Source organism: Nonomuraea sp. AD125B (genome assembly GCF_041402765.1).
Taxonomy (GTDB): Bacteria; Actinomycetota; Actinomycetes; order Streptosporangiales; family Streptosporangiaceae; genus Nonomuraea; species Nonomuraea bangladeshensis.
In genome coordinates this window covers 111779-167132 of sequence record NZ_JBGLOU010000005.1, presented here as the reverse complement: position 1 = coordinate 167132, position 55354 = coordinate 111779, and the positions used below count along the sequence as shown (strand labels likewise).

The following is a 55354-nucleotide window of genomic DNA, read 5'->3' as shown; positions in this document are numbered from 1 at the left end:
CATGGGCGCCGTCAAGCTCGACTTCACCGAGACCGAATGCCGGCTGCCCGAGGTCCACATCGAGGCGCAGGGCCAGATGGCCGGCGTCACGATCATCATCCCCGACGGCTGGGCCGCGGAGACGTCCCGCATGGAGGGCGGCCTCGGCGGTTTCAAGGACAAGACCACCCCGCAGCGCCTCCCCAGGACCCCGCTGATCCGCCTCTCCGGCACCGGCGGCGCGGGCGGCGTGGTCATCCGGCACCCCAACACCTGGGAACGCAGGAAGCAGCGGCGCCTTCAGGGCCGTTAGGGGCGGCCTTCCCGACCGGGTCGCCGGGCTGGAAGGATGAGTGCCGTGTCCGCCCTTGAACGGGTCTCGCGTGTGGCGCGCGCCGCTGTCTTCGCCGCGGTGTGCGTCGTCGTGTCCGCGGGCGGTCACGTCCTGGCCGGAGGCGTTCCGGCCGCGGTGCCCACGTTGCTCGCCGGCGTGCTGGGGGCCTTCGCCCTCGCCTTCGTGCTCAACGGACGGCCGCGCGGGCCCGAGACCGTCGTCACGGCGACGGCCGCCGCTCAGATCCTGCTGCACGAGCTGTTCACCAGGAGCGCCGGCGTCACCGTGACCGCCGCCGGGCATGCGCACACCGGGACGCCCGGCGCCGGCATGGCCGTGGCGCACCTCGTGATCGCGGTGATGAGCGGATGGTGGCTGTATCGCGGGGAGAGCGCGTTCTGGCTGATGGTCCGGCTCTGGGGGACGGCTCCGCTGCCGAAGCTGCGGCGGTTGCTCGCCGGCGTGGTCGAGCCGTTCGTGACGCCGGTCGCGGTCGTGCTCGTGGCCGGGGCGGGGACGTATCGCGGGCCTGAGCTCGTACGGGCGATCCTGCGGCGCGGGCCGCCCGTGGCCGCGCACGCGCACTGACGCCCGCCCCGGCCCGTTCGCCGGGGTGGAGGCATCGGCCGCCGTGCCGGTGCCGGCTCGCCGCCCTGAGACGACAGCCGGAGTCATGCCCGCTGGAGTGATGTTCCGCCTGCTGCGCACCACGGCCTTCGCCGTGGTGTGCTGCGCGCTGTCCGCGTTCGCCCACCTGCTCGGGGGCGGCAGGGTGACCGCCCTCATGGCGGTGGCGGCTCTGGCGGTCTCCTTCGTCGCCGCCATGCCGGCCACCGGCCGGGAGCGAGGCGGGCCGGCCGTCTTCCTCCTTCTCGCGGGTGTGCAGGTGGCGTTGCACCTGCTGTTCTCGATCGCGCCGCCGGGGCTGCCGGGTGTGCCCGGCGGGCATGCGCACTCCGGGCTCGTACCGGGTGTGGGGATGCTGGTCTCCCACGGTCTGGCGACCCTGATGACGGCGCTCTGGCTGGCGCGGGGTGAGGCGGTGCTCTGGGCGCTGCTGCGGCACCTCGGGGTGCGTGTCATCGTGCTGCTGCCTGGGGCGCACCGCACGCCGTACTGGACGGTGGTCGTCCGCGCCGTCGAGCCCGCGCCTCTCCGCTGCGCGGTGCTGGAGCACGCGCTGAGCGGGCGCGCCCCACCGGCCGGCTGAACCTCTCGTTCCTCCCCTTCACCGGACGGATGCGCTCCGCCCGGCGGTCGTCGTACGCCCGAAACGGGAGTTCTCCATGCCGGAAACACCAGACCAGAGAGTGATCGATGTGAATCCTGTTGTCGCTGATGAACGCGCCGACGACGATCGGCGCCTGACCGCGCTCGCGCTGGCCGCCCGCGACGGCGCCCCGGCGGACGTCGCGGCCTTCACCGAGGCGGTGTACGCCGACGTACGCCGTTTCCTCGCCTACCTGACCGACGTGCAGTCGGCCGACGACCTGACCCAGGAGACGTTCGTCCGGGTCCTGGGGAGCCTGCCGCGCTTCGCCGGGAGATCGTCGGCCAGGGCCTGGTTGTTGTCCATCGCCCGCCGGGTGGTCGTCGACCGCTTCCGGGCCGCGCGGGCCCGGCCCGTGGTGGCGGACCTGGCGGACTGGCAGGCCGCCGTGGAGCGGTGCCAGCCACGTGACCTGCCCGGATCGCAGGACGCGGTGGAGCTGGCCGAACTGCTGGCCGAGGTGCCTCAGGAACGGCGCCGCGCCTTCGTGCTGACCCAGGTCGTGGGCCTGCGGTACGCCGAGGCCGCCGAACTGCTCGGCTGCCCGGTGGGAACGGTGCGCTCCAGGGTGTCCCGGGCCCGGCACCAGCTTTCCGCGTCCTGGCTGGCCGCCTGACCACCCTGTGACGCAGGTCGAGGGAACTTCCGCCTCGATCCGTCCGACGGCTCCGGTGAACCCACAGAACTCGGAGTCCTCAATGACAACACGCACCGCACAACCAGGGCAGGCCGGTCTCGGAACGGAGGCCGTCCAGCTCCTCATCGGCGGCATGACCTGCGCCTCGTGCGCCGCCCGGGTGGAGCGCAAGCTCAACCGGATGGACGGCGTGAGCGCCAGCGTCAACTACGCGACCGAGAAGGCGACGATCGAGGCCGGCGGCGTCCCGGTGGAAGAGCTGATCCGGACGGTCGAGCGCACCGGCTACAGCGCCGAGGTGGTCAGCCCGCGGGCGCCGGCCGCGCCGGAGGACACCGACGACCGGCGCGTGCGGATGCTGGGCCGGCGCATGATCGTCGCCGTCGGGCTGGCCTTCGTGCTGATGGACCTGTCGATGGGCATGGCGTTCGTCCCGGAGTGGCACTTCGCGGGCTGGCAGTGGGTGCTGATCGGCCTGACGCTGCCGATGGTCACCTGGTGCGCCTGGCCGTTCCACCGCAACGCCTTCCGCGCGGCCCGGCACGGCGCCACCTCCATGGACACCCTGATCTCGACCGGCGTCATCACCTCGACCCTCTGGTCGGTGTACGTCATCCTGTTCCCGATCGACGCCGGACCCGCCGGGCCGGGCCTGTGGGCGGCGCTGTCCGCGCCGGACAGCGCGTTCTACCTGGACGTCGCCGCAGGGGTGACGATGTTCGCGCTGGCCGGGCGGTACCTGGAGGCGCGGGCGCGGCGCTCCTCCGGCGCGGTGCTGCGCCGCCTGGCCGAGCTGGGCGCCAAGGACGTCAGCGTGCTGCGCGCCGACGGCAACGAGTACCGCATCGACGTGGCGGACCTGCGCACCGGCGATGTGTTCGTGGTCCGGCCGGGGGAGAGCATCGCCGCCGACGGCCGGATCGAGTCCGGGCAGAGCACCATCGACACCAGCGCCATGACCGGCGAGCCGGTGCCCGTCGAGGTCGGCGAGGGCGACGCGGTGACCGGCGCGACCGTCAACCTCAGCGGGCGTCTGTTCGTCCGCGCCACCCAGGTGGGCGCGGGCACCCAGCTCGCCGCGCTGATCCGGCTCGTCGAGCACGCCCAGGCCGACAAGGCCGCCGTGCAGCGGCTCGCGGACCGGATCTGCGGCTGGTTCGTCCCGGCCGTCTTCGTCCTGTCGGCGCTGACCCTGGCTGTCTGGCTGCTCGCCGGCGGCCAGACCCACCAGGCGGTCACGGCCGCGCTGGCCGTGCTCATCATCGCCTGCCCGTGCGCGCTCGGCCTGGCCATCCCCACCGCCCTGCAGGTCGCCTCCGGCACCGGCGCCAAGCTCGGCGTGTTCATCAAGAGCCATCAGGCCATGGAGTCCGCGCGGGTCATCGACACCGTCGTGCTGGACAAGACCGGCACCCTCACCCAGGGCCGCATGAGCGTCGTGGACCTCGTCGGCGAGGACACCCTGCGCTACGCCGGAGCCGTCGAGGACGCCTCCGAGCACGCCGTCGCCACCGCCATCGCCGCCCACGCCCGCGCCGAGCTCGGCGACCTGCCCGAGGTGGACGATTTCACCGCCCTGGCCGGACTGGGCGCGAAGGGCACCGTCGAGGGCCGGCGCATCCTCATCGGCTCGGCCCGGCTGCTGACCCGGCACGACGTCGCCATCCCCCCTGTCCTCGACGACGCGCGGACCCGCTGGGAGAGCCAGGGCCGCACCGTCGTCCTCGTCGCCGCCGACGGGACGGCCATCGGGGCGCTCGCCCTCGCCGACGCCGTCAAACCCTCCGCCGCCGCCGCGATCGCCCGCCTGCACGCCATGGGACTCCGCACCCTGCTGCTCACCGGCGACAACGCCACCACCGCCCGTGCCGCCGCCGCCCAGGCCGGCATCACCGAGGTCGTCGCCGAAGTGCTGCCCGCCGACAAGGAGGCCACCATCGCGCGGCTCCAGGGCGAGGGCCACCGCGTGGCCATGGTCGGCGACGGCATCAACGACGCCCCGGCGCTCGCCCGCGCCGACCTCGGGCTGGCCGTGGTGGACGGCACCGACGTCGCGCTGGCCGCCGCCGACCTCATCCTGATCCGCGACGACCTCGACGTGGTCCCCACGGCGCTCACCCTGGCCCGCGCCACCCTGCGCACCATCCGCGGCAACCTCGTCTGGGCCTTCGGCTACAACGTGGCCGCCCTCCCACTGGCCGCCACCGGCCTGCTCAACCCCCTCATCGCCGGCGGCGCCATGGCGCTGTCCTCGGTGTTCGTCGTCACCAACAGCCTGCGGCTGCGCCGCTACGCGCCGCCTCCGGCGACCGGCGACTTCCTCACCGCGCACCTCGACGACGAGGACGAGGCGGTGCGCGAGAAGGTCTGACCCGTCACGGCTGAAGTTCCAGGGAACCGGGGCGGGCTTCGCGACGACTGGTCGGACGAGCCCCTTTGTGCCCATGGCCGTGGCCGGAAGCCGGCGGACGTTGGCCTGCCGGCCACTTCCAGGCGAGGGGGCGTCTCGTCACCATGGGGACCCGCGATGCGACACCGAGAACCTGGAGGCAGCATGCGAGCCGACATCCGAGCCGACATCCGAGCCGACATCCGAGCCGACATCGTCGTCTTCGACGGCGCGGACGACCTCGACGTGGTGGGCCCGTACGAGGTGCTGGGCCTGGCCGGCCGCGCCGGGCAGGGCGTCACGGTACGGCTGGTGTCCCTGGACGGGCCGCGGACGGTGACCACGGCGGGCGGTCTGCTCCTGCCCGCGGCCGGCTGGGCGCCGCAGGAGGCCGACGTGCTCATCGTGCCCGGCGGCGGCTACGCCACGAGCGAGACCTCGGGCGTCCGGGCGGAGCTGGACTCGGGCCGGCTGCCCGCCGCGCTCGCCGCGGCGGCCCGGCCCGGCCTGGTGCTCGCGTCCGTGTGCACGGGCGCGATGCTGCTGGGCGCGGGCGGGCTGCTGACCGGCCGGGCCTGCACCACGCACCATCGGGCCGTCGAGGACCTGGTGGCGGCCGGTGGCCGGCCCGTGCAAGCCCGGGTGGTGGACGACGGCGACGTGGTGACCGCCGGTGGCATCACCTCGGGCCTGGACCTGGCGATCTGGCTCGTCGAGCGGCACCGCGGCGCGCAGGCCGCCGCGCTGGTGCAGCAGATCCTGGAGTACGAGCGCCGCGAACCGCTGTGGCGTTCCGGCGACCCGGTCACCTCGGGCGCGGGACGATGAGGCGGCGGATGACGCTCTGCCTGGTCGCGATGCTGCCCCTGGCGGCGACCGGCTGCGGTGGCGACGTCCGGCCGGCGGCCGCCGGTCGGTCCGTCGTGGTCAAGGACTGCGCGGGCAAGGACGTCAGCTTCAGCGCGCCGCCCGCGAAGGTGGTGACCCTCGACGGGTACGCCGCCCAGACGATGGCCCGGCTCGGCCTGACCGGCAAGATCACCGGCACCGGCTACCCGGCCCCGTTCACCGTGGACACCTCCCCTCACCGGGAGGAACTGGCGAAGATCCCGGTCCTGTCCGAGCGGGTGCCGGTCACCGAGGTCGTCGCCGCGCAGCGGCCCGACCTCGTCCTGACCGCCTTCTCCGCCTTCGGCGGGCCACCCGGCAGCCCCAAGGACGCCGACCTCGCCACCATGAACGCCAAGGGACTGGCCGCCTGCCTGCCCGGCGGCGACAGCCCGTCCGGCCCCGCCCTGGCCGACCTCGCGCCCACCTACGACTACATCCGCAAGCTCGGCACCGTCTTCGGCGTCCAGGACCGAGCCGACCGGCTCATCGCCGAGCTGCGCGCCCGCCAGGACGCCGTCAGGACCGGCGGCGCCAGGCCGCGCGTCATGATCGTGCAGGACGCCCCGGTCGCCGGGCAGCCGATCAAGACCTCCGGCACCGGCACGATCGCCCACGCCCTGCTCACGCTGGCGGGCGGCGAGAATCTCTTCCCCGACGTCCACGCGATGCACGCCGACGTCTCACCGGAGCAGGTGGTCAAGCGGGACCCGGAGGTGATCTGGGTGCTCACCGACTACAACTTCGCCAAGGTCAAGGGCCGGGAGCTGGTGGACGAGGTCAGGCGGAACCCCCTGTTGTCCGGGACCACGGCCGTCAAGCGGGGGAGGGTCTTGTCGACCTCGCAGTACCTGGTCTCCTTCCCCAGCCCGCTCAACCTCGACGCGCTGGAACAGCTCGCCGCCGACCTGCGTGCGGGCGGCCGATGACCGCGATCGCCGGCAGGCTGAGCGCGCGGGTCGCCGCTGTGCCGTACCCGGCGCTGGTCGCCCTGCTCACGGCGGCGCTGGCCGTCTCGGTGGTGGCCGCCACCGGGTTCGGGGCGGTCGGCGTGCCCGCGGGAGAGGTCGCCGGCATCCTCGTCCACCACCTGACCGGCGGCGGCGACAGCACGGCCACCGCCGACCTCATCGTCTGGCGGATCCGCTTCCCGCGCGTGCTGCTCAGCGCGGTGGCCGGCGCCGGGCTCGCGCTGGCCGGGGCCGTCGTGCAGGGCGTGGTCCGCAACCCGGTCGCCGACCCGTACCTGCTGGGCCTGTCCCACGGCGCCTCCGTCGGCGCCGTGCTGGTGCTGACCACCGGCACCGCCGTGCTCGGCGCGCTCACCCTGCCGGCGGCGGCGTTCACCGGCGCCGCCGTCGCGATCGGGATCGTGCTGGCGATGTCCACCAGACAGCGCCGGCTGCTGCCGGTGCGGCTCATCCTGGTCGGCGTCGCCTTCGGGCACCTGTTCGCCGGGATCACCTCGTTCGTGCTCGCGCGTACCGACAGCTCCGCCGCGCAGCAGCAGATCATCTTCTGGCTGCTCGGCGGCCTGTCCGGCACGAACTGGGCCACCCTGCCCGTGCCCGCGATCGTCGTCGGCGTGGCCACGGGGCTGCTGCTGGCGCGGGCCCGCCGGCTCAACGCCCTGGTGCTGGGCGAGGAGGCCGGCGCGGCGCTGGGACTGGACGCCAGCCGGCAGCGCTGGTACCTGCTCCTGCTCGTCACGCTGCTGACCGGGACGGTCGTCGCCGTGTCCGGCGGGATCGGTTTCGTCGGCCTGATCGTGCCGCACCTGGCCCGGATGCTGGTCGGCGCCGACCACCGCCGCATGCTGCCCGTCGCGGTGGTGCTCGGCGCGCTCTTCCTGCTGTGGGCCGATGTGGCGGCGCGGATCCTGATCTGTCCCGCCGAGTTGCCCATCGGCGTGCTGACCGCGTTCCTCGGAGTGCCGTGCTTCCTGCTCGTCATGCGGGCGCGCGGCCTGGCCGCCCAGGAGACCTCATGAGACTCGACCTCGACGCCGTATCGGTCACCCTCGGTCGCAGGACCGTGGTCCACGACGTGTCGCTGACCGTCCCCGCGGGCGGATTCGCGGCGCTCGTCGGGCCGAACGGCAGCGGCAAGTCCACCCTGCTCCGCACCGTCTACCGTGCCGTGCGACCGGGGTCGGGCACCGTCCGGCTCGGCGGCCGTGACCTGTGGTCGATGCCGCCCGCGCACGCCGCACGCAGCGTGGGCGTGCTCATGCAGGAGCAGCACACCGGCTTCGAGTTCACCGTCGCCGAGACCGTCGCCCTGGGCCGCACGCCGCACCTGGGCTTCTTCGACCGATTTAGCCGCGAGGACCACGCCGCGGTCGCGGAGGCCCTGGACCGTACCGGCCTGGCCGCGTTCGCCGGGCGCCGCGTCGGGCAGCTCTCCGGCGGGGAGCGCCAGCGGGTCCTGCTCGCCCGCGCCCTGGCCGGCCGGCCCCGGCTGCTCGTCCTGGACGAGCCGACCAACCACCTGGACGTCCGCCACCAGCTCGACCTCCTCGAACTCGTCCGGGACCTGGACGTCACCGTGCTCGCCGCCCTGCACAGCCTCGACCTGGCCGCCACGTACGCCGACACCGTCGCCGTGCTGCGGCAGGGACGGCTCGTGGCGCATGGCCCGGCCGCCGACGTGCTGACACCCGCGACGATCGGGGAGGTGTTCGAGGTGGACGCCACCAGACAGGGCGGCTCGGGGCTCGTGCTGCGGCCCCGCTGCGTCTGCCCGGACCGGCCCTGCCACTGGAGCTGCCGCAACCGCACGGGGACGTTGCTGAGCGATGTCCGCTGACCCGCACCTCGTCGCCGTACTCGCCCTCGACGGGGTGGTCGGCTTCGACCTGTCGATGCCCTGCCAGGTCTTCGGCACCGCCCGCCTGCCCGACGGCGCCTACCCCTACCAGGTGCGCGTCTGCGGGGTGACCCCGTCGGTGAACGCCACCGCCGGCGGCGTCGGCTACTACCGCATCGAGGCGCCCAACGGCCTGGACGGCGCCGAGGACGCCGACACTCTCGTGGTGCCCGGCGTCACCGTCACCCGCCGGGCCCCCGACGCCGTGCTCGACCTGCTGCGCGAGGCCGCGGCCCGCAAGGCGCGGATCGTGTCCATCTGCACCGGCGCGTTCGTGCTCGCCGAGGCGGGCCTGCTGTCCGGGCGGCAGGCCACCACGCACTGGAAGGCGGCGGGCGAGCTGGCCCGCCGCCACCCCGACGTGCGCGTGGACCCCAAGCCCCTCTACGTGGGGGACGGGCGGCTGTTCACCTCGGCGGGCGTGGCCGCCGGGCTCGACCTGTGCCTGCACCTGATCCACCGCGACTTCGGCGCGGCGGTGGCGGCGAGCGCCGCCCGCGCCACCGTCATGGCGCCCAGCCGCGACGGCGACCAGGCCCAGTTCATCCCGCAGCCACCGGCCCCCGCCGCGAGCGGCAGCCTGGCCGCGACCCTGGCCTGGATGCGCGAGCACGCGGCCGAACCGCTCACCCTCGCGGGCATCGCGCGCCACGCCAACCTCAGCGTCCGTACGCTCACGCGCCGCTTCCAGGAGCAGACCGGCACCACGCCCGCGGCCTGGCTCGCCCGCGAGCGGCTGCTGCTGGCACGGCACCTGCTGGAGACCACCGACCTGCCGATCCCCGCCGTCGCCGACCGCAGCGGCCACGGCTCGGCCGGCGCCCTGCGCGCGCACTTCGCCCGCGAGCTGCACACCAGCCCGCACCGCTACCGGCAGTCCTTCCGGCCCCGCCCCTGAAGCCTCCGGCCCCGACGCAAGCGACGACGCCGCGGCGTCGCGTCAAGGGGTCCTGTCAGCGGACGCGTCTGGCGCAGTGGGGGCAGGTCGGCGTGTGACGGAGGGTGGTGCGGCGGTGCACGCGTCGCTTGGCGCTCTCGGCCGGCGCGGCGGGCGGCGGGGGGCCCAGGGACAGGGAGGCGTCCCTGGCCAGGATCGCCGTCTGGAGCCGCCGCAGCTCGGGGGACGGCTCCAGGCCGAGGTCCTCGCTGAGAATGTCCCGCCCGTCGCGATAGACGTCCAGGGCGTCGGCCTGCCGCCCGCTGTGATACAGGGCGATCATGAGCTGGGCGCGGAACTTCTCCCGCAGCGGATGCTCACGGACGAGCTCCGACAGCTCCGCGATCAGATCACCGTGCCTGCGCAGCCGCAGATCGGCCTCGATGCGGTCGGCGAGCGCGGCCAGCCGCTGCTCCTCCAGCCGGGTGGCGTGCTGGCGGAGCAGCGAGATGTCGTTCAGCCCGGACAGCGCGGGTCCTCGCCACATGTCGAGGGCTACCCGCAGCAGGTCGCTGCCCCTTGCATCGTTCCAGGCCGCGATCGCCTGACGCCCCTGTCGTACCAGGTCCTCGAAGCGCCGGGCGTCCACGGCCTCGGACGGCACGCGCAGCTGGTAGCCCGCGGCACGGTGCACGATGGGGGCGCAGTCGCGCAGTGTGCGCCTGAGGCGGTGCAGTTGCAGGCGCAGGCGCGCGCCACCGGCGTCACCCGCCTCGGCGCCCCAGAGGGCGTCGATCAGGACGTCGCTGTGGGCGACCTTGCCGTGATGGCAGAGCAACAGGGCGAGCAGAGTGCGTTGCTGGATCGAGCGGAGGGATAAATGCTCCTCCCCGTCCACGACTTCCAGCGCGCCCAAAATGCCGAACTGCATGGGTCTCCCCCCCGGCTGCATGTGCCCGACTTTTCAGCTGATCAAGCATAAGTCCAACCTGCCCGGCTGTGGGGCCTAGGTCGGGAAACTGAGCTGAAACCGAAGTGAAACGCGAGGTCCGCACACTTTCCCTGGCTGATGGTGTCTATGCCAGGCTTGGGATGCATTCGGGGCTTGTGTGCCGAATGGGGGGATATATGAATATTTTTCCGCGTGTGCGACAGACTATTCGTAGGCCGTCACGTAGTGTGATCGCCATCACGGGAGCGTCTGTCCTGGTGACCGGTCTCTTCGCCGGCGGAGCCGCGGCCGCCGTATCGGGGAGCGACCATGGGCATGCTCACGCCGCCCCCCTCCGCGCCAAGGTCGAGCGCCCGAAGGCGACCAAGCTGGGCCCGCTGCCGAAGGTGAAGACGAAGGGCGGCGTGGCGGTCAAGCGCACCACCACGACGGCGAAGACCACCGCCGCGCTGGCCGCCGCGGCCAGCGACCGGGTGGGCCTGCGCGCGCTCGTCATCGGCGTGGACCAGGACGACTGGGGCGTGGCCACCTGGAAGTCCGTGCTCGACCGGGTCGGCGCTCAGTACGACGTGCTGTTCAGCAAGACCCAGGCCCTCACCGCGTCCGACCTGCTGCGGGCGGACGGCGCGGGAAAGTACAACGCGGTCCTGCTGACCAACGGCTCGCTGCTCCACTTCGACGGCGCCAACTACGTCAGCGGTCTGGACAGCACCGAATGGAACGTTCTATGGGCCTACGAGCGGGACTACAGCGTACGCCAGGTCTCCCTCTACACCGCCTACGGCACCTGGCCGGAGGACTACTGCCTGCGCGCGGGCAGTGAGGGCGGCATCGGCGACACCCCCATCAGCACCGAGCTGACCCCGGCGGGCGCGGGCGTGTTCGACTACCTCAAGACCGGCGTGAACGTGCCGATCTCCCTCTCCTACGCCTACCGCAGCACGATCGCCCCGGGCTGCTCGGCCGAGGCGATCATCACCAGCGGCTCCGACGTGCTCGGCGTCCGCAGCACCTCCACCGACGGCCGCGAGCGCATGGCGCTGACGTTCACCTCCAACCAGTACCTGCCGCAGGCCGACCTGCTGACGTACGGGCTGTTCAGGTGGGCCACCAGGGGCCTGTTCCTGGGCGAGCAGCGCCACTACCTCAACGCCGACGTGGACGACTGGTTCAACTCCACCGACCACCTGTACCCCGACGGCCACGTGGAGAGCGACCCGGGCTACCGGACCACCAGAGCCGACGCGGTGAGCACGTACAACCAGCAGAACGCCTTCACCGCCGGCAACCCGCTCGCCTCGGGCTTCAAGCTGAACCTGGCCTACAACGGCGAGGGCACGACGCTGAACTCCCCCTCGACGTGCTCCACCCCGCCGTTCGGCGCCGACGGGCTCACCAGCTACTCGCGCTGCCGCGCCTCCTCCTTCACCTGGATCAACCACACGTTCTCGCACCCGAAGATGAACTTCACGGACTACGCGACCAGCTACTCCGAGATCCAGGACAACCTCACCAGGGCCGCCGCGCTGGGCCTGAGCGTGGACGCGACCGTGCTGAAGACCGGCGAGTACTCCGGCCTCGGCGTCTACAACCCCGACGTCAACAACGACATCGACCCGCCCACGGACTACGGCCTGGCCGCCTCCAACCCCCACCTGCTGCAGGCCGCCAAGGATCTCGGCGTGAAGTACCTGCACGGCAACATGTCGTTCGGCAGCCACCAGCCGTCCTGCTTCAACTGCGGCATCCACCACCCGCTCGAACCGTCGCTGATGGTGGTGCCCGACTGGCCCACCAACATCGCCTACCACACCACCACGCCGGCCGAGCAGACGCTGTTCTACAACTCCTACTACGGGCCGGACGGCAAGTTCCCCTACTGGCCGGTCAACCAGACCTACAACCAGGTCCTGGAGCACGAGAGCGACGTGGCGCTGCAGCACGTCATGTCGGGTTCGATCTACGCGCACACCTTCCACCAGGGCAACCTGCGTGACTACGGGTCGGGCAAGAGCCTGGTCTTCGACTGGCTGAACGCGGTCATGGCCAAGTACAACGCCTACTACAACGTTCCCGTCATCACCCCCGACTGGGGTGGCATCGCCCACTACGTCGAGGACCGGACCGAGCACTTCGCCGGGCTCGCCGGGGTGGACGCCGTCTACGACCGGGTCGCGGGCACGGTCACGTTCACCTCGAACGCCGCCGCCGCCGTCTTCGCGACCAACGCCGCGGCCCCGGGCGCGACGACGTACGGCACCGACTCCATCGCCCGCCTCACGCTCACCGCGGGCGTGCCCGTCACCGTCACCGCGAGTGTGCGCGCATGAAGGTGACCTTCGTGTCGGAGGGCACGTACCCGTTCGCCATGGGTGGGGTGAGCGTCTGGATGGACCAGCTCATCCGGGGCATGCCCGACTACCGATGGGACGTCGTCACCCTGACGGTGGACGGCAGGGAGCGCTCGGTCTGGGAGCGCCCCCCGAACCTGGAGAAGGTCGTCTCCGTGCCCCTGTGGGCCGGACGACGTCGCCGGCGCCCCTCGCGGGCGCCGGGGCGCGGCTTCGGCGACGTGTACGGGCGCTTCCTGGAGATGGTGCTCACGCCCGCCACCATGGGTGACGGCAGCAAGGAATTCCTGTCGGTGCTGGAGTCGCTGTACCGCTTCGCCGACTGGGGCGGCGACCTCATGAGCGCGATCACGGCCAACGAGTCGCTCTCGCAGCTCATGGACGCCTGGTACTGGAGCAGGAGCGACGCGCTCAACCTGTCCGACGCGGTCATCGCCAGCGACCTGCTGGGCCACATGCTGCGGCCGCTGGCCGAGCCGCCGCCGCAGGCCGACTTGGTGCACGTCTCCATGAACGGGCTCAGCATGCTCGTGGCGATGAGCGCCAAGTGGCGCTACGGCACGCCCGCCGTGCTCTCCGAGCACGGCGTCTACCTGCGGGAACGCTACCTGCAGTACGTCAACGAGCCGGTCCCGCACTCCGTGCGGGTGCTGCTGCTCAGTTTCTTCCGCCGGCTGGCCGGGGCGGCGTACGTCGCGGCCGACCGCATCGCGCCGCACTCGTCGTACAACAGGCGCTGGCAGGTCCGCAACGGCGCCGACCCGAGCCGGATCCGGATCATGTACAACGGCGTGGACCCGAAGGAGTTCCCCGTCGCCACCGGCGAACCCGACGTGCCCACGCTGGTGTTCATGGGCCGGGTGGACCCGCTGAAGGACCTGCACACGCTGATCCGCGCGTTCCAGATCGTCCGTCACAGGATCCCCAACGCCCGGCTGCGGATCTTCGGCGGCGTGCCGGCGGGCAACGAGAGCTACCACGAGAGCTGCGTCGAGCTGATCGAGGAGCTGGGGCTGCAGGGCGCGGCCACGTTCGAGGGCCGGGTCGGCTCTCCGGTGGAGGCCTACCACGCCGGCCAGGTCGTGGCCCTGACCAGCATCTCCGAGGGTTTCCCCTACACCGTGGTCGAGGCCATGGCGTGCGGCAGGCCCTGCGTGGTCACCAACGTCGGCGGCGTGGCCGAGGCGGTGGGCGAGGCCGGGTTCGTGGTGCCGCCGCGCGACTACCGCGCCGCCGCCGAGGCCATGGTGCGCCTGCTGCTCGACGCCCCGCTGCGCCGCCACCTCGGCGCTCTGTCGCACGCCCGCGTGCTGGAGCGCTTCACGCTCCGGCAGTCGCTGGACGACTATCGTTCGGTCTACAGAGAACTCCTGGGGGCCCGGGCATGACCCAGCCGCCGTCGTCACGGGACATCGACGCCCTCATCGACCCCATGGGCACCGGGGTGTTCCGCGCCGTGGAGCCCCTCCAGGTCGCGGCCATGCTGGAGTCCCAGGGGCTCAACGACAAGGTCGCCCGCGAGCTGTACGACCACACCTCCGTGTTCTCCCTGGCCGAGACCGCCTACTCGCACATCAGGTCCAAGGGCGCCCCGCCGCCGGGGTCGACCGGGTTCCTCAAGCGGGCCAGGCCGGTCGCCCAGATCCTGCACGGCCTGCTGTACGCCCTGCCCGCGGCCCTGCTGCCCGCCGCGTCGGGGCTCGTCGGCACGCAGTGGCTGATGCCGGGACTGGTCTTCACCACCGGCCTTGGCTGGGTGATCGGCGGCGCGGCGACGCATCTGGCGTACTCGCTGATCGGGCACGGCCACGTGCGCTCGGCGGGCCGCGTGCTGCGTACCGGGATGCTGGTGGCCGTCCTGGGCGTGGCGATGCTGGCCGGCGTGATCACGGGGCTGCGGGACGGTCCCGTCGAGCTGATCGCCCTGTGCATCATGCAGGTGACCTTCCAGATCGCCTCGGGAATCCTGCTGTTCTACCGGCGCGAGGGCTGGCTCGGGCTGATCATGATGCCGGCCGTCGTCGCCGGGGTCGCCTACATCGTCATCGGCGACAGCGACATCGGCCTGCTGACCCTCGGCGTGGGCTTCGCCTGCATCCTCGCCTGCGTGGCGGGCGCGCTCCGGCTGACCCTCACGAGGAATCCCGCGGGGGACGCCGCCGAGCCGCCGCTGCGCCTGCTGGCCCGCGCGAACGTGCGCGCGCTGCTCCCGTGGGTGCTCTACTCCACGCTGTCGGCGGTGTTCCTGCTGCAGGCCGAGGCCCGGTACGTGCTCGACCGCACCGACATCGCCGTGGCCGGCGCCGGGCTCGTCATCGGCATGGGCATCCTGGAGTACCGGGCGCACGCGTTCGAGGACGAGACCAGGGCGGCGATCCGCCAGGTCCGCTACCCCTCCGACTTCACCCGGCGCGGCCGATGGCTGCTCGCCAAGGGTGTGCTGATCTGCCTGGCGTGGCTGGCGGTGCTGTCCGTGCTGCCGCTGGCCTTCCTGCTGGGCAAGAACGAGCTGACCCACGCCAGCATCGCCATGGCCGCCGCCCACGTGATCGTCGGCGGCGCGTACTTCCTGGCGTTCCTGCTGGGCAACCAGGGCAGAGTCGTGCCCCTCTGCGTGGCACAGGCCGCGGCGCTCGCCGTACACCCCCTCGGCCGTCTTCTCCTGCCCGCAGGGGCGCCGGCGCTGGCCGACGTCCTTCTCTTCGCCGCCGCCGCGTTGCTGTTCCTGCTGATCCTTCTCGTCCTCATGAGCCAGGGCCTCAGGGATGTCAGACAGTACAGCTGATCCTTCGACCGGGAGGCTTTCCATGCACGTCGTCATTCTCGCGGGCGGCAAAGGGGTCCGTCTGCGCCCGTACACCTCCGCGTTGCCCAAGCCCCTGGTGCCGATCGGGGAGGAGTACGCGATCCTCGACATCATCATGCAGCAGCTGGCCGGCCAGGGTTTCACCACGGCCACGCTCGCGGTCGGGCACCTGAGCCCGCTGATCCGCGCCTTCGTCGGCGACGGCTCGCGCTGGGGCATGACGGTGGACTACACCGAGGAGGTCACGCCGCTGTCCACGATCGGGCCGCTGTTCCCGATCAGGGACCGGCTGCCCGAGCACTTCCTGGTGATGAACGGGGACGTCCTCACCACGCTCAACTACGCGGAGCTGCTGACCAGCCACATGGAGACCGGCGCGCCGCTGACCGTGGCCACCTCGCCGCGCGTGGTGAAGATCGATTTCGGGGTGCTGGAGGCGCAGGGCGGCCGCATCGTCGGTTTCAGGGAGAAGCCGCTGCTCAGCTATCTGGTGAGCATGGGCGTCTACGCGCTGTCGCGCGAGACGATCGCGAAGTACCCGGAGGGCATGTCGTTCGGCTTCGACGAGCTGGTGCTCGACCTGCTCGCCCAGGACACCCCGCCCGGCGTGTACGAGTTCGACGGCTACTGGCTCGACATCGGCCGCCCCGACGACTACGACGAGGCGAACGCCCGTTTCGAGGAGATCAGACCGCTGCTGCTGCCGTCGCGGGACAAGGTGCGATGAGCCGTACGGTCCTGTTGTTCGGCGCCACGGGCTTCCTCGGGCGCCAGGTCAGGCACCTGCTGGAGGACGACCCGCGGGTCTCGCGGCTGGCGTGTCCCGGCCGGGCCGACCTCGACCTGCTGACCGCGACGCCGCGGGCCGCGGCCGACCTGCTGCGCGAGCTGCGGCCGTCGATCGTGCTGAACTGCACGGGCAGGATGTCGGGCGGCTACGACGAGCTCCTGCGCGGCAACGCCGGGGTCGCCGCCGTCCTGCTGGAGGCCATCGCCGCCGCCGTCCCCGGCGCCAGGTTCGTCCGCCTGGGCTCGGCCGCCGAATACGGCCCCGCGCCGTACGGTCACGCCCAGCGCGAGGACGACCCCGCCCGGCCCACCAGCGCCTACGGCATCAGCCACCTGGCAGGGACGCTCCTGGTCGAGCAGGCGAGCGAGGTCGACGCGATGTCCCTGCGGATCTTCAACCCGGTCGGCCCCGGCCTGTCGGGGGAGAACGTGCTGGGCCGCGCCCGCGACCTGCTGAGGACCGCCACCGGCCACCTCGACATGGGCCCGCTCGGCGCCATGCGGGACTTCGTGGACGTGCGGGACGTGGCCGACGCCGTGGTCCGCGCCGGGTTCGCGCCGGAACCGGCCGAGCGCGTGATCAACGTGGGCAGCGGCCGTGCCGTCGCCGTACGGGAGGCGGTCGCGCTGCTGACCGCCGAGTCGGGCTTCACGGGGGAGGTGCGCGAGCGCGAGCCCGAAGCCGCCCGCTCGCGGGCCGTGGACTGGAGCCAGGCCGACATCGAGCGGGCCCGGAACGTGCTCGGCTGGCGCCCGCGCATCCCGCTCGCCGACTCGGTGAAGGCGATGCTGTGAGGATCCTGCTCTCCATCGGCCTGGTGCTGGGCTCGCTGGCGTGCTCCGCACCACAGGTCCCCCTGACCGAGGTGCGGAGTTTCACCTACGTCCTGCAGGACTACCCCAAGGGACGCCTCGACGCGATAGCGCGGGCGCCGCACCAGCTGGCGATCATCGACCTCTCGCGCGACGCCACGATCAAGGGCTACTTCACCGCCGCGGAGATCGCCAAGGTGCGTGCCGGCGGCAAGAAGGTCCTGGCCTACTTCGAGATCGGCTCGATCGAGACCTTCCGCACCGAGTACCGCACCCTGCCCAGGGACCTGGTGCTCAACGTCTGGCCCGACTGGCCCGACGAGCGCTTCGTGCGCTACTGGGACCGGCGCTGGTGGGACACGGTCGTCAAACAGCGCGTCGACCAGGCCCTGCGCGCCGGATTCGACGGCGTCTACCTGGACACCCCGCTGGCGTACGAGGAGATCGACCTCAAGCGCACGCCCGGCGAGACCCGCAGGAGCCTCGGCAGGAAGATGACGGACCTGATCGTCCGCATCAGCAAATACGCCAAGGCCCAGCGCCCCGGCTTTCTCGTCGTCCCCCAGAACTCCCCGGAGCTGAGGCTCCACTCCGGCTACGTCCAGGCCATCGACGGCATCGGCATGGAGGAGCTGTTCTTCAAGGCCACGGACGACCCCTGCACCGAGGACTGGTGCGCGGAGAACCTGCGGCACGCCCTCGCCCTGCGCAAGCAGGGCAAGGCCGTGCTCGCCACCGACTACGCCAGACGACCGGTGAACGTCACTGCGGCGTGCGCCCGCTACGGCCGCCACGGCATCGCGGGAAACGCCACCACGGTCGAGCTCGACCGGATCAGTGACCCCTGTTCTAAGAGAGGATCTTGAGATGCCGAAGACAGTCGGCGTGATCGGCATGGGCTACGTGGGCCTGACGCTGACCGCCGCCCTGGCCCGCAAGGGCTACACCGTGTACGGCGTGGACGCCAGCCCCCGGGTGGTCGAGGCGCTGTCCAACGGCCGCATCCACGTGTACGAGCCCGGCGTCGAGGAGGCCTTCGCCGAGCACCTCGGCAGCACCGTCTTCATCTCCGACCGGCTGCCCGAGAACCTGCGGCTCGACGCGGCGATCCTGTCGGTCTCGACGCCCGTGGACCTGTCCACCGGCACGCCCGACCTGCGCAACCTCGCGGACGCCGCCCAGGACGTCGCCGAGCGCTGCGGGCCCGACACCCTGGTCGTCGTGCGCAGCACGGTGCCGATCGGCACCAGCCGGGCCGTCGTGCTGCCCGCGCTGACCGCGCGCTGGGGCAAGGCCAAGCTCGTCATGGCGCCGGAGCGCACCATCCAGGGTCAGGCGCTGCGCGAGCTGGTCGAGCTGCCCCAGGTGATCGGCGGGCTCGACGAGGAGAGCCTGCGGGCCGGCATCGAGGTGTTCAGCGGCCTGGCCGACCAGATCGTGCCCGTCTCCAGCATCGAGACGGCCGAGATGGTCAAGCTGTCCAACAACTGCCACACCGACCTGATCTACGCCTTCGGCAACGAGCTGGCGCTCATCGCCGAGCAGCACGGGCTCGACCCGCTGGAGGTCATCAGGGCCACGAACCTCGACTATCCGCGCCCCGACCTGGCCAAGCCCGGCTACGTGGGCGGCGGCTGCCTGTCCAAGGACCCGTACCTGATGATCGCGAGCACGTCGCGGAGCCCGTACCTGGTGGGCCAGGCGCGCAAGCTCAACGAGCGGCTGCCCGCGCACGTCGCCGAGCGTGTCGTGGAGCTGGTGCGCGAGACGGTCGGCCGGACCGAGGGCGTCAGGCTGTCGGTGCTCGGCTGGGCCTACAAGGGCTGGCCCGCGACCGACGACATGCGCGGCACGCCCATCGCCGACATGATGCCGCTGTTCAGGGCCGCGGGCCTCGTGGTCAGCGGCCATGACCCGCTGGTCTCCGACGAGGTCATCCGCGAGTACGGCGGCGAGCCCGTCAGCCTCGACAAGGCCTTCGCCGACGCCGACGCGATGATCGTGATCAACGACCACCCCGACTACCGCGCCCTTGAGGCCGAGACCATGCTCGGCTCCTCGGACCTGCGCGTCATCTTCGACTCGTGGCGCATCCTCGACGAGGCCGCGGTCATCAGGAACGGCGTACGTTACGCCGGAATCGGCTACGTGGCCAAGGAGGAGACGACGGTATGAAAGTCCTGCTGTTGGGCGGGGCCGGTTTCATCGGGCTGCACCTGGCCCGCAGGCTCCGCACGGACGGCCACGCCGTCACCGTCATCGACGACTTCTCCCGTGGCCGCCGCGACGACGAGCTGACCGCGCTGGACGTCGAGGTGCGCTCGGCCGACCTGACCGATCCGGCCTCCTACGCCGCGATCGAGCCGGGCTGGGACCAGATCTACATGCTGGCCGCGGTCGTCGGCGTGCGCAACGTCGAGAAGGACCCGGCCCGGGTGATCAGGGTCAACACGCTGGCGATGATGCACCTGCTCGACTGGCTGCGCCCGGGCGACAAGCTGTTCTTCGCCTCCACCAGCGAGGCGTACGCGGGCGGCGTGACCACCGGCCTGGTGCCCGTGCCCACGGCCGAGGACGTGCCGCTGGTGATCGAGGACGTGGCCTCGCCGCGCTACACCTACGCCATCAGCAAGATGCTCGGCGAGGCGGCCGTGCTGCACACGGCGCGGGCCAAGGGCTTCGAGGCCGTCATCGGCCGCTTCCACAACGTCTACGGCCCCCGCATGGGCGCCGACCACGTCATCCCCGAGCTGTCGCTGCGCGCGATGCGCGGCGAGGACCCGTTCCGCCTCTACGGCGCGGACCAGAGCAGGGCCTTCTGCTACGTGGACGACGCCGTCGAGGCGATGGTCCGGCTGATGGCCGAGCCGCGCGCCATGGGGCGGATCGTGCACATCGGCAACGACGCCGAGACCAACATCGGCGACCTGGCCAAGCTCGTCCTGCGGATCGCCGAGGTGAGCCCCGCCATCGACGACGTGCCCGCGCCCGCGGGCTCGGTCGCACGCCGCTGCCCCGACCTCACGCTGCTGCGCGAGCTGACCGGGTACGAGCCGCGCGTCGCTCTGGAGGAGGGCGTGCGCAGGACGTTCGCCTGGTACCAGGAATCGTGGAAGCCATGACCAGGGAGCCCATCGCGTTCTACTACGGGGCGGGGGAGCTGGAGCGGCTGTCGAGGTTCGACAAGGTCGTGCTCCAGCCGGACTTCTACAGCAGGCAGGAGCTCGACCTCCTGCGCGAGCGCGGCGTGCAGACGCTGGGCTACCTGTCGCTGACCGAGGACGTCGGCCCGCCGGCGCCGTGGCAGCGTGAGGAGCGCAACCCGGACTGGGGCGGCGCGTTCGTGTACACAGGCCACCCCGGGTGGGTGGCGCATGTGGTGGGCCAGGCCACGAGCGCGATGGCGGGCGGGTTCAGCGGCCTGTTCCTCGACACGTTGAACATCGAGTTCAACTACCCCGAGGACCTGCCGCACCTGCTCTACCTCATCGCGGCCATCAGGGAGGAGGCCAAGCCCGACTACCTGCTCGCCAACCGGGGGTTCGGGCTGCTGCCGCAGCTCGCCGACCTGGTGGACGGCATCCTCTTCGAGTCGTTCTCCGCCCGGTGGGTGGACACCGAGTCGTACGGGCCGTGGCCGGACGACGTGCTCGAAGTGCACGCGGAATACGCCGAGCGGCTGCTCGGCATGGACATCGACGTGTACGCCCTCGATTACGCCGAGGACGAGGAGCTCACCGAGTTCGCCTATCGCAGGGCGCACGAATTCGGCATGCTCTGCTTCGTCACCGACCGGGTGCTGTCGAAGATCTGAGACACGTGTCCCCGGGCCGGTCGGAGCAGGCCCAGCCCGGGGACACCACCGTCAGGTCGCGGACTGGCAGTTGTTGAAGGCGGCTTCGGCCATTCTGGTGGAGTAGTCGTCGTTGAAACCCAGCGAGTGGAACCGCTTGTAAACGGTGTCGAACACGGCATAGCACCCCATGCCGTCATTGAAACTGTCGGGGCTGGCACTGGCCGCGGCGGGCACTGCCGCCAAAGTCGCGCCGGCCACCCCCACTGTCGCGATCAGCATGGTGAGGCGTCTGGTCATGGACGTCATCGCACTCCTCACGGCGGTAAGCGGAGGCGACGCGTCCTCGCGTCGCGATCTCCGTTGTATAGGGGCGCTTCCATCGCGTCTATCCTCCTTCCGGCCGAAGATCGACTCGCGCGACTCTAGGTGAGGAGCGTGTAGTCCTCCAGCGTCGGCGGCCAGAGGGCGTCGTCGCCCGCCATGGCCTCCGGCTCGTACGTGTGCAGCTCCAGCGCCAGGTCGTCGGCGCACCAGTAGGCCGCCTCGCGGTGGGCGTCGCGGCCCTCGCACCACAGCCTGCGCTCCCGATGGATGACGTACACGAAATAGGCGTACGACTCGACGTCGCGGTGGGCGACGCGGGCGGTGTCCAGCTCCTCGTGCGCCTCGTACACCACGCCGGTGCGGCCGTCGAGGAAGAGGTACCAGGTGCCCGGCCCGTCGAGCATGAACAGCGCGCCGAGCTCGTCCGGCAGGCCCGCGCAGGCGCGCAGCTCGTCCACGCTGCCGGGCCAGAACTCGGTCAGGGGCTCGGCGAAGCGGCGATGCTCGCCCGTCCAGCCGGGCTGGTTGAGGCCGTCCACGGGCAGGCCGACCTCGGCCAGGAAGCGGCGGGTGGGCGCGTGCGTGATCGCGGGGTGGATTTCGTCGTCGTGCGGCCGGACGACGCCTTCCGGGCCGTACAGGTCTTCCAGCAGCTCGCGCGTGACCCTGGTCGGCGGGCGGCGGAGCGGGAGCGGGGTGATGGCGTCGGGTTCGCCCGCCAGGCGCTCGTGATGGGCCAGGTGATCGCTGACGTACGCGGGCGGGGACAGCTCGGCCGAGACCGGCCAGCCGCGCATGACGGCGGCCAGCTCCCCGTGCGCCGCCGCCGGCGGGGCGACGGCCTCGGCCAGGGAGGGCAGGCCGATGGCGTACGCGGGCAGGCGCGGCTCGGCCAGGGGCAGCCGGTCCGCGGCCTCCGCCACGCCGCGGGCGGCGGCCTCCGGATCGTCGCGGTGCCGGCCGCAGTGCAGCAACCGCCACGTGTACGGGCCGATCGGGGCGAAGGCGAGGGCCAGCGTGCCGGCGGCGGCGCGGGCCTCCGGCGACAGACCGTCCAGCCAGGCACGCGCCACCCGTACGTCCATCGGCAGGTCAGGGCCCGGGTCGGCGCCCCCGGCCCGGGCGGCGAGCGCGGCGAGCCCCGGCGACGGGTAGACCTGGCCGGCGGTGAACGGTGAGCGCTCCACCCGTTCGGCGTCGTACCAGGCGGTGAAGGCGGCGCGGTCGGTGGCCCGCGGGTCGTCCAGGTCCAGGACGTACGCCGGCGGGCCGAGACCGACCGCGGCGTCCGGGTGACTGAGCTCCACGAGCAGGCGGACGTGCGGGTTGACGGCCAGGGGAAGGACGAGCTCGGCGAACGCGCGCTCGGGATCGTTGCTCCGGTGGGCGTCGGCCACGGTGACGAGCACGGGCCGGTCGAGGGCGGCCAGGTCGGCGCCGTCGAGCTTGAACTGCCCGGCCAGCTCACCCACGGCGTCGTCCACGTCCATGCCGCGCAGGCGCATCGCCGCCTCGCCGGGGCCCGGGTAGCCCGACCAGTCCCAGATGCCGGAGTAGCTGAACCAGGACAGCAGCCGGGTCTTGCCGGCGGCGGGCGAGCCGGTGACCACGCAGATCCGCGGCCCGTAGGGGTCCTCCCGCCAGCGCAGCAGGGCGTCCGCGGCGGGGGCGCGACCGGCGGTGGGCTCGTCGCGGATACCGCGTCCGGGGCGCGCCTCCACCCAGGCGGGCACGGCCGCCAGGTAGTCGGGGACCGCGGGCGGCTCGCCCAGGAGCGCTCGGACGAACGTCGCGATGGCCGCGTGGAACTCGGGCATCGACGCCGCGGTCTCGGCCCAGTCTTCTCGTATCCCCGTCACGCAGGGCTCGTCCTTGTGCCGGACCAGCCTCATGCGGTCGTCGTCGTGATCGTCGGCCAGCTCGCGCAGGTGCTCGAAGAACGCGTCCTGGATCTTCCGCAGCCTGCCGACGTGCTCACGCAGCAGCTGCGCCTCCGGGCGCTCGCCGAGCTCGGCCAGCACACCGTCGAAGTGCGCGATCCGCACGTCCGGCCAGGGCAGGCCGACGACCTGGAACGCGGTGAGGAGGGGGGAGGGGAGATCGCGCGGCACTTCCATGGTGGCGACGAGTTTAGGCCAGGACCGCGACGCCACCCCGGCGCACCCGCCGGCCGGAGCGGCGCGGGACCGATGCGCGGCGACAGGCCGTTGACGGCCTGATGCTACGGTTGGCTCACCGTTGTGATCATAAGGGGACGTATGTTCGGCATTGTCCGCCCGTGTCGGCACGTCCTGTGCAAAGGGCTCTACGCGGACTGGATGGGCCACTTGTGCGGACTCTGCCTGGCCCTCCGCGACGAGCACGGACACCTGTCCCGTCTGGTGACCAACTATGACGGCCTGCTCGTGTCCGTCCTGACCGAGGCTCAGACGTCCGCGCCCACGTCGCGCCGGAAGGCGGGCCCGTGCGCGCTGCGCGGCTTCAAGGGCGCCGACGTGGTGGAGTCCGAGGGGGTACGGCTGGCGGCCTCGGTGTCGCTGCTCCTGGCGGCCGGCAAGGTGAACGACCACGTGGCGGACGGCGACGGCATGTACGCCCGGCGCCCTGTGGCCGCCGGCGCCACCCGCCTGGCGGGCCGCTGGTCCTCCGCCGGTACGGCCACGGCCGGCACGCTGGGCTTCGACCCCACCCCGCTGACGGCGGCGGCCGCCCGCCAGGCCCTCCTGGAACGCGTCCCCGCCCAGAGGCCCCCGGGCAGCGGCGCGGCCCCCGGATTACGAGAGTTGACGGGACCCACCGAGGACGCTGTTGCGGCGGCGTTCGCGCACACGGGGGTGCTCGCGGGCAAGCCGCACAACCGCGAGGCCCTGGAGGCGGCCGGTCGCGGGTTCGGGAGGCTGGCCCACCTGATCGACGCGGTGGAGGACCTGGCCGACGACCGGGCGTCCGGGGCGTACAACCCGCTGGCCGCCACCGGCACCGGCCTGGCCGAGGCGCGCCGCCACTGCGACGCCGCGCACGCCGACCTGCGCGCCGCCGTGGATGCGCTCGACCTGCCTCGCCCGGCCCTGACCCGCGCCCTACTGGTACGGGAAACCGGCAACGCCGTCTCCCGAGCCTTCGCCACCGCCGGATCGCAAACCGCCGCAGGAACGCACGGCCCCGATCACGGCCCCGGTCACTCACCGGGGCATACACCGGGCCACTCACCGGGCCACCCGCCCGGCGATCCCGGCGCACCGCCGGGACGACGGCCGCCGAAGCGGGATCCCGGCGGGCTGCTGTCGCTGGCGTGCGCCGCGTTGACCTGCTGCACCTGCGGCCTGTACCGGCCCGCCTGGGACGAGGACCGCGAAGGCTCCTGCTGCGAGCGCTTCGACTGTTCCGGTTATGAGTGCTGCAGCAACTGCGGCAACTGTTGTTCCTGCTGCTCGGGCGAGGACGGCGGTTGCGGTTGTGGTTGCGACGGCTGCAGCTGCGACTGCTAGCTGCGGTCGACGGCTGCGACTGCTCACTGCCGAGGCCAGGCACCCCGGGGAACGCGGTAGAGGACTCGCGGCACCGTGTGCCTTGCAGCAGATCGAAGCGTTGATCCTCGATCTGTAGCCCCTCGGGTACGGCCAGGTCGCCGAATGCCTCCGTCAGCAGACAGGTACCGGGTTTGCCGCCCCATTGCAGGCTCAGGACAGGAGCCGCCCGGCCAGCGTGGACAACTCCGCCGCGCGGCCGTTGGGTTGCCCCGGCAGTTGCTGACCGAGTGGGGCAGCGCGGTCTATGTGCAACGCCAGGGTGATGCAGCGTGGGAGGAGCGGGGCGGCTGGTCGGAGCGCATGCTGAATCAGACCTATGGGTCCGGTTACGTGCACACTCTCGTGATGCGGCTGGAGCGCGGCAAGGCCGGCGGCCCTGTGCCGGGTCACACCCTGGGCGCGTTGCACCACGTCTATGCGATCAGTGGCCGGCTCCGTACCGGCCCATCGATGACCAGGTCGAGCTGGCGGCCGGCGACTTCGCCCGGTTTCCCGGCGACGTCCCGCACCAGCACGTCTGCCTGACCGACCGCGTCGTCCTGCACGTCACCACGACCATCCCGCAGGCCCGCCAGTTCGGCGCTCCGCGGTGACGAACAGCGAGATCAGAGGCCGGCGACAACCGAGAAACCCCAGGTCGAACGTGGTATTGGTGAGTAGGGCGGGTGGGACTTGAACCCGCGACCCACGGATGATGAGTCGGCTCGATTGGTGCCGCTCGGCGTCGCGGGATGACGTTCTCTATCGCTGCGTCCCAGATCCGGTACTTCACGTCGACGTCTGCTGATGTGGCGTTCGTCGATCCGTGCAGTTGCGGTCGCCGCTGAAGTCGCCGTCGATCTCGTGCTCGCCGAGGCCCGAGACCACCGCGCTGCAGGGCGCGCGCTCACTTCCTGCCTGCGGTGCTGCGGTCGCATCGGCCGCAGCTCACAGCACGGAGCTGTGTTTCGAGCGGGATGGTCCTCCGTCGCCCCTCCTCCGTATAATACTTATTTCAGGTAGACTTTATAGTAAATGGGGCGATCGTGAAGTTCCTCGCCAGCACGCTGTTGTCGAACGATCCGGCGCTGTCGCTGTCCGGGGAGAGCGAGCACGACCGGTTACGCGCTACGGTCGAGCTCGCCGTGTGGGCCGAGCGGGTCGGCTACGACGGCTTCGGCGTGGGGGAGCGGCACAACCCTGCGTTCCTGTCCCCGTCCCCGGCGGTGCTGCTGTCGCACATCGCCGCGCGGACGTCGACCATCCGGCTGTTCACCACGGTGGCCGTGCTGTCGCTCAACGACCCGGTGCGGGTGGCCGAGGACTACGCCATGCTCGATCACCTCAGCGACGGCCGCCTGGAGCTGATCATCGGCAAGGGCAACGACGCGCCGTCACTGAAGCTCTTCGGGGCGCGCGAGGAGGAGCAGTGGGACCGGCTCGCCGAGGCGTACGAGCTGCTGCGGCGGCTGTGGCGTGAGGAGCGGGTCACCTGGTCAGGACGATTCCGCCCGCCTCTCGACGAGGTGACGACCCGGCCGCGCCCTTTCCAGCGGCCCGCCCCCCGCGTGTGGCACGGCTCTGCCTCCAGCCGGCGCTCCACCGAGCTGGCCGCCGCCTTCGGCGACCCGCTGTACTCTGCCAACGGCTTCAAGCCCGCCGCGCACTACCTGGAGCTGGTCCGGCACTATCGGGAGCGGCTGGCACACCACGGCCACGACCCCGCGGCGATCCCCCTGGGGCTGGGCGCCCACTCGCCGGTGATCGCCACCCGCTCCCAGGACGCCTACGAGCTGGCCCGCCCGGCGTTCGAACGCTTCCGCCGGCAACCGGTCGCCGCGAGCAACGGCTTCTCCTACGACAGCCTGGAGGACTTCGTCGCCCGCGGCTCGGCGCTGATCGGCAGTCCCGCGCAGATCACCGACAAGCTGCTCGCCCTGCACGCCGACTTCGGCAACGACCTGTTCGGCGTCGGCTTCGAGGGCTTCTTCTTCACCGACGCCGCCACCACGCGGGGCCACCTGGAGCGCTTCTTCGCCGAGGTGGTGCCGGTCATTCGCGCCGAGCTGCGCTGACCTGCGGGTCAGGCCCGCCACGGCGAGCCGGAACAGCCGCTCCGCCCGGGCGGCGGGATCGGGACGGAGCCTACTCCCGCCACGCAGGCGATCTGCTCCAGGGAGGCGGCGTCGAGATCCTCTCGGCCCGCGGCTACGACATCCTGGGCGACGCCATCGACTTCGGCCGGCAGGTGATCCCCGTGGTCCGCGAGGGGGTCGCCGAACGGGAACGGCAGCGGCCGCCCCGTGCTGCTCCTGTTCAGCAGGCGATGCCGGCCAGGCGCGCTGGGAGAGGCATGCGCTGCCCTCTCGGCACCCCGCCGACGATCACGACGAGCAGGGTGAGCAACTTCGCGCCGGCGGGCAGCCGGTGCAACAGGCTGTCCCCGGGGACGTGGACGCCGAACGTGTTCATCGGGCAGGACCGGCAGGCCGCGGTCGCGCGGGCCGACGCGGGCCGATCGCCACGTCCTCGGCGACGGCCGGCATGATGATCTGCGAGTCGGCGTTGGAGAAGAGGAAGCCGGCCTTCCTGCGTACGGCGCGGGCCTGCTTCTTGGTGCCCAGGCCATCCACCAGGACCCTGGTGTCACCGATCGCCGGATTGGTCGCCGCCGGCTCCCCGCCGCTGCCGCCGGCGGCGCGGACAGCCGCGGTCTGAGCGGCAGCTCGATTATCCTGCCAGGAGCTTTTGGGTGATCTCGTGCAGGCGGGTCGCCTCCGCGGGGTCGAAGGCGCCGGTGTCGGTGGGAACGCGTTCGCCTTCCAGGACCGCGGTCAGTCGCGCGGGCGGATCGTCGAGGTAGGGCAGGATCTGTGCGACCGCCTGTGCGGTGGTCTTGCCGATGGTTCTCAGGCGTTCTATCTGGGCTGCGGTTGCCTGGTCGTATTCGCCGGCGAAGCTGGTGGTGACGACGCCGGGATGGTTGAGCACGTACCGGATGGGTGTGTCGTGGTGGATCCGCGTGAAGCTGACGCCCAGCAGATCGCACAGTTTCGCGCTGTGGCCCAGTGCGCCGGTCCCCGGGTAGTCGCGCCGCAGTTGCAGGTCGTCCCAGCGTACGGGGCCGGTCTGGCCGGCTCCGCCGAAGTTGAGGATGACCGGGTGTGGTGCCCGGCTCAGCGGCCCGACCAGGCCGTGGCTGAGCAGGAACCGGCTGAGGTAGTAGAGCGCGAAGTTGCTCTCGAATCCCTCTGCGGTCTCCACGCGGTTCGAGCGGTGGTACCGCGCGCCGAGCACGAGGACGTCGATGCTCGGGTAGTTTCGGGTGATCCAGGCGAGGGCACGCTCGTTCTCGGTGACGAGACTCAGGTCCGCCTGCAGGAAACGGGCGCGGTCGCCCGCGCCGTGCCCGGTGGCGGCGTCGAGGAAGGCCTGGCCCTTCCCGCGGTCGCGGCCGATGACGAGGACCTGGTGTCCGCGCTCCAGATAGGTGTCGGCCAGCGCCCTGCCGATGCCGTCGTTCCCGCCGGTGATCACTGCTGTGGCCATCAAGCCCCCTCCACTCATTTATTTTGAGAAATCAAAGCATCTGTCGTGGCCGGGCCGCAAGCGGTCCCGTTCGTCCGGGTCAGTGAGGATGGGTGAGACCAAGCGTGGCGCGCATGCCGTCGAGCATGTGCTCCTGCACTCGCAGCAGGACGTCGGCGGCTCGGTCGAGCTCGGCCGGGTCGGTGCCGGAGAGGATGTCCTGGAGCAGGTCGCGCCGCGTGGCGCGGACCTGGGCCACGGCGGCGCGGCCTGCGTCGGTGATGGCGATGAGGCTGACCCTGCGGTCGTTCGGGTCTGGGATCCGTGTGACGAGGCCGTCGGCGCGGAGCCTGCGTAGCTGTAGCGAGACCGTCGACATGTCAATGTTCAGGCACTCGGCGATGTCGGAGACGCGCATCGGTTCGGCGACGTCGAAGTGCTCCAGCAGGCGCAGTTCGCTGCCGGAAAGATCGCACCCCGAGCGACGTGCCACCTCGGCCTTGACGGGCCTGCTCTCACTCCACCGCACCACAGCCGACACCGCTACCTCGAGCCGGGCCAGTGCCGCCCGGTCGGAATGACTCACCATGCCATCGTAGAACGCCGCCTGCGGGGGCACCCTTCGCGCGAATCCCTATTTTACCATGTCGGAATTGCAGGTAATGGTGGGAGGACCGGTACAGGGAGGTCCGATGAGCATCACCGACGAGCTGGTCGCCAACGCCGAGCGCTATGCAGCGTCCTTCCGGCATACGCGGGACCGGCGGGATCCGCCTGACCGGCTACGACTGCGCCACCTCCGTCCCCGGCCTGTACGCGGCCGGCGACGCCGCCACCAGGGAACCGATCTGCGGTGGCTTCACCGGCGGCGGCAGCCACAATGCGGCCTGGGCGATGTCGTCCGGCACCTGGGCGGGGCAGTCCGCGGCCCGTCACGCTCGCGCTCTGGGCGCACGGGCGGCCACGCGAGCCGTGCGCGGGGCGGGCGGCGCCGGATTGCGGCCGACAGGCGGCGACCGCGCAGGGCACCGCGAGATCATCGAGGCGGTCCAGGCCGAGGTGCTGCCGTACGAGAAGAACTACCTGCGCCACGGCGACCGGCTCGCGCCCGCGCTGGCCGCGCTCGACGAGACCTGGAAGCGGGCCAGGCAGGGCCTGCGGGCCGGCGGCCCTGACGCCGCGCGCGCCCGCTCGGCCGCCGCGATGGCGGCCCACGCCCGGTGGATGTACGCCAGCGCGCTGGCCAGGACCGAGAGCCGCGGCATGCACAAGCGCGCCGACCACCCCGGCTCCGATCCCGCCCAGCACCACCGGCTGATCTCCGGCGGGCTCGACGAGATCTGGGTGCTGCCGGAGACCAGGTGGCCCCTGGCGGTGGCGTCATGATCGAGATCGTCCTGCGCGACCGGTGCATCGCCTGCGACAAATGCATCGAGGCCTGTCCGACGGACGTGTTCGTGCGCGGGGACGACGGGGTGCCGCTGATCGCACGGCAGGGCGATTGCCAGACATGCTTCATGTGCGAGGCGTACTGCCCGGTGGACGCCCTCTACGTGGCCCCGGCCGCGCACCCACTCCCGGAGCCACCCGATGTGACGGAACTGACCGAGCGGGGGCTGCTGGGCGGATACCGCCGGCAGATCGGCTGGGGACACGGACGCACCCCGGGCGCCCGGCGGGCGATCGGGCCGGTGCTGCCCGCGACGTCGCAGGCGATCATCTCGTGACGGGGAAGCGCCGGTCGTGCTCGTCACTGGAGCCGCCTCCGGGATCGGGCCGCCGTGCCCGCCGTGCCCGCCCTGCGCGTCCGGGGCGGGCCGTCGTGGCGACCCGGCCAACGTGCCGGAAGCGGGAGATCACTCCGAATCCGGCTTGCGGGCCAGCTCATAGGCGAAACTGACCGTTTCGGTGAGACGGCCGTCGGCCGTGTGACGGCTGAGCACAGCCGTGAGGCCGGCGTCGAACTCGGCGGCGTGGCTGGCGAGCACCGAGGGCGGCAGGAACGAGGTCGATCGGACGTGTCCGGCGAGTTCGGCGATCGTCCAGCGGTGCTCGACGGGGAACTCGTGGCGTCCGGCCGGCTCGAACCCGGCGCGGGACAGCACCTCGTGGTCAGGCAGCCGCCGCCGCGCCTGATCCCAGCCGGACGGGACGCGCTCGGCTGCGCCGAGGGCGTTCTGCCAGGTGCGCAGCATGCCGGCGAGCACCCGCTGCCATTCCCGGGGACCGGCCCAGGGGGAGGTCGACCAGCACAGCGCCAGGCAGCCGCCGGGTCCGAGCCACGCGCGGGCACGTTCGGCGACCTCTTCGCGGCGGAGCCGGTGGAAGGCGTTGCCGATGACGACCAGCTCGAAGCCGCCCGGCTCGGCGCGCAGGTCCTCGGCGCTCGCGGTGATCGCTTGGATGTGGTCCGCGGCGGTGGCGAGCGCCTTGGCGCGGACCACATCGGTCATGCCGGGTTCGGTGTCCACGGCCCAGACCTCTGCGAACAGGCCGCTCAGCGGGAAGGCGAGCTGGCCGGTGCCGCATGCCAGGTCGAGCAGGCGTCCGCGGCCTGACGGGGCTGCCCGGCGGGCCAGGTCGGCCAGCATCGGGCCGGGATAGGGGAGCCGGAACCGGTCGTAATATCCGGCGGTGCCCTGGTACAGGCCGGGCTCGAACCTGACCTCGCTGGTCATGGGATCACCATGGCGCAGTGCCGCCGCGCGTCCTGGCCGGGCTCGACTCCCGGGGCGAAGGGCGGCCTCGCCGATCGGGGGCGGGCCTGACCCGCGGAGTCGTCCGGTGGCCAGGCCTGGCTTCCGCCTGCGTGGCGAGCACGACTTCGCCGGGCTCCTGCTCACCCACGACGACTCCGGCCGCGGAGCCCTGCGCGGGCACCGCTCATGCGCCGAGCTCGATCACGATCTTGCCGCGCGCGTGGCCGCCCTCCACCGTGCGCAACGCCTGGGGTGCCTGCGCAAGGGGGAAGGTCTGGGTGACGAACGGCCGTAGCACCCCCTCCACCGCCAGGTTCGCAACCGCGTCGAGCACCGTCCGGTCACGGGCCCGCCGGACCGGCGAGCCGCCGAGCCGCGCGACCGTCTCCCGATCGGCCGCGGTGATCAGCTTCGACCGATCCGCCAGGACACCGGCCACCTCCTCCAGCGCGCTGCCGCCGACCAGGTCGAAGATCGCATCGACGCCTTCCGGCGCGGCGTCCCGGATCCGGTCCGCGACATCCGGCCCCGGCTCGACGTGGACCGCGCCGAGCGCCTCGACGAAGTCCTTCTTGCCGGCGCCGGCGGTGCCGATCACCCTCACACCGGTGTGCTGCGCGATCTGCGCCGCCGCCACCCCGACCCCGCCCCCGACGCCGGTGATCAGCAAGGTGGCGCCGGGTGGGAGCGCCAGCTGATGCACGCCGTCGTACGCCGTCGCCGCCGCGATGGGGAGTGTCGCCGCGTCCGCGAACGACAGGCCGTCGGGCTTGCGCGCGGTCAGCCCGGCCGGAAGCAGCGCGTACTCGGCGTAGCCGCCGCTGACGGGGTTGCCGAAGACCGCGTCACCGACCGCGAACTCCTCGACGCCGTCCCCGACCTGCTCGACCACCCCTGAGACCTCGCCCCCGAACACGGCCGGGAAGTCCGCGGCCGGGGCGCCCGGCGGACGGTAGCCCGTCCGCCTCTTCCAGTCGACGGGATTGACCCCGGCCGCCCGTACCGCGACCAGGACCTGTCCGGCACCGGGGACCGGCCGTTCGACCTCGGCGAACGCCTCCACTTCCGGGCCGCCGTACTGGGTGAACACATATGCCTTGGGCATCGGACCTCCTACCGTTCGTGCGCCCAGAATAACCAATCAAACAGGTAGGATTCTCGGAATGGCCGTCGAGCGCGTGTCCGGGTGAGCTGTCCTCGGAGGGGACAGCCGTACGAGTGCGCCGGGCGGCCGGGCCGCCGTGCGCGCTCAGAACCCGATCGGCTCACGCACGAGCACGACCGTGGTCCGCTCCGGCAGGGCCTCGCGCTCCACGATGAGGATCTTGCCGATGAACGACGACTGCCCGAACTCCTGGAGGCGCCGGTGCTCGCGCGGCAGGCTGTAGGAGCGGACCCGCCGCAACGCCGTCTCCAGATCCGGCACCACCTTCTGGGCGCCGGCCACCCAGACGACCTTGCGCGCCCCCGACGCGTACGGCGCGAGCTGGCTGCCGCTGGCCGAGGCGATGACCACGTGGCCCTCCTCCGTCACCGCGTGCACGCTGCCCACGACGTACTCGGCCGTGGCGCCGAGGCGGACGACAGCCTGCACGTCTCCCTTGGGGTCCTCGGCCGCGGCCCGGACGGAGGCGAACCGGCCCGACTCGTCGAGATCGGCGGCGATGCCGGACAGCCGGAGAGTCTCGCTGGAGGTGGTGAAGACGCTCTCGTCGCCGGGGATCAGCCCGGTGACGAGAGTGCGGGCCTCGGCGGCGCTGTCCACGACGTGCACGATGAAGCCGTTGTCACGCAGCGCGGCGGTCGCGCGGTCCAGTCGCGCGGCGGGCGCGGGGGCGGCGAACGTCTCGTCGGGCACGACAGTTTGCACGGACATGATGTATCCCCTGAGATGAGAGATGGTTCCGACTGGTAACCGGCACCATTCTGAGAACGCTTAATCCCTACCGGAAGTAGGCACTTTTTCCTGCCTCGGTGAAGTGGAGGGAACCCTTGCACGCCGACAGACCCGCCAGCGGCGCGAGCTCCGTGCTCAAGGCGCGCGACGAGATGACCTGCCAGGTCCGCGACATCCTGAACCGCGTGGGGGACAAGTGGACCCTGTCGGTCGTCAACGAGCTCGGAGCCGGCCCGCGCCGCTTCAACGAGCTCAGGCGCGCCGTCCCCGGTATCAGCCAGCGCATGCTGACCTCCACCCTGCGCCTGCTCGAACGCGATGGGCTGGTCACGCGCAGCGTCCACGCCGAGGTGCCGCCGCGCGTCGACTACGAGCTGACGCCGCTGGGCCGCACGTTGCTCGAGCGGGTCTGGGGACTGGTCGACTGGGCCGTGGAGCACCACGACGACATCGAGGGCGCCCGCGGCCGCTACGATGCCCGGCGTCCGCCCGAAGTGCGGCTCGGCCTGGCCCAGGGCTCGCTGCCCCTCGCCCCGCCCTCGACGAGGTGATCTCCGCGGCACGGGCGGCCAGAGGGACGTGCTGCCGCTGCGGAGCGATGCAGGTGCGACCGCACCCACCACCTGCTGCCTGGACTGTCCGGGCACAATGGGGCTGTGGAACGTCACGAGTTTGGTGCCGCGGTGCGCCAGTTGCGGGAGAGTACGGCGCCTGCGGCTGTCGGGCTGCCGATCGGCCGTCGGCGGGTGCGCGGGTTGCGGCGGGAGGAACTCGGCGAACTCGCGGGGATGTCCGCGGACTACGTACGCCGGCTGGAGCAGGGGCGCAGCCATCCGTCGGCCGGGGTGGTGAACGCCATCGCCCGAGCGTTGCGGGTCGGACGGGCGGAGTACGAGCGGCTCTGCGCGCTGGCCGGTTACGCCGCCGCGGACGGGCAGGTGCCGAACGAGGTCGGTCCGGGTGCGATGCGGCTGCTGGAGCGGTTCACCGACACTCCGATGTTCGTCTCCGACGCGGCGATGAATCTCGTCGCCGTGAACAGTGCGTTCATGGCCCTGGGGCATTGGGAGCTCACCGGGGACCCGTGGGAGTGGAACATCGCCTGGCGTACGTTCTGCGACCCGTTCAGTGGCTTCAAGCAGTCTGCGGAAGACGCGACCGATCATCAGGCGGTCCTGGTCGCCCGCCTGACGAGCGCGCTGTTGCGCTACCCCGCTGACGCGTCGCTTGCCGCGCTGGTGGACGAGATGCGGAGCCGAAGCCGCCTGTTCGACACCTTGTGGCGCGCGCCTCGACCGGTGGCGGCCTACGAAAGCAGCGCCACGTTCATTCATCCGGACGGCGGCTCCGTCACGCTCGTCGGCAACCTGCTCGCCATCCCGGGCGACGATCTGGCGGCTCTGATGCTCACCGCGGCGCCGGGCTCGGCCGATGCGGCGCGTGTGGCTGAGATCGTCGGCGCCGGGGGAGAACCGTCCATCATCAAGGTGGGCCAGTCCGGCCCAGGCTAGTCGCGCCGGATCCTGCGAAATTAGGTGACGTCTCCAGCGACCGCGAATCCAGTGGCTGCCTCCAGGCGGCTTCGGGCACGCGGGGCTGGACGCCTTCGCAACCCGAAGCAGGGCGCAGGGTCACCTCTGCGCCGGGATCGCTTCGCGTTCGAAGCACTCGACGGCGCTCACAGAGGCAGGTTCTGCAATGAAGGCAGTACGTTTCCACGAGTTCGGCGGTCCTGAGGTCCTGCGTCACGAGGACGTGGCCCAGCCCGCCCCCGGAGCCGGTCAGGTCCGGATTCGCGTCGCCGCGACGTCGTTCAACGGCGTCGACGGCAACATCCGCGCGGGATACATGCAGGGCCCGATCCCGGTCGAGCTTCCCCACACTCCCGGCATCGACGTCGCCGGCACGGTCGATGCGCTTGGCGACGACGTGGACGACGTCGCGGTCGGTGACCGGGTCGTCGGCCTCCTGCCGATGACGGAGCCCGGGGCGGCCGCGGAGTACGTGATCGCGCCGGCGGGGATCTTGACGGGGGCGCCCAAGAACATCCCGTTGGCCGACGCGGCGGCGTTGCCGCTGGTGGGCCTGACCGCGTGGCAGGCGCTGTTCGACCACGGCAAGCTGACCGCCGGTCAGCGGGTGCTGATCAACGGCGCCGGTGGAGCGGTCGGCGGATACGCGGTGCAGCTGGCCAAGGAGGTCCGTGCCCACGTCATCGCCACGGCGAGCCGACGTAGCGCCGAGCGGGTCAAGGCCGCAGGCGCCGACGAGGTGATCGACCACACCACCACCGACGTGACGGAGGCGGTGACCGAGCCGGTCGACCTCGTGCTCAACCTCGCGCCGGTCGCCCCGGAACGGCTGGCCGCGCTGGTCACGCTGGTCCGTGACGGCGGCGCCCTCGTCAACACCACCGTCTGGATGCCCGCCCCGTCCGACGAGGAGCGCAGTGTGCGCGGCATCGACCTGTTCGTCCGAAGCGACGCCGACCAGCTCGCCGACCTGGTCGCTCGTATCGGCACCGGTGAGCTGCGCGTCGACGTCGCCCAGCGGGTGGCGCTGGCCGACCTGCCCGCACTCCACGCCCAAGTCGGCGCGGGTGAGCTACCGGGCAAGACCGTCGTCCTCGCGCCCACCGCCTGACCCGCTCACAGGAGAAGCAGTCATGTCTTTGTCTTTGGATCCCGAGATCGCCGAGGCGCTGGCCCCGATGGCTGAGGCGATGGCCGAGGCCACACGACCGGAAGTGGGCGACATCGAAGGGCGTCGCGCCTTCTGGGAACCGATCATCGGTGCCGCGAGCAACGCCCAGCCCATGCCGGCCGACGTCACGATGACCGACCACACCGTGACCGCCGCCGACGGCGCGCGGATCGCGGCGCGCTGGTACGTCAAGGACGGCACGACGTCGGGCTCGGCCGTGGTCTTCTTCCACGGCGGCGGATACATCTTCGGTCACATCGACCTGTTCAACGGTCCGGTCGCCCGTTACGTGGCGGCCTCAGGCGTGCCGATGTTGTCGGTGGAGTATCGCCGCGCGCCGGAGTTCCCGTTCCCGACGCCGCTCGAGGACGCCTATGCCGCGCTGCGCTGGCTGCACGACCACGCTCCCGAACTGGGCGTCGACCAGGACCGGATCGCGGTGATGGGAGACAGCGCCGGCGGCGGCCTGGCGGCGGCGCTGGCGATCCTGACCCGCGAGCGCGGCGGCCCGAAGATCGCCCACCAGATACTGATCATGCCGATGCTCGATGACCGCCCCGCCACCCCCGACCCCTACATCGAGCGGTACGCGTTGTGGTCCTACGACGACAGCCGCACCGCGTGGCCGGCGCTGCTCGGCGGGGCTGCCGGCAGACCCGGTGTCCCGCCCGTCGCCGCTCCGGCCCGGCTCCAGGACGCCACCGGCCTTCCGCCTGCCTACATCGAGGTGGGCCAGCTCGACGTCTTCCGCGATGAGGACCTCGCGTACGCGGCCAAACTGAGCTCCGCGGGCGTCCCGGTGGAGTTTCACCTGCACCCCGGAGCCCCGCACGAGTTCGATTCGATCGCCTTCAAGGCCGACGTCGCTCAACGCGCTACCGCCGACCGCATCCGCGTCCTCAAGTCGCTGTAGAGCCCAGCCGTGCATCGCGGGCTGACAGGAATTGATCAACGCGGTGCACGCCTCCGGTGGTCGCGTGGTCACCCAGCTCATGCACGCCGACGCATCTCCCACCTCGGCAGCATGCCGCACGGCCGGCACCCGCCCGCAGTTTCGTCGAATCAACTCCGGGGGACGCCTCGTCGCCCGGCCGATAGAACCAACCCACCGCACACCCCAGGAGACGATCACGATGATTCCCGACGACGACCCCGCTCGTTCGCTGACCGTGGCGAACCCCGACGACCCCGCCACGACCTACATCTCCCTGGTAGGCAACACCTACGGCATGCTGATCACCGGTGAGCAGACCAACGGCGCGTACTGCCTGATCGACATGCGCGTGCCCGACGGCGGCGGCCCGCCGCCGCACCGGCACGACTTCGAGGAGATGTTCACGATCCTCGAGGGCGAGATCGAATTCACCTTCCGCGGCGAGAAGCACCTCGTGCGGGCCGGGTCCACCATCAACATCCCGGCCAACGCGCCGCACAACTTCCGCAACGTCTCGGGCGCACCGGCCCGGATGCTCTGCATGTGCACGCCGGCCGGGCAGGACGAGTACTTCATGCGCATCGGTGACGCCGTGGCGGGCGTGGACGCGCCTCCGCCGCAGCTGTCGCCGGACGACCTCGCGGAACGCCGCCGCCGCGCGGCAGAGCTGGCCCCGACCTACCGCAGTGAATTTCTGTGACCCCTGCTCACGGTTCGCTCTGTCCGCGATCATCCAGGTCACGCTCGGCGACCGCCTCGACGCCGACTTCACGAAACAGTTCATCACCACGGGCGTTGACAATTCCTGATTCACCACCGTGCAAAGCCACTGGATCAGGACACCACTCCGCCTCCCCGGGCGTCACGTCCTCGACGCGGGCCTGAATCCTCCACACGTCGCAGAGGCCGACGAGCCGAGCCCGCTTTCTGGGAGCCTTACCGTGAAACTTTCAATAGTTTCCAGGCTGAACGACGCGATACGTGCCAGCAAAACGGCATTGGGAGCGCCGCCCGTCACGTCAGAGGAGCGGGCCGCGCCTTGACGGATCTGCACGCCTCATATTTGCTCCGTCGCACCACCACCCATCGGCAGCAGGAACGGGCGCCAGTTCCGCACGGATGAGAGGATTGATCCAGCTCATGTTAACGCTAACCGACGCCCTGGCACCGTCCCTCCGGTGGTGCCACAGGCAGGTGAGTGACGATGCGGCCTAAATCCGTCCTCGCCGCTGTCATCGCGGCGGTGCTTCTCGCGGTGGCCAGCGGTGGTACGGCGCTGAGCAGCAGCGAAACCACGTCACGCGCGGCGAGCGCCGCCGCCGCCACGCCAGGATGCGGCAAGACTCCAACACTCAGAAGTGGCACGCAATCGATCCAGAGCGGCGGCCGGACTCGCTCCTTCATCCTGAGAATTCCCGACAATTACCACAACACCAACCCCTACCGGTTGATCTTCGGGTTCCACTGGAACGGCGGCACCGCCAACGACGTCGACTCAGGCGGCACCAGCGGATTCACCTGGTCTTACTACGGGCTCAGGCAGCTGGCGAACAACACGGCGATCTTCGTCGCCCCCCAGGGGCTGAACAACGGCTGGGCCAATTCCGGCGGGCAGGACCTGACCTTCGTCGACGACATGATCAGGCTCATCGAAGCAGACCTGTGCGTCGACACCACGCAGCTGTTCGCCGGAGGCTTCAGCTACGGCGGCGGCATGAGTTACGCCCTGGCCTGCGCCCGCGCGACGGTCTTCCGCGCGGTCGCGGTCTACTCCGGCGCACAGCTCAGCGGATGCAGCGGCGGCACCCAGCCCATCGCCTACATCGGGCTCCACGGCCTCAGGGACAACGTGCTCAACATCTCGCTGGGCCGGTCGCTGCGCGACACGTTCGTCAGGAACAACGGGTGCACTGCCCAAAATCCGCCCGAACCGGCACAGGGCAGCCTGACGCACGTCGTCACCGCCTACTCGGGATGCCGATCCGGATACCCGGTCGTGTGGGCGGCGTTCGACGGGGGTCACACCCCTGGTCCAGTGGACGGGTCCACCGCTGACGACGGGGCACGTACCTGGACCAAGGCAGTGGTGTGGAACTTCTTCAGTCAGTTCCAAAGCACGAACGACACCACTCCGCCGACCTCTCCGGGCACTCCCGCCGTCTCCGACGTGACCGCCACCAGCGCCACCCTGACCTGGACGGCATCCACCGACCAGGGCGGCTCCGGCCTGGCGGGTTACAACGTCTACCGGGAGCAGGGCGCCACCGACCCGCTGCTCGGCCAGTCCACCACCAACTCGATCACCCTGACCGGGCTGAGCGCCGACACCGAATACCAGGTCTACGTACGGGCACGCGACGGCGCGGGCAACCTGTCGGCCAACTCCGCGTTGGTCACGTTCACCACGACCTCCACCGGCGGCGACACCACGCCACCCACCGCCCCGGGCGGGCTGACCGCCTCTGGCACCACCGCCGGCGGCACCGATCTGTCCTGGACCGCTTCCACTGACGACGTGGAGGTCGCCGGCTATGACATCCTGCGCGCACCCGGGGCCACCGGCGGCACCTTCGCCCAGGTCGGCACCTCGGCCACGACCTCGTACAGCGACACGGGCCTGACCCCGAGCACCACCTACCGTTACCAGGTCCGCGCGCGGGACGCCGCCGGCAACCTCTCGCCGGTGTCCAACACCGTCCAGGTCACCACCAGCGGCACCACCACCGGAGCCTGCTCGGCGACGCCGACCGTGCAGAGCCAGTGGGGCACCGGCTATGTGATCCAGCCGCTGACCATCACCAACACCAGCACCTCGACGATCACCAATTGGACGGTCACGTTCACGCTCCCGGCCGGGCACACGCTGACCGGCTCGTGGAACGCCACCGTCACCACCAGCGGGCAGACCGTCACGGCCAAGAGCGTGAGCCATAACGGCACGCTGGCCCCCGGAGCCGGCACCACCAGCTTCGGCTTCCAGGCCAGCCGCCCCGACGGCAACACGGCCCTGCCATCCGGCTACACCTGCACCGGCGCGTAACCTCGCGACCGGAGATCGGCCCAGCCCTCGGCGAACCTCTCGCTGGGGCTGGGCCGCACCCGTTCTTCCCCGGCCGCGTCACGACGTTCAGCGAACAGCGCGGACGGCCTTCTGGGAGGCAGGAGTCTCAGCTGTAGGAGTAGGACTGCGCGCTGCAGCCGGTGATGTAGGGCCCGGGGTAGACCTGCTGGGTGGAGCAGCCCCAGGTGGCGGTCAGGGTCGTGGCCGAGGAGGGAATGCTGATCGCCGGTCCGTTGGTCCAGCCGACCTGGTCATACTGGTGACCGCCGCTGCAGATGGCCGACACGCTCACCGAGGTGCTGCCGCCGGGCAGGCTGATCGTGAACGACCACGTGTGGTTCGCCGGGTTCGCGACCATCGAGCTGTAGGGCATCGCCACGCCGTACGAAGGAGGCGCGGAGCCGACCGAGACGTACGAGGCGTACCAGTCGCGGGTGTCGCCGGAGTAGTTGACGTTGAGGCAGTCCACCGTGGCGTTGAGCGTCAGGGTTGAGGCGGCGGCGGGATGCTGCATGGTCACGACCATCGCGGCGGTGGTGGCCATCATCACGCCGACCGCCAGTGCCCGGCGGATCGGGTTGCCAGCGATCATGGGGTGCCCTTTCTTCGCGCCGTTGACTGTGGAGATTTCGCCAGAGATGCCGGCCTCGCCGTCCGCCAGGGTCGCCGCCGTGATCGGGGCGAGGCGGACGCGCACGTCGGTGAGGCCGGCCGGGCCGCGCGCCCGAGACGCCGCGGGACATGCCTTCTCGAGGGGAGGATCACACAATGGCCACGGACTGGACAGCCCCATATGAAGGACCGCTCTCCGAAACAAGTGGTGAATCGCGGTTTCCGTACGGCCCGTAAAAGGGCGACGATCTCGCCCCACCGATCGACAGGCTGGTCGCGGACCATGTGACGCCGTGCGATGTGGCGGCCGTACCCGCGTCATCACAGTCGTCCGCGCGGCGGTGTCAGTGAAACTTTCCACACGGGGACGCCTGGCGGCGAGCTGTCGAAGCTCGCCGTCCGAGAGATGGTGAACGCCAGCGAATCGCCGACAGTGGTAGGGGGCGAGACTTGAACCCACGGCCCACGGAGATGAGTCAGGACCCTCGTTCCCGGCCGAGGAAGCACGACAGGAGTCGCCTGAAGTCGTGCGGGTGTTCGAGCGCCGGCACGTGCCCGCATCGGCCGAGCACGTGCAGACGGACGTCGGCCAGGTGCTCGAGCAGGGGCAGGGCCGCCGTCCCGAGCGGGGTGACCCGGTCCTCGGCGCCGTGGACGAGCAGCACGGGCGCGCGCACCCCTGCCAGCGTTCGCGCCGAGAGGGTGAGGTCGTCGGCCCAGCGTGCCCTGGGAGGAGGGAACAACGACGCGAATGCGGCCGCCCCCGCCCGCATCGCGGCCGCACGGGCGGCGACGGCCGACTCGGTCACGAGCGCCTGGTCGAGGACGAGGCGGCTCAACATGTCTCGTGCCCCGAGCGGGTCGGCAGGGGCGGCCCAGATCGCGTCGAGCTCGGCGGACAGCGGCGCCCCGGGGGCGCCCATCGTCGAGACCGCCACGACACGGGTGACCTGCCTGGGACGCGCGGCCGCCAACGCCAGCGCCACGGCGCCGCCCATGGAGTGGCCCACCACGGCGAAGCGCTCGGCACCGAGAGCATCCATCAGGCCCGCGGCCTGCTCCGTCCACAGCCGGAGCCCGCCCCTGGAGCCGGCCGGGATCGGGGTACGGCCGAACCCGGCCTGGTCAGGAGCCACCAGGTGCCAGGACGTGCCCAGCGCCTGTGCCGTCGCCGCCCAGGCGCCGGATCCGGTCGTACCGGGTCCGGAGCCGTGCAGCATCAGCACCGCGGGCCCGGTGCCGCTCTCCAGGACGTGGACGGGGGAGCCGTCGACGGTGACGGTGCGAGATGCCGTCACCGGGACGGGCCGGGTGCGCTCATGCCGATGCGGAGTTGACGGACTTCGAGAAGACCTCCATCATCGCCCTGCCGAATTTCGGCATGTCCGGCCACCCCCTGCAGGAGACGAGGTTGCCGTCCACGACGTCGGGAGCGTCGATGACCGTCGCGCCCGCGTTCTCCATGTCACCGGTGATGGGCGGGAAGCACGCCGTCTTGCGGCCCTTCAGCAGCCCGTACACAGCCGGCACCTGCGCGCCGTGGCACACCAGCGCGATCGGGAGGTTGCGCGCGAAGAAGTGCTCGGTGATGCGCCTGACGTCGGCGTCGACCCGGATCCACTCGGGGGCGCGTCCCCCGGGGATGATGAGGGCGTCATAGCGCTCGACGTCGACCTCGGCCCAGGGCACGTCAACCGGCAGCTTCCGGCCGTTCTTCTCCACATAGGCGTCGGAGTCGGGGTCGAACTCGTGGATGACCAGCTGAACGTCACGCATCGTCCGTGACGAGACGTCAACCTCCCAGCCGCCCTCCTGTACGCGATAGTAGGGATACATGGTGTCGAGCTCCTCGGCGGCGTCGCCGGTCAGCAGCAGCGCTCTGGGCACCTGCTTCTCCTCGCATCTGAGGCGGGTGAGGCGGATCCAATCCGATCCGATCGGGTTGACTTAGCATTCCCCGGCCCGGCCCGCCCGTCAAGCCTCTGCCACCATTCCGTCGGCGCCCTTGGCCTCGTCGAACAACCGCCGGAACCGCTCGCCGGACCGCAGGATGTGCCGGCGCATGGCGTAGGCGGCGGCGTCGGGGTCACGCGCGGCGATCGCGGCCAGGACTTCTTCGTGCTCGGCCATGGCCAGGTGAGTGACCTGGGTGTCGTGGAGAAGCCGGAACAGGTGCACGTGCGTGTGCAGGCGGGCGAGCGCTTCGCGGATGACCTGGTTCTCCGCGCTCAGGGCGACGAGATCGTGAAAAGCGGCGTCGCGCAGCCCGAAGGCGCCATAGGCCATGAGCCCGCCGCCCCCCTCCAGCTCCGCCATCTCATCCAGCAGCCGCCGCAGACCGGCCACCTGCTGCAAGGACGCGCGTTCTGCGGACCTGCGCGCCGCCGCCGGCTCAAGGAGCAGGCGGACCTCGAGCATGTCCTCGAATCGGTGACGGGTGATCTGGGGGGGAATGCGATAGCCGGCGTGCGGCACACGCACGACCAGGCCCTCGGCCTCCATACGGTTCAGAGCGTCCCGGATCGGCGTCTGTGAGACCCCCAGCTCTCGCGCCAGGGCGTCGATCGTGACGCGGGAGCCCGGCTCGATCCGCAGCGACATCATCTGTCCGAGCAGCGTGTCGTACACCTCGTCGGCAAGCCGGCCGCGAGATCTCCCCGGCGGGATTCCGCCTGTCATGGCCCCACGGCGCCGCGCGATCATCGCTTCGTCGTCCATCGTGACGTGAGGTCCTTTCTTGCGTCTTCGGGAACCTGCTGGCATCGCTCGCAGCATGGCGGGATGTTGACGCTCCCACTCGGATCGTATAGGAAAGGTGGCGGACGCCAGCCATCCTTCACCCATCGGGGAATCGCCCGCCATCGCTCCGCTTCGATCAGTTGGAGCTCTTATGAGCATGCTCGACGTCCTCTTCGGTTCGCCATCGGGCCGCACCAGGACCGAAGGACTTCCCGACTGCCTGAAGCCCCATGAAGTCGCGGCGTACTCGTGACGCCGGTCTGCTGATCAGCCCCCGCGACAGCCGGCAACACGCCTGACCAACCCGGCAACTGCTCGGCGAAGCACGCGGCAAGGCTCCACAAATCCCCCCAGAAAGCAGGCAAGAAGATGCGGTATCCGAAGCGAACAGGACGATTGTCGGTTCCCGGTCGAAAGGCGCGGCTGGCTACGGCGGCCATGTTAGTGGCCACGACCGTGGTGGCTTGCGGCGGTCAGGACGGCAGCGCCCCCAAGGCGCCGGCGACCATCCCGGAGCTCACCAAGGATCCGCTGACCCTCAGCTTCATCTGGTTCGACTGGCCCCCCGCCCACGCGCTGGAAGCCTTCGCGAACGCGGAGTACACCAAGGGGCGGCCGAACGTGACCATCAAGGTCAAGACCGTGCCGAACGCGAACTGGCACGACGCGATGTTCACCCAGTTCGCCGCGCACAAGACCGACTTCGACATCCCGATCCTGGACTCGCAGCACATCGGCGAGGCCGTGACGAACGGCAACATCCTCGACATCACCGACTTCGTCAAGAAGAACATCGACGTCAAGGCCTACAACCCGTACCTTCTGGCGGCCTACGGCCAGTTCCCCCAGGCGGAGACCGGCAAGCGTGACGAGAACGCCAGCCTGTACGGACTGCCGCTGCTCGGCGACACCTGGACGATGATCTACCGCAAGGACCTGATCGGCGACAAGCCACCGCAGACCTGGGACGAGATGATCTCGGTCGCCGAGAAGTGCCAGGCGGACAACCCCGGCGTCAGCGGGCTGGCCTTCCACCAGGCCAACGGCTCCGACGCCGCGGCCGTAACCTACAACACGGTCAACGGCGTCTACGGCGGCAACCTCTGGGACCCCAAGACGCGCAAGATCGACGGCGTCCTCAATGACGCCGCGGGCCAGGAGGCGATGGACGTCCTGGTCAACAAGATGAAGCCGCTGACCGCCAAGGGCTCCGGCAACTGGTTCATCGACGAGGTGAACGCGGCGGTCGCCCAGGGCAAGGCCTGCATCGCGTTCAACTGGATCGCCGCGAGCGGCGGCCTGCTCGACCCGAAGCAGTCGACGCTCGGCACCACGCGGGAGCAGATTCTCGACAAGCTGGGCTTCGCCACCCTGCCGAGCCAGAAGACGAACCTGGTGCCTCTCGGCGGCATGGGGATGCACGTGTCGGCCTACTCGCCCGAGGCGAACCAGGCGGAGGCCCTGAACTTCATGAAGTGGTTCGAGCAGGGTGACATCCAGAAGAAGTGGGCCGCGGCCGGCGGCGTGCCCTCGCGTACGGACGCCCTGGAGTCGCCCGAGTTCCTCAACGCCCAGCCGTTCAACCAGGTGTACACCGACTCGGTTCCGCGGATGCGGGACATGTGGAACGTCCCCGAGTACGCGCGCCTCGTCGACATCGAGAACACCAACGTGAACGCGGCCCTCAACGGCGCGAAGGCGCCGAAGGACGCGCTCGACGACATCGCCAAGCAGCAGCAGGCCGTGCTCAACGCCAGCGGCGGCAAGGGCGGCGGCGGACTGTGAGTGACACCGCCCCTCTGACGACCGACCACCCCGGGCGGGTGGCGTCCGCGACGCCGCCCGCACCGGGCCGGTCCCGCCGCTTGAGCGACCGCTGGCTCGCCGTGGCCTTCACCTCTCCCGCGCTGCTGCTGTTGCTCGCCATGTCGGTGTTCCCGTTGCTGTGGGCGTTGTACCTGTCCTTCACCGACTACTCGGCCACTCGCGGGGGCCCCGCCCAGTTCCTCTGGTTCGAGAACTACACCGCCATCCTGACTTCGCCGCAGGTCCACCAGAGGGCCCTGACGACATTGATCTACGTGGTCGGCGCGGTCGCCCTGCAGACCGTGCTCGGTTTCACCATCGCCTACCTGATCTCGCGGCGCATGCACGGACGAGGACTGCTGACCACCCTGTTCCTGGTTCCGATGATGCTGTCGCCGGTCGTGGTCGGGCTGTTCTGGCGATTCATGCTCGACGCGCAGTTCGGCGTGATCAACAGCATGCTCGGCTCGCTCGGCCTGGGGCAGGTGGAGTGGCTCACCCGGCAGCGTACGGCACTGCTCTCCCTTGTCCTGGTCGACACCTGGCAATGGACGCCGTTCATCATGCTCATCGCACTCGCGGGCCTCACCGCGGTTCCCAAGTACCTGTACGAGGCCGCCTCGATCGATCGGGCGTCCGAGTGGTTCCAGTTCCGCACCATCACTCTTCCGCTGGTGTGGCCGCTGCTTCTCATCGCCGTGTTGTTCAGGGCCATCGAGGCCTTCCGGCTGTTCGACCTCGTCTACATCCTCACCAGTGGAGGCCCGGGGGTCTCCACCGAGACGTTGTCGTTCCACGTCTACAAGGTCGCGTTCCTGGGCTTCAACACCGGAACCGCCTCGGCGTACGGGATCCTCATGGTCATCGTCGTCATCGTCCTCACGCAGCTCTACCTGCGCTACTTGAACAAGCTCAAGGAGGACTGATGGCCCTCTCCGTAGACGAGGCCGTGTCCACAGGTCCTGCCGGGGATCACACGCCCCCCTCGCGCCGCTTCGGCGGCCGGGGCCGCGCCGTGCTGGAGGTCGCGCTGCTGACCGTACTGGCCATCGTGATGCTCTTCCCGGTGCTGTGGATGATCGAGACGTCCATCAAGGAGAACCGGGACGTCTACGCCATCCCGGCCAAGTTCTTCGACTTCAAGGTCACCTTGGAGCATTTCAAGGACGTGTTCGTCGCCTCCGGCGGCGGTCGTTCGACCTTGTCCGCCTCGTTCCTCAACTCCGTCCTGGTCGCCGGGGTCTCCACGGCGCTGGCCACCGTGCTGGGGGTCCCGGCGGCCTGGGCCTACTCACGCTTCGCCGTGAAGGCCAAGAAGGACCAGCTGTTCTTCATCCTGTCCACCCGCTTCATGCCGCCCGTGGTGGTCGTGATTCCGATCTTCCTCATGTACCGCCAGGTCGGGCTCATCGACACCAAGCTCGGCCTGATCCTCATCTACACCGCCTTCAACGTCCCGTTCACGATCTGGATGATGAAGGGGTTCGTCGACGAGGTGCCCGCGGAGTACGAGGACGCCGCCATGCTCGACGGCTACACCCGCTTGCAGGCGTTCTGGCGGTTCACCCTTCCCCTGCTCCTGCCCGGCATCGCCGCGACGGCGGTCTTCGCCCTCATCTTCTCGTGGAACGAGTTCGTGTTCGCCATCTTCCTCACCTCCAGCGACGACGTGCGGACGGCCCCGCCCGCCATCGCCGGCCTCATCGGCGGGACCACGGTGGACTGGGGTCTCGTGGCCGCCGCCTCCGTGGTGTTCGCCCTGCCGGTGCTCGTCTTCGCCTACCTGGTGCGCAAGCACCTCGTCGCCGGTGTGACGCTCGGGGCGGTGCGACGCTGATGGCGGGCATCGAGGTGAGCGCCCTGCACAAGCGCTACCCGGACGGGACGGTCGCGGTCGATCACGTGGACCTGTCCATCCGCGACGGCGAGCTGTTCGTGATGCTCGGCCCTTCGGGCTGCGGCAAGACGACCACGCTGCGGGCCGTAGCCGGGCTGGAAAGGCAGACGACGGGCGACATCCGCATCGGCGACACGCTGGTCAACGACCTGCCGCCCGCCGACCGCGACATCGCCATGGTGTTCCAGTTCTACGCTCTCTACCCGCATCTGAGAACCCGCGACAACCTGGCGTTCCCGCTGCGGGCCGAGGGACTGCCCAAGGCGGAGGTGCGCAAGCGGGTCGAGGAGGCCGCCGGGCTGATGCGGCTCGGCCCGCTCCTGGACAGGCGGCCGCACCGGCTGTCCGGCGGGGAGCAGCAGCGCGTCGCGCTCGCCCGCGCCCTGGTGCGACGACCGCGCGCGTTCCTCATGGACGAACCCCTCACCAATCTGGACGCGGAGCTGAGGGCGGACATGCGCACGGAGATCAAGCACCTGCAGGGGGAACTGGGGACGACGATGGTCTACGTCACTCACGACCAGGTCGAGGCGATGTCGCTCGGCCACAGGATCGCCATACTCAACAAGGGCCGCGTCGAGCAGATCGGCACGCCGCTGGAAGTCTACGACCGTCCGGCGAGTCTCTTCTGCGCCGCGTTCATCGGCTCCCCGCCGATGAACCTGATCGAGGTGGAGGTGGCCGACGGGAAGCTGCGCAGTCAGGGCGGGCTGACCCTCACGCCGCCGCCGGGCCTGCCGCGCGACCGTCGCCTGGTCGCGGGCGTCCGGCCGGAGGCGCTGGAAGTCACGGAACCAGGGGCGGAACGTTCGGTCCCGGCCCGCGTGGTCTCGGCGGAGTGGCTGGGCGACGAGATCATCTACGTGGTCGACCACGACGGACAGCGCGACGTACGGGTTCGGATGCCACCGACTGTCCGTTTCACCGCTGACGCACCGGTCGGGCTGCGGCACACCGGCGGGCCACCGCCGGTCTACGACGTGAGCACGGAAGAGCTGGTGGCCTGATGGGAACCGTGGCAGTGCGCGGGCTGTGCAAGTCCTTCGGCAAAGTCCAGGCCCTAAACGGGGTGACGCTGGACATACCGGACGGCTCGTTCTTCGTCGTGCTCGGACCCTCCGGGGCGGGCAAGACGACGACCCTGCGAGCGATCGCCGGCCTCGAGAAGCTGGACGCCGGGTCGGTGCACCTGGACGGGAGGGACGCGACCGGTGACAGCCCGGCCGCACGCGACCTGGCCATGGTCTTCCAGAACTACGCCCTCTACCCGCGACACACGGCGTACGAGAACATCGCCTCGCCGCTGCGGGCACGCCGCTGTTCCTCGAGCGAGATCGCCGCCGCCGTCGAACGGATGTCGAGCCTGCTGCACATCGAACGGCTGCTGCAGCGTCGTCCCGCGCAGTTGTCGGGTGGTGAGATGCAGCGGGTCGCCCTGGCCCGGGCGCTGGTCCGTCACCCGCGCGCGTTCCTCATGGACGAGCCGCTGACGAACCTCGACCTCAAGCTCCGCGTCGAGATGCGCACCGAGCTCACCCGCATCCACCGGAGCCTCGGAGCGACCTTCGTCTACGTGACCAACGACCAGGTCGAGGCGCTGTCCATGGCCGACCAGGTCGCGGTACTCAAGGAGGGAAAGGTGCAACAGGTCGGGACGCCGGCCGAGGTGTACGAGCGGCCGGCCAACCAGTGGGTCGCGGGATTCGTCGGGAGCCCGCCGATCAGCCTGCTCGCCTGCCACGCCGAGGGAGATCGTCTGGTCGGGGCGGAAGGCTGGACGCTGCCGCGGCCCCGCTGGACCACGGCTGAGGACGGTCGTCCGCTGCTGCTGGGCCTGCGCGCTGAGGACCTGTCCGTCGAGCAGCGCGGGGACGCTTCGTTGCCGGGTGAGCTCTACGGCCTTGAACCGCTCGGTGACCGGACGGTGGTCGACGTCCGGGTGGGGACGGAGATCCTCAAGGTCAAGGCACGAACCACCGTCACCGGTACGCCGGGCGAGCGGCTGCTTGTCACGGTCGACCTGGACCGCGCGCACCTGTTCGACGCGGGCACCGGGCTGGCGCTGTCCGCGGCCGGGAGGTAGTCACGCCGAAAATCACCAGGAACATCACAGGAGGCGACGCAATGAGTGACCCGATGAACGTCCTGGCGCCCGAGCACCGGCGGCTCCGGATCGGCGACGCCTGGCGCGACGCTGCCGGCGGAGCCACCTTCGCCGTCGAGGACCCGGCCACCGGCAAGACCATCGCCGAGGTGGCGGACGCCGGCGCCGTTGACGGGCTCGCCGCTCTGGACGCGGCGAGCAAGGCGATGGCGGAGTGGGCGGCGACCCCACCGCGAAAACGGTCGGAGCTGCTGACCGCGACGTACCGGGTGCTGACCGAGCGGTCCGAGGAGGTCGCCCGGCTGATCACGCTCGAGATGGGCAAGCCGCTCGCGGAGGCTCGCGGAGAGGTGGCCTACGGCGCCGAGTTCTTCCGCTGGTTCGCCGAGGAGGCGGTGCGCGTCGAGGGGCGCTACAACACCGCTCCCGCTGGTGGATATCGCATCACCACCGTGCCGAAGCCGGTCGGACCCTGCGTCTTCGTGACACCATGGAACTTTCCGCTGGCCATGGGCGCCCGCAAGATCGCTCCTGCGCTGGCGGCGGGCTGCACGACGATCACCAAGCCGGCGCCCCAGACGCCACTCACCATGCTGTTCCTGGCCCGCGTCATGGAGGAGGCCGGCGTTCCTCCGGGCGTCGTCAACGTCGTGACGACCAGGCGGGCCGGCGAGGTGGTCTCGGCACTGCTGGCCGACCGCCGGACCCGCAAGCTTTCGTTCACCGGGTCGACCGAGGTCGGGCGCGTGCTGCTCCGGCAGGCGGCGGACAACGTGCTGCGCACCTCCATGGAACTGGGCGGCAACGCGGCCTTGATCGTGTGTGCCGACGCGGACCTGGACGTCGCCCTCGACGGTGCCATGGTGGCCAAGATGCGCAACCTGGGGGAGTCCTGCATCGCGGCCAACCGGATCTACGTCGAGGAGCCGGTGCGCGAGGAGTTCACGGCACGCTTCGCCGAGCGGATGGGCGCGCTCTCGGTGGGCCATGGTCTGGACGACGGCGTGGACGTCGGGGCGCTGATCGACGAGGCCTCGGTCACCAAGCTCGACGAGCTCGTCGCCGACGCGGTCGATCGCGGAGCCCGTGTCCTGGTGGGCGGCGAGCGCCCGGATGGGCCGGGCCACTTCTACCCGCCCACGGTCCTCGTCGACGTGCCCGACGACGCGCGGATGCTGGAGGCGGAGATCTTCGGCCCGGTGGCCCCGATCATCTCGTTCACGTCCGACGACGAGGTGATCGCGAAGGCCAACGACACCGAGCACGGCCTGGCCGGATACGTCTTCACCCGTGACCTCCAGCGGGCGCTCCGGTTCGCCGAGGGGCTGGAGACGGGGATGCTCGGCATCAACCGTGGCCTGGTCTCGGACCCGTCAGCTCCGTTCGGAGGGGTGAAGCAGTCCGGGATCGGCAAGGAGGGGTCGCACGAGGGCATCCTCGAGTATCTCGACGTCACCTACGTGGCGATCGACCTACCGTGACCGGCCTGCTGCTCCGGGCGCCCGCCGTGGAGCACCGCGCCCCGCGCGCCCGCGCCACCCGGCAGCCCGCCTCGCCGACGCCGTCCCGGTCGCGCAGGTGACCCGGACGTCCGCCCGGCAGATCACCGCCGACGTTCCAGAGAGGCACTGACATGCTTGAGACCGTCCGCGGACCACGCCAGCTGATCGTGGGCGAAGGGGTCGCGCAGAACATCCCACGAGTGGTGGCCGAGTGTGGCTCGCGAGTCCTCATCGTGACCGACCGGGCCCTGCTGGGGCAGCCGGGTGTGGCCGAGATCGTGGCCGCCGTACGGGAGAAGGTCGCAGTCGTCGGGGTGTTCGCCGACGCGACTCCGGACGTGCCACTCACCGATGTCGCCCTGGCCGTCTCGGCCGCCGCGGAGGTGGACGCCGACGTCCTCCTCGCCATCGGAGGCGGCACGGTGATCGACCTCGCCAAAATCGTCGGCGTCATCCGGTGCCACGGCGGGACGCCGCGCGACTTCTACGGGGAGTCGAAGGTGCCGGGGCCGACGACGCCTCTCGTCGCGGTCCCGACGACATCAGGCACCGGCTCCGAGCTCACGCCCGTCTCGGTGCTGACCGACCCGGACCGCGAGCTGAAGGTGGGGGTCTCCAGCGTCCACCTCGTGCCCGACTTCGCCATCGTCGACCCCGAGCTCACCTACACCTGCCCTGTGACCGTCACCGCCCACTCCGGCATCGACGCGTTCTGCCACGCGGTGGAGAGCTACACCGCGCGACCCCGGGCCCACGGACCGCGCGACCCGGTGGAACAGGTCTTCCTCGGCCGCAACCCGATCACCGATCACTACGCGCTCCTGGCCGCGGAGCGGATCGCCCGCAGCCTGTCCCAGGTCGTCAGGGACGGAGGCGACAAGGACGCGCGCGCGGACATGTCCTACGGGTCCATGCTGGCCGGGCTCGCGTTCTCCCACGCGGGCAACGCGGCTCCGCACGCGCTCCAGTACCCCATCGGCGCGGCCACCCACACACCGCACGGCCTGGGCGTCGGGCTGCTGCTGCCCTACGCGCTGGACGCGGCCAGGGACGCCATCGGCGACCGGTTGGCCATCCTCGCCCGGGTGTGCGGGCTCGACGTGACCGACGCCTCGGACGCCGAGGCCGCGGACACGTTCCTCACCTGGCTCGACGGGCTCCTAGCCGACATCGGCATCCCTGCCACCTTGGCGGACATCGGCGTGGCACGCGCCGACCTCCCACGCTTCGCGGAGATGGCCGGCGGCGTCACCCGCTTGATCCAGAACCATCCAGGCCCGACCGACACCGCCAGCCTGACCGCGATCCTCGAGGCGGCCTGGCTCGGGGACCGGACCCGACTTTTCCTGACTCCGAAGCAGAGATAGTTAAGTTGACACTCCCCGCTTGGGGAAACGATGCAGTTCACCTCTTTGTTGAAGAGCATAGGCAGCAGCGGTCGAAGGAGAACGGCTGATCACTGGCCTCCTGCCAGATGCTCCTCCTGTTCTCGTGCCAGGCACTGGGAACGATCAACCTGAGGATGGCGAGAGCGACAACCTCCTCCGCTCCCGCCTTGAACAGCGCATACGCGGCGCTCTGCATATGCGCGCCGGACACGAACAGGTCGTCCACCAGCAGCACCCGTTCGTCGCGCAGCGCTTGAGCGCCGTTCGGCATTCCCATCAGCCGGAAGGCGTCCGGGTGCGAGTCGCGTCGCCGGAGCACCGCCGCGTGCTCGAAGTTCGTCAGGAGCACCGGCTTGTAGAGCGCCCGTAGCGCGGCGATCCTGTCGATGACCCGCGGCATGATGTGGAACGCCTCCGCAGGGCGATCAAGCCGGGTGCTCGGAATGTGGGTGACCATGGTGAAGGGCCCGCCGGCCACCTGGGTCAGACAGGCTTGGTGAGCGTCGTAGAAGCGGGACAGAGTGGCCGCCATCAAGGTCACCGGGCGCAGCAGGTCCGTGCCGGCGGGGACAGCTTCTCTGCGCGCCACGAGCCGGAACAGCCCGTTGTCATCCCCTTCTTCGACGGCCAGAGAGATCGACACCACCGGCTCCGCATATCTGCGGAACCCGTTCACCGTGCGGGCGCAACTCGAGCAGATTTCGTACGGCTCGCCGTTGGGCTTGTTGTTGGGCCCGGTGCGGCAGATCCGGCAGACTCCGGGACGCACCGATGGAACGTTCCTGAACAGCGGGAGGACGGGGTCGATGACCGTCTCGGCGCGGCCCATGGTCAGAACATGGTCGGTTGGGAGGCCATATCTATGAGATTGACCGCCTGCTGGCAGAAGTCGTCAATGTCCTGGACGGCAGTGATGCCTCCCCGGAAGCCGGCCTGGGCTACCCATGGTTGTTCTTGGTGAAGCTGCTGGGGCACGAAGACAGGCTTGCCGGTCTTCAGGGCATCGGTGACATGTCGCTGGCTGAAGCCGTTGGCGCGGCCGTCGACGACGTAGACGATCGCTGCTGACCCGCAGGTCACCATAGGGGTGAGTGCCGCCGTACGGTCGGTGGCGATGGTCGCGGGCCAGAACGGCGAGACCAGGGCTCCGCGTTCGGCTACCTGGTCGGCGACAGTTGCATAGCGGCCTGACCGCTGAAGCTGATCCATGCCCCTGTCGAGGACTCCCCACGTCCGTCCAGCGTTCTCATGGACGGTGATGCCGAATTCGGTGTGCAGCGGGGCGACCACGGTCAATCCCGCTGCGGAGAGGATACGAGCGGCAGCGGCGGCGTGTTCACGATCGTGTTCGCCGACGACGGCGACGGACCGATGGTCTTCGGGGGCGAGGTGGCCGCGGACCCACAGGAACGGCTGGTAGCTGTTCGTCCAGAACATGTTGCCGGGGTAGTCCTCGTCCAGCACGGTGACGAGGCCGACGCCGCGCGAGCCCATGGATGAGATGAGCTCGCGCGCCCGATCCAGGTCGTCGTGCCGGACCGTGCCGCTGATGGCGGCGGCGTGTGCTTTGTCGTTGTCCTGGAGGCCGTCGAGCTCGCCGTCGAAAAGTTTCCTGGCACTGCCGGCGGCGGCGATGGCTCGGGCGGTGTGGTGCCAGGGCTTGTCATGAGTGGCCATGGTGAGGGCCAAGACTGCGGCCTGCTCGTCGATCGAGGTCATGCTCATCACCGTCTCGAACGTGGGTTCGCTGCGACCGTACGCGCTGACACCGACATTCGCGGCGACAGGATGCGTGGTGTGAGCGCTCATGATGCCGAGCTTCGCCAGGCGGCACACCGCGATCGCCGAAGGAGAACGATGCCGGTTGGGGCTTTGACAGCTGGGAGGGTAGGAGCTCACGACGCGGTCGATCTCGTAGTGGTCGTGGCCGCCGAGCCACAGGTCGGACGAGCGGGCGAGCGGTCATCGGTTCGCGCCTTCTGGATCGGATGCGAGCGTACGTCTGAAGATCGCTTCCGTGGGGTGTCCGGGATGCGCGCCCGGACACCCGGGGATCACTCAGAGCCCGATGTTCGCCTGCGGGCCCGCGTACGTACGCAGCAGCGACGGCACGTCGGCCGCCGGGTCGAGCGTGTAGGAGTAGAACGAGCTCGGAGTGAAGGCCGAGCCGCCGGTCTCCTGCCGGCCGCTGCAGCTCACGCAGATGCTGCCGCTCTGCCGGAGCTGGGCGGCGTCGTCACGGTAGTAAGGGTCCTTGACGTTCTCGTAATAGGAGTTCTCGATCACCATCTTCGTGGCGCCGCGGGCGTAGTTGCCGTAGCCGCTGACGTTCTGCAGATAGTTGTTGTAGAGGTGGGCGTAGGCGACGTTGTCGGTGCTGGGGTTGCGGCTGTTGGTGTTGCGGGTCCAGTTGTGATGGATCGTCATCCGTGAGGTGACGTTCTCGGTCCATCCGATGCCGAACGTCTTGTTGTTCTCGGCCAGGATGTTCCACGACACGGTGAGGTAGCTGGTGTCCTTACGGCTGTCGATCAGGCCGTCGTTCATCCGGGCGATGTGGTTGTGGTCGATCCAGATGTGGTGGGCGGTGTCCATCTGGATGCCGTCGTAGTCGTAGCCGTCGTCGCCCGGGTCGTCGTCGGCCATGCGGGTGTCGCGGATCGTCAGGTTGCGGATGATCACGTTGCTGACGCCGGAGCCGAGGAAGAAGCCGCCGTTGACGATGTGGCCGCTGGTGCCGACGCCGACGATGGTCTTGTTCGAGGCGACCTTGATCTCGGTGCCGTACGGGCTGACGGTGATCGCGCCGTTCACCCTGATCACGTAGGGGGCGCTCGCGGTGGCGTACCTGACCAGGTCGGCATAGGTGGAGACGGTGACCGTGGCGCCGGCCGCGCCGCCGGTGGTGCCGCCGCCGGTGCCCGCGAAGCCGTCGGCGGTGCTCGGCCAGGCCCGGCCGCCGGCGCTCTCGAAGGCCCACTGCTTGTTGCTGTTGGCGGTGCAGGTCTCCTGGATGATCGCGGCCCCGTCGGCGGTGGAGGCGCCCTGGTCGCTCATGCACAGGCCGGTGGCGTTGCTGATCACTTGGTACGTTCCGCTGCCCGAGGCCGCGAACCGCCACAACTGGTTGGCCTTCAGCCCGTCGCCGCAGCCCCACTGCTGTAACCGCAGCCCGGAGGTGGCGGCGCCGTCGGGCACGTCGAGACATCGGCCGCTGTTGACGTTGCGCAGCGTGTAGAGCCCGGACCCGGCCGAGACCACGGTGAACCGCTGCCAGGTGGCGCCGGAGCAGGCCCACTGCTGCAGCTGCGCCCCGTTGTCCATCGAGCCGCCGGCCACGTCCAGGCACTTGCCGCTCTTGGTCACCTTGAGCTGGTACACACCGCCCGCCGCGGGGACGGCGGCCTGCGCGGGAGCGGCCGAGACGGCGATCGCGGACAGGATGGCGAGCATGGTGAGCATTGCACGAAATTTCATGATTCTCCCTTTCCGTTGGCTCAGCCGATGGGGTTCCAGCCGTCCGTCCCGGCCAGGTACTTCTGCGGGGTGTAGCCGGCCGCCTGGGCGTCGCTGAGCTGCGGCCGGTTGGCGTTCGTGCCCGCTCCCGCCCCGGTGTTGCGGTACTCCAGGAACCGGGCGTTCCGCCAGGAGTTCGAGGACATGTCGGTCCACGGCTGGGCGGTCCTGATCGTCGAGCCGAGCGTGGACTCGCGGTAGAGGACCTGGGCGTCGGGGCGCCAGGGGCGGCCGAGCTGGGTGGTGTTCGCGGCGGCGCCGGAGATGCGGGAGCGGTAGAACAGGAAGCCGTAGGTCTTGGTGGCCGCCGTGCTGGCGGCCGTGATCGGCCCGCCCGTGGTGCGCTTCTCGTAGATGTCGCAGTTGTCGAAGACGATGGTGCCGCC

56 protein-coding genes (2 of these 56 cut by a window edge) are annotated in these 55354 nt (G+C 70.7%); 36 read left to right on the top strand and 20 right to left on the bottom strand.

Annotation, left to right across the window (positions count from 1 at the left end):
• The 10 genes from ACBR40_RS15295 to ACBR40_RS15250 all read left to right on the top strand — a co-directional run.
• Nucleotides 1-292: the end of a DUF1707 domain-containing protein gene (locus ACBR40_RS15295; RefSeq protein ID WP_371249107.1), read on the top strand. Its footprint begins 305 nt before the window's first position; the window shows 292 of its 597 coding nt (coding positions 306-597); its start codon lies beyond the left edge, outside the window; it ends in the stop codon at nt 290-292.
• Nucleotides 293-337: 45 nt separating this feature from the next.
• Nucleotides 338-901: a hypothetical protein gene (locus ACBR40_RS15290; RefSeq protein WP_371249106.1), complete on the top strand. Its 564-nt coding sequence runs from the start codon at nt 338-340 to the stop codon at nt 899-901.
• A gap of 85 nt (nt 902-986) precedes the next feature.
• Complete coding sequence (locus ACBR40_RS15285) at nt 987-1523, top strand: MFS transporter (RefSeq protein ID WP_371249105.1); 537 nt, start codon at nt 987-989, stop codon at nt 1521-1523.
• A 109-nt stretch (nt 1524-1632) separates the two neighbouring features.
• Nucleotides 1633-2199 (top strand): sigma-70 family RNA polymerase sigma factor, encoded by a 567-nt coding sequence (locus ACBR40_RS15280; RefSeq protein ID WP_371249104.1) that lies wholly within the window; start codon nt 1633-1635, stop codon nt 2197-2199.
• Between the two features lie 82 nt (nt 2200-2281).
• Nucleotides 2282-4591: a heavy metal translocating P-type ATPase gene (locus ACBR40_RS15275; RefSeq protein WP_371249103.1), complete on the top strand. Its 2310-nt coding sequence runs from the start codon at nt 2282-2284 to the stop codon at nt 4589-4591.
• 183 nt (nt 4592-4774) lie between these two features.
• The gene (locus ACBR40_RS15270) at nt 4775-5437 is read left to right on the top strand and encodes a DJ-1/PfpI family protein (protein WP_371249102.1); all 663 of its coding nucleotides are present in this window, start codon (nt 4775-4777) and stop codon (nt 5435-5437) included.
• Between the two features lie 8 nt (nt 5438-5445).
• Nucleotides 5446-6426: an ABC transporter substrate-binding protein gene (locus tag ACBR40_RS15265; RefSeq protein ID WP_371249101.1), complete on the top strand. Its 981-nt coding sequence runs from the start codon at nt 5446-5448 to the stop codon at nt 6424-6426.
• Nucleotides 6423-7487: a FecCD family ABC transporter permease gene (locus tag ACBR40_RS15260; protein ID WP_371249100.1), complete on the top strand. Its 1065-nt coding sequence runs from the start codon at nt 6423-6425 to the stop codon at nt 7485-7487. Before ACBR40_RS15265 ends, ACBR40_RS15260 begins: the two co-directional genes overlap by 4 nt.
• Nucleotides 7484-8305, top strand: a complete 822-nt coding sequence (locus ACBR40_RS15255; protein WP_371249099.1) for an ABC transporter ATP-binding protein — start codon at nt 7484-7486, stop codon at nt 8303-8305. The genes ACBR40_RS15260 and ACBR40_RS15255 overlap by 4 nt, the downstream gene beginning before the upstream one ends.
• Nucleotides 8295-9263 (top strand): GlxA family transcriptional regulator, encoded by a 969-nt coding sequence (locus ACBR40_RS15250; RefSeq protein ID WP_371249098.1) that lies wholly within the window; start codon nt 8295-8297, stop codon nt 9261-9263. The genes ACBR40_RS15255 and ACBR40_RS15250 overlap by 11 nt, the downstream gene beginning before the upstream one ends.
• A 55-nt stretch (nt 9264-9318) precedes the next feature.
• Here the strand turns inward: ACBR40_RS15250 and ACBR40_RS15245 are convergent, their stop codons facing one another.
• Nucleotides 9319-10173: a BTAD domain-containing putative transcriptional regulator gene (locus ACBR40_RS15245; protein WP_371249097.1), complete on the bottom strand. Its 855-nt coding sequence runs from the start codon at nt 10171-10173 to the stop codon at nt 9319-9321.
• A 278-nt stretch (nt 10174-10451) separates the two neighbouring features.
• Between ACBR40_RS15245 and ACBR40_RS15240 the strand changes: the two genes are divergently transcribed.
• The 9 genes from ACBR40_RS15240 to ACBR40_RS15200 are packed head-to-tail and all read left to right on the top strand — an operon-like array spanning nt 10452 to nt 20767.
• A complete protein-coding gene (locus ACBR40_RS15240) occupies nt 10452-12524 on the top strand; it encodes a hypothetical protein (protein ID WP_371249096.1) in 2073 nt (690 codons plus the stop codon).
• Nucleotides 12521-13933, top strand: coding sequence for a GT4 family glycosyltransferase PelF (pelF, locus tag ACBR40_RS15235; protein ID WP_371249095.1), 1413 nt, complete (start codon nt 12521-12523; stop codon nt 13931-13933). The genes ACBR40_RS15240 and pelF overlap by 4 nt, the downstream gene beginning before the upstream one ends.
• Entirely contained in the window at nt 13930-15330 is a 1401-nt protein-coding gene (locus ACBR40_RS15230; protein WP_344219688.1) for a hypothetical protein, read from the top strand. The genes pelF and ACBR40_RS15230 overlap by 4 nt, the downstream gene beginning before the upstream one ends.
• Before the next feature lie 22 nt (nt 15331-15352).
• Complete coding sequence (locus ACBR40_RS15225; protein ID WP_364458183.1) at nt 15353-16078, top strand: sugar phosphate nucleotidyltransferase; 726 nt, start codon at nt 15353-15355, stop codon at nt 16076-16078.
• Complete coding sequence (locus tag ACBR40_RS15220; RefSeq protein ID WP_371249094.1) at nt 16075-16935, top strand: NAD-dependent epimerase/dehydratase family protein; 861 nt, start codon at nt 16075-16077, stop codon at nt 16933-16935. Before ACBR40_RS15225 ends, ACBR40_RS15220 begins: the two co-directional genes overlap by 4 nt.
• A complete protein-coding gene (locus tag ACBR40_RS15215) occupies nt 16932-17819 on the top strand; it encodes an endo alpha-1,4 polygalactosaminidase (RefSeq protein WP_344219682.1) in 888 nt (295 codons plus the stop codon). The genes ACBR40_RS15220 and ACBR40_RS15215 overlap by 4 nt, the downstream gene beginning before the upstream one ends.
• 1 nt (nt 17820) lies before the next feature.
• Nucleotides 17821-19128: a nucleotide sugar dehydrogenase gene (locus ACBR40_RS15210; protein ID WP_344219680.1), complete on the top strand. Its 1308-nt coding sequence runs from the start codon at nt 17821-17823 to the stop codon at nt 19126-19128.
• Nucleotides 19125-20075, top strand: coding sequence for an NAD-dependent epimerase/dehydratase family protein (locus ACBR40_RS15205; protein WP_371249093.1), 951 nt, complete (start codon nt 19125-19127; stop codon nt 20073-20075). Before ACBR40_RS15210 ends, ACBR40_RS15205 begins: the two co-directional genes overlap by 4 nt.
• Nucleotides 20072-20767: a hypothetical protein gene (locus ACBR40_RS15200; protein ID WP_344219676.1), complete on the top strand. Its 696-nt coding sequence runs from the start codon at nt 20072-20074 to the stop codon at nt 20765-20767. The genes ACBR40_RS15205 and ACBR40_RS15200 overlap by 4 nt, the downstream gene beginning before the upstream one ends.
• 51 nt (nt 20768-20818) lie before the next feature.
• On the opposite strand, the gene ACBR40_RS15195 is transcribed toward ACBR40_RS15200, so the two are convergent.
• A complete protein-coding gene (locus ACBR40_RS15195; protein WP_371249092.1) occupies nt 20819-21046 on the bottom strand; it encodes a hypothetical protein in 228 nt (75 codons plus the stop codon).
• 125 nt (nt 21047-21171) lie between these two features.
• A complete protein-coding gene (locus ACBR40_RS15190; protein ID WP_371249091.1) occupies nt 21172-23190 on the bottom strand; it encodes an SUKH-4 family immunity protein in 2019 nt (672 codons plus the stop codon).
• Nucleotides 23191-23331: 141 nt separating this feature from the next.
• Here ACBR40_RS15190 and ACBR40_RS15185 point away from each other — a divergent pair, with 141 nt between their 5' ends.
• On the top strand, nt 23332-24561 hold the full coding sequence (locus ACBR40_RS15185; protein ID WP_371249090.1) for a DUF5685 family protein: 1230 nt from the start codon (nt 23332-23334) through the stop codon (nt 24559-24561).
• A gap of 455 nt (nt 24562-25016) precedes the next feature.
• On the opposite strand, the gene ACBR40_RS15180 is transcribed toward ACBR40_RS15185, so the two are convergent.
• Nucleotides 25017-25148 (bottom strand): hypothetical protein, encoded by a 132-nt coding sequence (locus tag ACBR40_RS15180; RefSeq protein ID WP_344219668.1) that lies wholly within the window; start codon nt 25146-25148, stop codon nt 25017-25019.
• A gap of 480 nt (nt 25149-25628) precedes the next feature.
• Between ACBR40_RS15180 and ACBR40_RS15175 the strand changes: the two genes are divergently transcribed.
• Nucleotides 25629-26657, top strand: coding sequence for an LLM class flavin-dependent oxidoreductase (locus ACBR40_RS15175; RefSeq protein ID WP_344219666.1), 1029 nt, complete (start codon nt 25629-25631; stop codon nt 26655-26657).
• Between the two features lie 241 nt (nt 26658-26898).
• On the opposite strand, the gene ACBR40_RS15170 is transcribed toward ACBR40_RS15175, so the two are convergent.
• From ACBR40_RS15170 to ACBR40_RS15155, 4 genes are all read right to left on the bottom strand, one after another.
• On the bottom strand, nt 26899-27054 hold the full coding sequence (locus ACBR40_RS15170; RefSeq protein WP_344219664.1) for a hypothetical protein: 156 nt from the start codon (nt 27052-27054) through the stop codon (nt 26899-26901).
• Nucleotides 27051-27215 (bottom strand): hypothetical protein, encoded by a 165-nt coding sequence (locus ACBR40_RS15165; RefSeq protein WP_344219662.1) that lies wholly within the window; start codon nt 27213-27215, stop codon nt 27051-27053. The genes ACBR40_RS15170 and ACBR40_RS15165 overlap by 4 nt, the downstream gene beginning before the upstream one ends.
• Nucleotides 27216-27312: 97 nt before the next feature.
• Entirely contained in the window at nt 27313-28131 is an 819-nt protein-coding gene (locus ACBR40_RS15160) for an SDR family NAD(P)-dependent oxidoreductase (protein WP_371249089.1), read from the bottom strand.
• Between the two features lie 79 nt (nt 28132-28210).
• The gene (locus tag ACBR40_RS15155; protein ID WP_344219658.1) at nt 28211-28729 is read right to left on the bottom strand and encodes a MarR family transcriptional regulator; all 519 of its coding nucleotides are present in this window, start codon (nt 28727-28729) and stop codon (nt 28211-28213) included.
• 113 nt (nt 28730-28842) lie between these two features.
• On the opposite strand from ACBR40_RS15155, the gene ACBR40_RS15150 reads away from it, so the two are divergent.
• Together ACBR40_RS15150 and ACBR40_RS15145 are read left to right on the top strand one after the other, a co-directional pair.
• Nucleotides 28843-29496 (top strand): hypothetical protein, encoded by a 654-nt coding sequence (locus ACBR40_RS15150; protein WP_344219656.1) that lies wholly within the window; start codon nt 28843-28845, stop codon nt 29494-29496.
• Nucleotides 29493-29837 carry a ferredoxin family protein gene (locus tag ACBR40_RS15145; protein ID WP_344219654.1) on the top strand — a complete coding sequence of 115 codons (345 nt, stop codon included), beginning with the start codon at nt 29493-29495 and terminating at the stop codon, nt 29835-29837. The genes ACBR40_RS15150 and ACBR40_RS15145 overlap by 4 nt, the downstream gene beginning before the upstream one ends.
• A 129-nt stretch (nt 29838-29966) precedes the next feature.
• Here ACBR40_RS15145 and ACBR40_RS15140 read toward each other — a convergent pair whose 3' ends face one another.
• From ACBR40_RS15140 to ACBR40_RS15130, 3 genes are all read right to left on the bottom strand, one after another.
• Complete coding sequence (locus tag ACBR40_RS15140) at nt 29967-30788, bottom strand: class I SAM-dependent methyltransferase (RefSeq protein WP_371249088.1); 822 nt, start codon at nt 30786-30788, stop codon at nt 29967-29969.
• Nucleotides 30789-30993: 205 nt separating this feature from the next.
• Nucleotides 30994-31914: an NADP-dependent oxidoreductase gene (locus ACBR40_RS15135; protein ID WP_344219650.1), complete on the bottom strand. Its 921-nt coding sequence runs from the start codon at nt 31912-31914 to the stop codon at nt 30994-30996.
• Between the two features lie 144 nt (nt 31915-32058).
• Nucleotides 32059-32685 (bottom strand): LUD domain-containing protein, encoded by a 627-nt coding sequence (locus ACBR40_RS15130; RefSeq protein WP_344219648.1) that lies wholly within the window; start codon nt 32683-32685, stop codon nt 32059-32061.
• Between the two features lie 116 nt (nt 32686-32801).
• Here ACBR40_RS15130 and ACBR40_RS15125 point away from each other — a divergent pair, with 116 nt between their 5' ends.
• The 5 genes from ACBR40_RS15125 (at nt 32802) to ACBR40_RS15105 (ending at nt 37043) form a co-directional block, all read left to right on the top strand.
• Complete coding sequence (locus tag ACBR40_RS15125; protein WP_344219646.1) at nt 32802-33257, top strand: helix-turn-helix domain-containing protein; 456 nt, start codon at nt 32802-32804, stop codon at nt 33255-33257.
• A 105-nt stretch (nt 33258-33362) separates the two neighbouring features.
• Nucleotides 33363-34217 carry a helix-turn-helix transcriptional regulator gene (locus ACBR40_RS15120; protein WP_344219644.1) on the top strand — a complete coding sequence of 285 codons (855 nt, stop codon included), beginning with the start codon at nt 33363-33365 and terminating at the stop codon, nt 34215-34217.
• Between the two features lie 187 nt (nt 34218-34404).
• Nucleotides 34405-35349, top strand: coding sequence for an NADP-dependent oxidoreductase (locus ACBR40_RS15115; protein WP_344219642.1), 945 nt, complete (start codon nt 34405-34407; stop codon nt 35347-35349).
• A gap of 22 nt (nt 35350-35371) precedes the next feature.
• Nucleotides 35372-36322 carry an alpha/beta hydrolase gene (locus ACBR40_RS15110; protein ID WP_371249087.1) on the top strand — a complete coding sequence of 317 codons (951 nt, stop codon included), beginning with the start codon at nt 35372-35374 and terminating at the stop codon, nt 36320-36322.
• A gap of 31 nt (nt 36323-36353) precedes the next feature.
• Nucleotides 36354-37043, top strand: a complete 690-nt coding sequence (locus tag ACBR40_RS15105) for a cupin domain-containing protein (RefSeq protein WP_371249086.1) — start codon at nt 36354-36356, stop codon at nt 37041-37043.
• A 7-nt stretch (nt 37044-37050) separates the two neighbouring features.
• Here the strand turns inward: ACBR40_RS15105 and ACBR40_RS15100 are convergent, their stop codons facing one another.
• Entirely contained in the window at nt 37051-37239 is a 189-nt protein-coding gene (locus ACBR40_RS15100; RefSeq protein ID WP_371249085.1) for a hypothetical protein, read from the bottom strand.
• A 551-nt stretch (nt 37240-37790) separates the two neighbouring features.
• On the opposite strand from ACBR40_RS15100, the gene ACBR40_RS15095 reads away from it, so the two are divergent.
• Nucleotides 37791-39383, top strand: coding sequence for a fibronectin type III domain-containing protein (locus tag ACBR40_RS15095; protein ID WP_371249084.1), 1593 nt, complete (start codon nt 37791-37793; stop codon nt 39381-39383).
• 127 nt (nt 39384-39510) lie between these two features.
• Here ACBR40_RS15095 and ACBR40_RS15090 read toward each other — a convergent pair whose 3' ends face one another.
• From ACBR40_RS15090 to ACBR40_RS15075, 4 genes are all read right to left on the bottom strand, one after another.
• Nucleotides 39511-39996, bottom strand: a complete 486-nt coding sequence (locus ACBR40_RS15090) for a hypothetical protein (RefSeq protein WP_371249083.1) — start codon at nt 39994-39996, stop codon at nt 39511-39513.
• A 496-nt stretch (nt 39997-40492) separates the two neighbouring features.
• On the bottom strand, nt 40493-41314 hold the full coding sequence (locus tag ACBR40_RS15085; protein ID WP_371249082.1) for an alpha/beta fold hydrolase: 822 nt from the start codon (nt 41312-41314) through the stop codon (nt 40493-40495).
• A gap of 19 nt (nt 41315-41333) precedes the next feature.
• Nucleotides 41334-41903: a DJ-1/PfpI family protein gene (locus ACBR40_RS15080; protein ID WP_371249081.1), complete on the bottom strand. Its 570-nt coding sequence runs from the start codon at nt 41901-41903 to the stop codon at nt 41334-41336.
• Nucleotides 41904-41990: 87 nt separating this feature from the next.
• Nucleotides 41991-42734 carry a GntR family transcriptional regulator gene (locus ACBR40_RS15075; RefSeq protein WP_371249080.1) on the bottom strand — a complete coding sequence of 248 codons (744 nt, stop codon included), beginning with the start codon at nt 42732-42734 and terminating at the stop codon, nt 41991-41993.
• Nucleotides 42735-43193: 459 nt separating this feature from the next.
• On the opposite strand from ACBR40_RS15075, the gene ACBR40_RS15070 reads away from it, so the two are divergent.
• From ACBR40_RS15070 to ACBR40_RS15040, 7 genes are all read left to right on the top strand, one after another.
• Nucleotides 43194-44540, top strand: a complete 1347-nt coding sequence (locus ACBR40_RS15070; RefSeq protein ID WP_344219626.1) for an extracellular solute-binding protein — start codon at nt 43194-43196, stop codon at nt 44538-44540.
• Nucleotides 44537-45487: a carbohydrate ABC transporter permease gene (locus ACBR40_RS15065; RefSeq protein ID WP_371249079.1), complete on the top strand. Its 951-nt coding sequence runs from the start codon at nt 44537-44539 to the stop codon at nt 45485-45487. Before ACBR40_RS15070 ends, ACBR40_RS15065 begins: the two co-directional genes overlap by 4 nt.
• Nucleotides 45487-46398: a carbohydrate ABC transporter permease gene (locus ACBR40_RS15060; protein WP_371249078.1), complete on the top strand. Its 912-nt coding sequence runs from the start codon at nt 45487-45489 to the stop codon at nt 46396-46398. The genes ACBR40_RS15065 and ACBR40_RS15060 overlap by 1 nt, the downstream gene beginning before the upstream one ends.
• Entirely contained in the window at nt 46398-47465 is a 1068-nt protein-coding gene (locus tag ACBR40_RS15055) for an ABC transporter ATP-binding protein (protein ID WP_371249077.1), read from the top strand. The genes ACBR40_RS15060 and ACBR40_RS15055 overlap by 1 nt, the downstream gene beginning before the upstream one ends.
• Nucleotides 47465-48541: an ABC transporter ATP-binding protein gene (locus ACBR40_RS15050; RefSeq protein ID WP_371249076.1), complete on the top strand. Its 1077-nt coding sequence runs from the start codon at nt 47465-47467 to the stop codon at nt 48539-48541. The genes ACBR40_RS15055 and ACBR40_RS15050 overlap by 1 nt, the downstream gene beginning before the upstream one ends.
• A 41-nt stretch (nt 48542-48582) precedes the next feature.
• Nucleotides 48583-50043, top strand: a complete 1461-nt coding sequence (locus ACBR40_RS15045; RefSeq protein ID WP_371249075.1) for an NAD-dependent succinate-semialdehyde dehydrogenase — start codon at nt 48583-48585, stop codon at nt 50041-50043.
• Nucleotides 50044-50195: 152 nt separating this feature from the next.
• A complete protein-coding gene (locus ACBR40_RS15040; RefSeq protein ID WP_371249074.1) occupies nt 50196-51431 on the top strand; it encodes an iron-containing alcohol dehydrogenase in 1236 nt (411 codons plus the stop codon).
• A 37-nt stretch (nt 51432-51468) separates the two neighbouring features.
• On the opposite strand, the gene ACBR40_RS15035 is transcribed toward ACBR40_RS15040, so the two are convergent.
• The 4 genes from ACBR40_RS15035 to ACBR40_RS15020 form a co-directional block, all read right to left on the bottom strand.
• Nucleotides 51469-52281 (bottom strand): hypothetical protein, encoded by an 813-nt coding sequence (locus ACBR40_RS15035; RefSeq protein ID WP_371249073.1) that lies wholly within the window; start codon nt 52279-52281, stop codon nt 51469-51471.
• A 2-nt stretch (nt 52282-52283) separates the two neighbouring features.
• Entirely contained in the window at nt 52284-53261 is a 978-nt protein-coding gene (locus ACBR40_RS15030; protein ID WP_371249072.1) for a DNA-processing protein DprA, read from the bottom strand.
• 249 nt (nt 53262-53510) lie between these two features.
• Nucleotides 53511-54929, bottom strand: coding sequence for an RICIN domain-containing protein (locus ACBR40_RS15025; protein ID WP_371249071.1), 1419 nt, complete (start codon nt 54927-54929; stop codon nt 53511-53513).
• Between the two features lie 20 nt (nt 54930-54949).
• A protein-coding gene (locus ACBR40_RS15020) for a pectinesterase family protein (RefSeq protein WP_371249070.1) crosses the window boundary here: on the bottom strand, nt 54950-55354 show its 3' portion. 1011 nt of this gene lie beyond the right edge of the window; 405 of the gene's 1416 nt are visible here — the last part of the coding sequence; its start codon lies off the right edge, out of view; its stop codon occupies nt 54950-54952.

What these genes read in the sequence shown, in the direction of transcription:
- ACBR40_RS15030 (WP_371249072.1), bottom strand. Translation starts at nt 53,261, where the DNA reads ATGAGCGCTCACACCACGCATCCTGTCGCCGCGAATGTCGGTGTCAGC.
- ACBR40_RS15260 (WP_371249100.1), top strand. Translation starts at nt 6,423, where the DNA reads ATGACCGCGATCGCCGGCAGGCTGAGCGCGCGGGTCGCCGCTGTGCCG.
- ACBR40_RS15225 (WP_364458183.1), top strand. Translation starts at nt 15,353, where the DNA reads ATGCACGTCGTCATTCTCGCGGGCGGCAAAGGGGTCCGTCTGCGCCCG.
- ACBR40_RS15050 (WP_371249076.1), top strand. Translation starts at nt 47,465, where the DNA reads ATGGGAACCGTGGCAGTGCGCGGGCTGTGCAAGTCCTTCGGCAAAGTC.
- ACBR40_RS15045 (WP_371249075.1), top strand. Translation starts at nt 48,583, where the DNA reads ATGAGTGACCCGATGAACGTCCTGGCGCCCGAGCACCGGCGGCTCCGG.
- ACBR40_RS15190 (WP_371249091.1), bottom strand. Translation starts at nt 23,190, where the DNA reads ATGGAAGTGCCGCGCGATCTCCCCTCCCCCCTCCTCACCGCGTTCCAG.
- ACBR40_RS15160 (WP_371249089.1), bottom strand. Translation starts at nt 28,131, where the DNA reads ATGGCCACAGCAGTGATCACCGGCGGGAACGACGGCATCGGCAGGGCG.
- ACBR40_RS15270 (WP_371249102.1), top strand. Translation starts at nt 4,775, where the DNA reads ATGCGAGCCGACATCCGAGCCGACATCCGAGCCGACATCCGAGCCGAC.
- ACBR40_RS15040 (WP_371249074.1), top strand. Translation starts at nt 50,196, where the DNA reads ATGCTTGAGACCGTCCGCGGACCACGCCAGCTGATCGTGGGCGAAGGG.
- ACBR40_RS15245 (WP_371249097.1), bottom strand. Translation starts at nt 10,173, where the DNA reads ATGCAGTTCGGCATTTTGGGCGCGCTGGAAGTCGTGGACGGGGAGGAG.
- ACBR40_RS15210 (WP_344219680.1), top strand. Translation starts at nt 17,821, where the DNA reads ATGCCGAAGACAGTCGGCGTGATCGGCATGGGCTACGTGGGCCTGACG.
- ACBR40_RS15220 (WP_371249094.1), top strand. Translation starts at nt 16,075, where the DNA reads ATGAGCCGTACGGTCCTGTTGTTCGGCGCCACGGGCTTCCTCGGGCGC.
- ACBR40_RS15255 (WP_371249099.1), top strand. Translation starts at nt 7,484, where the DNA reads ATGAGACTCGACCTCGACGCCGTATCGGTCACCCTCGGTCGCAGGACC.
- ACBR40_RS15025 (WP_371249071.1), bottom strand. Translation starts at nt 54,929, where the DNA reads ATGAAATTTCGTGCAATGCTCACCATGCTCGCCATCCTGTCCGCGATC.
- ACBR40_RS15205 (WP_371249093.1), top strand. Translation starts at nt 19,125, where the DNA reads ATGAAAGTCCTGCTGTTGGGCGGGGCCGGTTTCATCGGGCTGCACCTG.
- ACBR40_RS15110 (WP_371249087.1), top strand. Translation starts at nt 35,372, where the DNA reads ATGTCTTTGTCTTTGGATCCCGAGATCGCCGAGGCGCTGGCCCCGATG.
- ACBR40_RS15170 (WP_344219664.1), bottom strand. Translation starts at nt 27,054, where the DNA reads ATGAACACGTTCGGCGTCCACGTCCCCGGGGACAGCCTGTTGCACCGG.
- ACBR40_RS15075 (WP_371249080.1), bottom strand. Translation starts at nt 42,734, where the DNA reads ATGGACGACGAAGCGATGATCGCGCGGCGCCGTGGGGCCATGACAGGC.
- ACBR40_RS15150 (WP_344219656.1), top strand. Translation starts at nt 28,843, where the DNA reads ATGCAGCGTCCTTCCGGCATACGCGGGACCGGCGGGATCCGCCTGACC.
- ACBR40_RS15200 (WP_344219676.1), top strand. Translation starts at nt 20,072, where the DNA reads ATGACCAGGGAGCCCATCGCGTTCTACTACGGGGCGGGGGAGCTGGAG.
- ACBR40_RS15070 (WP_344219626.1), top strand. Translation starts at nt 43,194, where the DNA reads ATGTTAGTGGCCACGACCGTGGTGGCTTGCGGCGGTCAGGACGGCAGC.
- ACBR40_RS15090 (WP_371249083.1), bottom strand. Translation starts at nt 39,996, where the DNA reads ATGATCGCTGGCAACCCGATCCGCCGGGCACTGGCGGTCGGCGTGATG.
- ACBR40_RS15115 (WP_344219642.1), top strand. Translation starts at nt 34,405, where the DNA reads ATGAAGGCAGTACGTTTCCACGAGTTCGGCGGTCCTGAGGTCCTGCGT.
- ACBR40_RS15185 (WP_371249090.1), top strand. Translation starts at nt 23,332, where the DNA reads ATGTTCGGCATTGTCCGCCCGTGTCGGCACGTCCTGTGCAAAGGGCTC.
- pelF (WP_371249095.1), top strand. Translation starts at nt 12,521, where the DNA reads ATGAAGGTGACCTTCGTGTCGGAGGGCACGTACCCGTTCGCCATGGGT.
- ACBR40_RS15060 (WP_371249078.1), top strand. Translation starts at nt 45,487, where the DNA reads ATGGCCCTCTCCGTAGACGAGGCCGTGTCCACAGGTCCTGCCGGGGAT.
- ACBR40_RS15250 (WP_371249098.1), top strand. Translation starts at nt 8,295, where the DNA reads ATGTCCGCTGACCCGCACCTCGTCGCCGTACTCGCCCTCGACGGGGTG.
- ACBR40_RS15195 (WP_371249092.1), bottom strand. Translation starts at nt 21,046, where the DNA reads ATGACCAGACGCCTCACCATGCTGATCGCGACAGTGGGGGTGGCCGGC.
- ACBR40_RS15140 (WP_371249088.1), bottom strand. Translation starts at nt 30,788, where the DNA reads ATGACCAGCGAGGTCAGGTTCGAGCCCGGCCTGTACCAGGGCACCGCC.
- ACBR40_RS15035 (WP_371249073.1), bottom strand. Translation starts at nt 52,281, where the DNA reads ATGGGCCGCGCCGAGACGGTCATCGACCCCGTCCTCCCGCTGTTCAGG.
- ACBR40_RS15130 (WP_344219648.1), bottom strand. Translation starts at nt 32,685, where the DNA reads ATGTCCGTGCAAACTGTCGTGCCCGACGAGACGTTCGCCGCCCCCGCG.
- ACBR40_RS15145 (WP_344219654.1), top strand. Translation starts at nt 29,493, where the DNA reads ATGATCGAGATCGTCCTGCGCGACCGGTGCATCGCCTGCGACAAATGC.
- ACBR40_RS15135 (WP_344219650.1), bottom strand. Translation starts at nt 31,914, where the DNA reads ATGCCCAAGGCATATGTGTTCACCCAGTACGGCGGCCCGGAAGTGGAG.
- ACBR40_RS15285 (WP_371249105.1), top strand. Translation starts at nt 987, where the DNA reads ATGCCCGCTGGAGTGATGTTCCGCCTGCTGCGCACCACGGCCTTCGCC.
- ACBR40_RS15055 (WP_371249077.1), top strand. Translation starts at nt 46,398, where the DNA reads ATGGCGGGCATCGAGGTGAGCGCCCTGCACAAGCGCTACCCGGACGGG.
- ACBR40_RS15230 (WP_344219688.1), top strand. Translation starts at nt 13,930, where the DNA reads ATGACCCAGCCGCCGTCGTCACGGGACATCGACGCCCTCATCGACCCC.
- ACBR40_RS15275 (WP_371249103.1), top strand. Translation starts at nt 2,282, where the DNA reads ATGACAACACGCACCGCACAACCAGGGCAGGCCGGTCTCGGAACGGAG.
- ACBR40_RS15265 (WP_371249101.1), top strand. Translation starts at nt 5,446, where the DNA reads ATGACGCTCTGCCTGGTCGCGATGCTGCCCCTGGCGGCGACCGGCTGC.